General features: G+C 45.4%; 50 protein-coding genes (2 of these 50 cut by a window edge). 17 read left to right on the top strand and 33 right to left on the bottom strand.

Annotated elements, in window-relative coordinates:
* The 13 genes from IGI77_RS05835 to IGI77_RS05775 all read right to left on the bottom strand — a co-directional run.
* Positions 1-141 carry the start of an APC family permease gene (locus IGI77_RS05835; RefSeq protein WP_010747783.1) on the bottom strand. It extends 1,191 nt beyond the left edge of the window, so the window shows 141 of its 1,332 coding nt (coding positions 1-141); it begins with the start codon at positions 139-141; its stop codon lies beyond the left edge, outside the window.
* A gap of 123 nt (positions 142-264) precedes the next feature.
* Positions 265-1,485, bottom strand: coding sequence for an MFS transporter (locus tag IGI77_RS05830; RefSeq protein WP_438769674.1), 1,221 nt, complete (start codon positions 1,483-1,485; stop codon positions 265-267).
* Positions 1,486-1,673: 188 nt separating this feature from the next.
* On the bottom strand, positions 1,674-2,273 hold the full coding sequence (locus tag IGI77_RS05825) for a YczE/YyaS/YitT family protein (protein WP_005225521.1): 600 nt from the start codon (positions 2,271-2,273) through the stop codon (positions 1,674-1,676).
* Positions 2,274-2,380: 107 nt separating this feature from the next.
* Complete coding sequence (locus tag IGI77_RS05820; protein ID WP_060791825.1) at positions 2,381-3,865, bottom strand: response regulator transcription factor; 1,485 nt, start codon at positions 3,863-3,865, stop codon at positions 2,381-2,383.
* Positions 3,858-5,606, bottom strand: a complete 1,749-nt coding sequence (locus IGI77_RS05815; RefSeq protein WP_438769673.1) for a sensor histidine kinase — start codon at positions 5,604-5,606, stop codon at positions 3,858-3,860. Before IGI77_RS05815 ends, IGI77_RS05820 begins: the two co-directional genes overlap by 8 nt.
* The gene (locus tag IGI77_RS05810; protein WP_034868397.1) at positions 5,599-6,219 is read right to left on the bottom strand and encodes a DUF624 domain-containing protein; all 621 of its coding nucleotides are present in this window, start codon (positions 6,217-6,219) and stop codon (positions 5,599-5,601) included. Before IGI77_RS05810 ends, IGI77_RS05815 begins: the two co-directional genes overlap by 8 nt.
* Before the next feature lie 278 nt (positions 6,220-6,497).
* The gene (locus tag IGI77_RS05805; protein ID WP_005225517.1) at positions 6,498-7,967 is read right to left on the bottom strand and encodes an ABC transporter substrate-binding protein; all 1,470 of its coding nucleotides are present in this window, start codon (positions 7,965-7,967) and stop codon (positions 6,498-6,500) included.
* Between the two features lie 27 nt (positions 7,968-7,994).
* Positions 7,995-8,915: a carbohydrate ABC transporter permease gene (locus tag IGI77_RS05800; RefSeq protein ID WP_005225516.1), complete on the bottom strand. Its 921-nt coding sequence runs from the start codon at positions 8,913-8,915 to the stop codon at positions 7,995-7,997.
* Between the two features lie 13 nt (positions 8,916-8,928).
* Entirely contained in the window at positions 8,929-9,810 is an 882-nt protein-coding gene (locus IGI77_RS05795) for an ABC transporter permease (protein ID WP_086294872.1), read from the bottom strand.
* Between the two features lie 240 nt (positions 9,811-10,050).
* The gene (locus tag IGI77_RS05790; protein ID WP_142973779.1) at positions 10,051-11,442 is read right to left on the bottom strand and encodes a glycoside hydrolase family 1 protein; all 1,392 of its coding nucleotides are present in this window, start codon (positions 11,440-11,442) and stop codon (positions 10,051-10,053) included.
* A complete protein-coding gene (locus IGI77_RS05785) occupies positions 11,435-12,310 on the bottom strand; it encodes an ROK family protein (RefSeq protein WP_081091708.1) in 876 nt (291 codons plus the stop codon). The genes IGI77_RS05790 and IGI77_RS05785 overlap by 8 nt, the downstream gene beginning before the upstream one ends.
* A gap of 3 nt (positions 12,311-12,313) precedes the next feature.
* Entirely contained in the window at positions 12,314-14,992 is a 2,679-nt protein-coding gene (locus IGI77_RS05780; RefSeq protein WP_438769671.1) for an alpha-mannosidase, read from the bottom strand.
* A gap of 73 nt (positions 14,993-15,065) precedes the next feature.
* A complete protein-coding gene (locus tag IGI77_RS05775) occupies positions 15,066-16,355 on the bottom strand; it encodes a glycoside hydrolase family 125 protein (RefSeq protein ID WP_015509307.1) in 1,290 nt (429 codons plus the stop codon).
* 155 nt (positions 16,356-16,510) lie between these two features.
* On the opposite strand from IGI77_RS05775, the gene IGI77_RS05770 reads away from it, so the two are divergent.
* The gene (locus IGI77_RS05770) at positions 16,511-17,563 is read left to right on the top strand and encodes a GntR family transcriptional regulator (protein WP_010747776.1); all 1,053 of its coding nucleotides are present in this window, start codon (positions 16,511-16,513) and stop codon (positions 17,561-17,563) included.
* A gap of 5 nt (positions 17,564-17,568) precedes the next feature.
* Positions 17,569-19,719 carry a GH92 family glycosyl hydrolase gene (locus tag IGI77_RS05765; protein ID WP_438769670.1) on the top strand — a complete coding sequence of 717 codons (2,151 nt, stop codon included), beginning with the start codon at positions 17,569-17,571 and terminating at the stop codon, positions 19,717-19,719.
* A gap of 85 nt (positions 19,720-19,804) precedes the next feature.
* On the opposite strand, the gene IGI77_RS05760 is transcribed toward IGI77_RS05765, so the two are convergent.
* Positions 19,805-20,611: a Cof-type HAD-IIB family hydrolase gene (locus IGI77_RS05760; protein ID WP_159160308.1), complete on the bottom strand. Its 807-nt coding sequence runs from the start codon at positions 20,609-20,611 to the stop codon at positions 19,805-19,807.
* Positions 20,612-20,783: 172 nt separating this feature from the next.
* Between IGI77_RS05760 and IGI77_RS05755 the strand changes: the two genes are divergently transcribed.
* The 5 genes from IGI77_RS05755 (at position 20,784) to IGI77_RS05735 (ending at position 27,969) form a co-directional block, all read left to right on the top strand.
* Positions 20,784-21,779, top strand: a complete 996-nt coding sequence (locus tag IGI77_RS05755) for an ROK family protein (protein ID WP_005225505.1) — start codon at positions 20,784-20,786, stop codon at positions 21,777-21,779.
* A gap of 37 nt (positions 21,780-21,816) precedes the next feature.
* Positions 21,817-23,658: an FAD/NAD(P)-binding protein gene (locus tag IGI77_RS05750; RefSeq protein WP_438769669.1), complete on the top strand. Its 1,842-nt coding sequence runs from the start codon at positions 21,817-21,819 to the stop codon at positions 23,656-23,658.
* 191 nt (positions 23,659-23,849) lie between these two features.
* Entirely contained in the window at positions 23,850-24,788 is a 939-nt protein-coding gene (locus IGI77_RS05745) for an AAA family ATPase (protein ID WP_005225502.1), read from the top strand.
* 2 nt (positions 24,789-24,790) lie between these two features.
* On the top strand, positions 24,791-25,834 hold the full coding sequence (locus IGI77_RS05740) for a DUF58 domain-containing protein (protein WP_167822982.1): 1,044 nt from the start codon (positions 24,791-24,793) through the stop codon (positions 25,832-25,834).
* On the top strand, positions 25,831-27,969 hold the full coding sequence (locus tag IGI77_RS05735; RefSeq protein ID WP_438769668.1) for a transglutaminase-like domain-containing protein: 2,139 nt from the start codon (positions 25,831-25,833) through the stop codon (positions 27,967-27,969). Before IGI77_RS05740 ends, IGI77_RS05735 begins: the two co-directional genes overlap by 4 nt.
* A 58-nt stretch (positions 27,970-28,027) precedes the next feature.
* Here IGI77_RS05735 and IGI77_RS05730 read toward each other — a convergent pair whose 3' ends face one another.
* Positions 28,028-30,691: a cation-translocating P-type ATPase gene (locus IGI77_RS05730; protein WP_438769667.1), complete on the bottom strand. Its 2,664-nt coding sequence runs from the start codon at positions 30,689-30,691 to the stop codon at positions 28,028-28,030.
* A gap of 337 nt (positions 30,692-31,028) precedes the next feature.
* Between IGI77_RS05730 and IGI77_RS05725 the strand changes: the two genes are divergently transcribed.
* Entirely contained in the window at positions 31,029-31,772 is a 744-nt protein-coding gene (locus tag IGI77_RS05725; RefSeq protein WP_005225498.1) for an NADPH-dependent oxidoreductase, read from the top strand.
* 119 nt (positions 31,773-31,891) lie between these two features.
* On the opposite strand, the gene IGI77_RS05720 is transcribed toward IGI77_RS05725, so the two are convergent.
* Complete coding sequence (locus IGI77_RS05720) at positions 31,892-32,242, bottom strand: hypothetical protein (protein ID WP_438769666.1); 351 nt, start codon at positions 32,240-32,242, stop codon at positions 31,892-31,894.
* A 159-nt stretch (positions 32,243-32,401) separates the two neighbouring features.
* Here IGI77_RS05720 and IGI77_RS05715 point away from each other — a divergent pair, with 159 nt between their 5' ends.
* Positions 32,402-32,710 carry a DUF5960 family protein gene (locus tag IGI77_RS05715; protein ID WP_008378984.1) on the top strand — a complete coding sequence of 103 codons (309 nt, stop codon included), beginning with the start codon at positions 32,402-32,404 and terminating at the stop codon, positions 32,708-32,710.
* Positions 32,711-32,838: 128 nt separating this feature from the next.
* The gene (locus IGI77_RS05710) at positions 32,839-33,045 is read left to right on the top strand and encodes a hypothetical protein (protein ID WP_015509297.1); all 207 of its coding nucleotides are present in this window, start codon (positions 32,839-32,841) and stop codon (positions 33,043-33,045) included.
* 143 nt (positions 33,046-33,188) lie between these two features.
* Here IGI77_RS05710 and IGI77_RS05705 read toward each other — a convergent pair whose 3' ends face one another.
* The gene (locus tag IGI77_RS05705) at positions 33,189-33,482 is read right to left on the bottom strand and encodes a hypothetical protein (protein ID WP_438769665.1); all 294 of its coding nucleotides are present in this window, start codon (positions 33,480-33,482) and stop codon (positions 33,189-33,191) included.
* Positions 33,483-33,793: 311 nt separating this feature from the next.
* On the opposite strand from IGI77_RS05705, the gene IGI77_RS05700 reads away from it, so the two are divergent.
* Positions 33,794-34,249 (top strand): type II toxin-antitoxin system HicB family antitoxin, encoded by a 456-nt coding sequence (locus IGI77_RS05700; RefSeq protein ID WP_081116579.1) that lies wholly within the window; start codon positions 33,794-33,796, stop codon positions 34,247-34,249.
* Between the two features lie 162 nt (positions 34,250-34,411).
* Here IGI77_RS05700 and pepV read toward each other — a convergent pair whose 3' ends face one another.
* The gene (gene pepV, locus IGI77_RS05695) at positions 34,412-35,836 is read right to left on the bottom strand and encodes a dipeptidase PepV (RefSeq protein ID WP_142967109.1); all 1,425 of its coding nucleotides are present in this window, start codon (positions 35,834-35,836) and stop codon (positions 34,412-34,414) included.
* Positions 35,837-35,995: 159 nt separating this feature from the next.
* On the opposite strand from pepV, the gene IGI77_RS05690 reads away from it, so the two are divergent.
* Positions 35,996-36,832: an NAD(P)H-hydrate dehydratase gene (locus IGI77_RS05690; RefSeq protein ID WP_438769663.1), complete on the top strand. Its 837-nt coding sequence runs from the start codon at positions 35,996-35,998 to the stop codon at positions 36,830-36,832.
* Between the two features lie 74 nt (positions 36,833-36,906).
* On the opposite strand, the gene IGI77_RS05685 is transcribed toward IGI77_RS05690, so the two are convergent.
* The 9 genes from IGI77_RS05685 to IGI77_RS05645 form a co-directional block, all read right to left on the bottom strand.
* A complete protein-coding gene (locus IGI77_RS05685) occupies positions 36,907-38,961 on the bottom strand; it encodes a beta-galactosidase (RefSeq protein WP_438769662.1) in 2,055 nt (684 codons plus the stop codon).
* Positions 38,958-41,195, bottom strand: a complete 2,238-nt coding sequence (locus tag IGI77_RS05680) for an alpha-galactosidase (protein ID WP_142967107.1) — start codon at positions 41,193-41,195, stop codon at positions 38,958-38,960. Before IGI77_RS05680 ends, IGI77_RS05685 begins: the two co-directional genes overlap by 4 nt.
* A gap of 8 nt (positions 41,196-41,203) precedes the next feature.
* The gene (locus tag IGI77_RS05675; protein ID WP_015509293.1) at positions 41,204-41,671 is read right to left on the bottom strand and encodes a hypothetical protein; all 468 of its coding nucleotides are present in this window, start codon (positions 41,669-41,671) and stop codon (positions 41,204-41,206) included.
* 53 nt (positions 41,672-41,724) lie between these two features.
* Positions 41,725-43,059, bottom strand: coding sequence for a PTS sugar transporter subunit IIC (locus IGI77_RS05670; protein ID WP_008379001.1), 1,335 nt, complete (start codon positions 43,057-43,059; stop codon positions 41,725-41,727).
* Between the two features lie 100 nt (positions 43,060-43,159).
* Positions 43,160-44,194 carry a LacI family DNA-binding transcriptional regulator gene (locus tag IGI77_RS05665; protein WP_016621049.1) on the bottom strand — a complete coding sequence of 345 codons (1,035 nt, stop codon included), beginning with the start codon at positions 44,192-44,194 and terminating at the stop codon, positions 43,160-43,162.
* 141 nt (positions 44,195-44,335) lie between these two features.
* Positions 44,336-44,938, bottom strand: a complete 603-nt coding sequence (locus tag IGI77_RS05660) for a hypothetical protein (RefSeq protein ID WP_438769661.1) — start codon at positions 44,936-44,938, stop codon at positions 44,336-44,338.
* Positions 44,935-45,795, bottom strand: coding sequence for a carbohydrate ABC transporter permease (locus IGI77_RS05655; protein ID WP_438769660.1), 861 nt, complete (start codon positions 45,793-45,795; stop codon positions 44,935-44,937). The genes IGI77_RS05660 and IGI77_RS05655 overlap by 4 nt, the downstream gene beginning before the upstream one ends.
* Positions 45,795-46,706, bottom strand: coding sequence for a carbohydrate ABC transporter permease (locus IGI77_RS05650; RefSeq protein ID WP_005234717.1), 912 nt, complete (start codon positions 46,704-46,706; stop codon positions 45,795-45,797). The genes IGI77_RS05655 and IGI77_RS05650 overlap by 1 nt, the downstream gene beginning before the upstream one ends.
* Positions 46,707-46,838: 132 nt before the next feature.
* Complete coding sequence (locus tag IGI77_RS05645; RefSeq protein ID WP_008379010.1) at positions 46,839-48,155, bottom strand: ABC transporter substrate-binding protein; 1,317 nt, start codon at positions 48,153-48,155, stop codon at positions 46,839-46,841.
* A 242-nt stretch (positions 48,156-48,397) separates the two neighbouring features.
* On the opposite strand from IGI77_RS05645, the gene IGI77_RS05640 reads away from it, so the two are divergent.
* Complete coding sequence (locus IGI77_RS05640) at positions 48,398-48,916, top strand: isochorismatase family cysteine hydrolase (RefSeq protein WP_332282818.1); 519 nt, start codon at positions 48,398-48,400, stop codon at positions 48,914-48,916.
* A 55-nt stretch (positions 48,917-48,971) separates the two neighbouring features.
* On the opposite strand, the gene IGI77_RS05635 is transcribed toward IGI77_RS05640, so the two are convergent.
* Entirely contained in the window at positions 48,972-49,256 is a 285-nt protein-coding gene (locus tag IGI77_RS05635; protein WP_026008050.1) for a hypothetical protein, read from the bottom strand.
* 288 nt (positions 49,257-49,544) lie between these two features.
* On the opposite strand from IGI77_RS05635, the gene IGI77_RS05630 reads away from it, so the two are divergent.
* The 4 genes from IGI77_RS05630 (at position 49,545) to IGI77_RS05615 (ending at position 52,309) form a co-directional block, all read left to right on the top strand.
* Positions 49,545-50,678 (top strand): alcohol dehydrogenase catalytic domain-containing protein, encoded by a 1,134-nt coding sequence (locus IGI77_RS05630; RefSeq protein WP_422700402.1) that lies wholly within the window; start codon positions 49,545-49,547, stop codon positions 50,676-50,678.
* Between the two features lie 19 nt (positions 50,679-50,697).
* Positions 50,698-51,042, top strand: a complete 345-nt coding sequence (locus IGI77_RS05625) for a YrhK family protein (protein ID WP_015509287.1) — start codon at positions 50,698-50,700, stop codon at positions 51,040-51,042.
* Between the two features lie 28 nt (positions 51,043-51,070).
* Complete coding sequence (locus IGI77_RS05620; RefSeq protein ID WP_008379021.1) at positions 51,071-51,286, top strand: DUF378 domain-containing protein; 216 nt, start codon at positions 51,071-51,073, stop codon at positions 51,284-51,286.
* 180 nt (positions 51,287-51,466) lie between these two features.
* Positions 51,467-52,309, top strand: coding sequence for a hypothetical protein (locus tag IGI77_RS05615; RefSeq protein ID WP_438769659.1), 843 nt, complete (start codon positions 51,467-51,469; stop codon positions 52,307-52,309).
* A 51-nt stretch (positions 52,310-52,360) separates the two neighbouring features.
* Here IGI77_RS05615 and IGI77_RS05610 read toward each other — a convergent pair whose 3' ends face one another.
* The 5 genes in view from IGI77_RS05610 to IGI77_RS05590 are tightly spaced (at most 47 nt apart) and all read right to left on the bottom strand, a layout consistent with a single transcriptional unit that may run on beyond the window.
* Positions 52,361-53,224, bottom strand: coding sequence for a formylglycine-generating enzyme family protein (locus tag IGI77_RS05610; RefSeq protein ID WP_115232083.1), 864 nt, complete (start codon positions 53,222-53,224; stop codon positions 52,361-52,363).
* A gap of 15 nt (positions 53,225-53,239) precedes the next feature.
* Positions 53,240-54,016 carry a sulfite exporter TauE/SafE family protein gene (locus IGI77_RS05605; protein ID WP_074534991.1) on the bottom strand — a complete coding sequence of 259 codons (777 nt, stop codon included), beginning with the start codon at positions 54,014-54,016 and terminating at the stop codon, positions 53,240-53,242.
* Entirely contained in the window at positions 54,013-55,125 is a 1,113-nt protein-coding gene (locus IGI77_RS05600) for an SPASM domain-containing protein (RefSeq protein WP_438769658.1), read from the bottom strand. The genes IGI77_RS05605 and IGI77_RS05600 overlap by 4 nt, the downstream gene beginning before the upstream one ends.
* A gap of 18 nt (positions 55,126-55,143) precedes the next feature.
* On the bottom strand, positions 55,144-56,649 hold the full coding sequence (locus IGI77_RS05595; RefSeq protein ID WP_413128601.1) for a sulfatase-like hydrolase/transferase: 1,506 nt from the start codon (positions 56,647-56,649) through the stop codon (positions 55,144-55,146).
* Between the two features lie 47 nt (positions 56,650-56,696).
* A protein-coding gene (locus tag IGI77_RS05590; protein WP_438769657.1) for a beta-glucoside-specific PTS transporter subunit IIABC crosses the window boundary here: on the bottom strand, positions 56,697-57,671 show its 3' portion. 927 nt of this gene lie beyond the right edge of the window; 975 of the gene's 1,902 nt are visible here — the last part of the coding sequence; its start codon lies beyond the right edge, outside the window — the gene reads right to left on this strand; it ends in the stop codon at positions 56,697-56,699.

The following is a 57,671-nucleotide window of genomic DNA, read 5'->3' as shown; positions in this document are numbered from 1 at the left end:
GACCAACAATGTCAAACCGGTGGATTGGGTCTGCTGGACCACAGCCGCTGCTTTGAAAAACACGCCGGCGCCGATCACCGTTCCCATTACTGTCGATAATGCCCCAAAAAAACTGATTTCTTTTTTCAATTGACTTTTCACAACATCACTTCCTTTTTAAATGAATAAGTCAAAGTATAGCGGATAGAAACTATCTTGACTAGAGGAATTTCAGAAAACAAAAAGCAAATACCATGAAAAGACGGCATTTGCTCCAAAATTTTTTTATTCTTTTGTGGATTCTTGAAAAACCAGCAACGGAAGCTGTCGTTTTTTGTGCATTTGTTGAACCAAATAAATTCCTGCCAGCAAGATGATCGGGAAAACGATCGCCCCTAAAATCCCGACCTGCAGCTGTTGTCCCGTCCATTCGACGATACTGCCGACGACAGCGGGTCCGATTGAACATCCTAGATCTCCCGCTAATGCCAAATAAGCAAATAGCGCCGTCCCGCCGTTGCGAATGTATTGCGCAGAAAGACTAAAGACCCCTGGCCACATGATCCCTACGGCAAAACCGCTTAAGCCGCAGCCAAGGAACCCGATCAATGGCAATGAAGCAAAACCGATCATCATATACGCCAGTAGGCAAAGCAAAACACTCAAAAACATAAAGCGTTTCAAATCGATGCGTTCCCCGAACTTGCCGTAAAGCAAGCGGGAGATCCCCATCATCAAGGCAAAAACCATTGGCCCTGCTAAATCGCCTAGCGTCTTACTAACGCCTAAGCCCTGTTCGGCAAAGGTCGATGCCCATTGGCTGACTGCTTGTTCGCTGGCTCCAGCACAGACCATCATCACCAGAAACAGCCAAAAGTTTTTCAAGGAAAAGAGCTGCCGAGTGGTCAACCCTCGTTCTCCTTCGGCAACGATTGGCGCCAACGGGACTTTGGTAAAGAAAAACAAATTGACCAACGGGATCAGCGCCCAGATGATCGCCAAAATCGGCCACTGTTGAATACCGAACACCATGAAGAACGCAGTTGAGAACAAAACGACCCCCACGTACCCCCAGCAATAAAACGAGTGCAGCATGCTCATCGTTTTTTCCTTATGTTCCGTTGGACAGGCTTCAACGATGGGACTGACTAAGACTTCCAGCAAGCCACCGCCAATGGCATACAACAAAACCGCTGCTAACAATCCGCTAAACGGGGTCGGAAACCATAAGGGAAAAACGGCTAGACCAATCAAGCCGATCGCTGCAAAAAAATGCGCGGCTACGATCGACACTCGATAGCCGATGCGGTCTACAAAAAAGATTGCTGCAAAATCGACGGCTAACTGGGTCAAAAAGTTAAAACTAACCAGCAAAGTAATCTGGCTGATCGGTAGCTGGTATTGGCTTTGAAAGGTCAAAAATAATAAGGGGGCAAAATTATTGATGACGGCTTGAACGATGTACCCTACAAAGCAAGCCGCAATCGTCGAACGATAACTTTTCATTTTCACTTCTCCTTTACTCGTCTTATCAGTATACCAAGTCCAATAAGACAGTAACCATGGAGAAAACACTTTTTTTACCCAGAGAATCTTAAGGAAATCAGGATTTTTCTTCCCTCAGATAATTCCCTTAAATGGAAGCAGCAAAAAAGCTGTCCTCACAGACAGCTTTTTCCGACTTATTCTCAAGGCTAGGCGTTTTTCTTCCGAGCAGCGATGGTTTTCATGGTGGCTTCAAAGATTGGGCCAATAAAGACGATACACAAGAGAGTACCTAACCCAACACTGGCGCCTAGCGCAAAACCGATCAAGACCATGGCTGCATCCAAGCCGATACGGATCGTTTTTTGCGTCAATTTGCTTCGTTTGTAGATCAAGGCAGTCAAGGCTTCTAACGCCGCTGATCCTTTGTTGGAAGAAACGTAGATACCAGCGCCGATCCCAAATAAGATCGGTGCAGCGAAAATAGCGATCCAAGGATAAAAAGGCAAATGAATCGATACTTTGTCCATCACTGGTTCAAAGATCCCAATCAACAGGCCTAAGCCAATCCCATTGATAAAACTGCCAATGCCTAATTCAGCACGATCAAAGACTGCAACGATCAACAAAACAATAATATTAAAACACAAACTGGCAATCCAAAAAGGGACATCGACGAAATTCAAAATTCCTAGTAAAAACGTACTGATCGTATCATAACCTTGATGGGCGGTGATCAATAAGGAAATGGCCAACGCAATCAGCCCGGTACCTATCAAAACTTGTGCAAATTTTTTGGTTTCTTTCACAACATCACGCTCTCTTCTTTATTTTTCCTCTCTTAGTTTACCGTGAAAGCGTCACAATTACTATCATTTAATCACAAAAACCAGATTTTTTTTGAAGAAATCTAAATTCAATCAAGGGATTCATAATGCTGTTCATAGGTATCGCGAAACTCTTTGGGGGTCAGACCATTCAATTTCTTAAACATTTTGGAAAAATAGTTGGTATTGTTGTAACCAATACGATCGCCGATCTCACTGATCGTGGCTTTCGAATGAAGCAGCAGCTGCTGGGCTTGCTTGATCCGCACCAGATTGACGTACTGATTAAAACTCATTTCCGTTTCTTTCTTAAAGAGCTGCCCCAAATAAACGACACTGACATGCAGTTCTTCCGCCGCTGATTTGACCGTCAAATCATGGGTATAGCCTTCTTCGATCAGTTGGATCGTCTTTTGAACGATCTCCGAATAGCGTTTTTGCGGTGGCTGCGATTTCGCCAGCTCCAGCACATCATCAAAGAGCTGCCGCAAATCTGCCAGTGTATTAGACTCACGAATCCGTGCCAAAATCTGTTCATGGTTTTCGTGGGAAAGTACTGGTAGCTGCCGATAAATATCATTGAACAACAAGAACGAAACATAGCGAACATGCTCAGGGTCTGCTTGGGTTTGTTCCAAAATAGCGAACATTTTATCCAGCTCATTTTGGATCGTTTTGACATCCCCAATGGTCAGTGCTTTGTTAAAAGACAGAAACGGGAGTTCTTCGTTTCGCTCTAAAATATCCACGTGGATCGTCTGTTCTTGTAAGAACAGATCTGGGTAGAAGGCTTGCAGTGACTGAACCTGCTTGATTTTTTCATAGGCTTTATACAAATTCTCCCACTCGTTGATGGTCTCGCTCATAATCAACTGCCAGTCAGTACTATTGAGCTGCTGTGCCAGTGCTTTTAGGTCAGCGTTGATTTGCTGCCTTGGTCCAGCAGCAGTAATGATCACTTGGTTTTCATCTAATCGCCCTGGTAAGATCAATGGCTGATCGTGTTGCTGAAAAAACGTCGTGATTTTTTGTAAGATCTCAGCAGTCCCATTGAACTGCAAAACGGTAAAGGGTGCTGCTAGTGGCACCCGCTGTTGCGCCAGCAAATGGAGGTACTCGCTTTCGTTCAATTCATCATTCAACCAAAGCAGCAGGCTTGACTCTTGATACAGTTCTTTTTCTGCCAACAGTTTTTGCTGCTCCTCTAACTCAGCTGCAATTGCTTGTACACTGCTGCGTAGTTCTTCTTTGTTAACAGGTTTGACGAGATAATTACGCACACCTAACGCCATGCCTTGTTTGACAAAGGCAAACTCCTGATAGCCTGATAGAATGATCGAGAAAAATCGATTCCCAAACGCTTGTGCTTGGCGGATCATATCGATGCCATTCATTTCTGGCATCCGAATATCCGTGATCAGCAAATCAACGGAGTGCTCTTGCAAGTACTCGAGAGCTTCACTAGCACTTTTCGCTGTATGCACCACCTCAAAGCCCAGTTCTTGCCAAGGCAAGATCATTTGCAGCCCCTGCAAGATCATGTATTCATCATCAACGAACATTGCTTTATACATCTGTCTCATGCCCCCTTTGCAAACGTTTCTCATCTAAGCGGATCTTGACCGTAAACCCAGCACCCGCCTGAGATACAACGTCCATTTGATAGGCGCTGTTGAACATGCCCCGCAACCGTTCGTGAACATTTTTGATCCCGATCGAGGTTTGGGCTCCGATCTCCTGATTTTGCAGTTCTTCTTGGATCATCGCCAACTGCTGTGCATCTGCGCCTTTGCCGTTGTCTTTGACCTCGATCACGATCTGATCGTCTTCTTTATAAGCCTTGATACTGATGGCATTATCATTGCGCTGATAATCGATGCCGTGAACAAAATAGTTTTCGACAAGCGGCTGCAGCGTGAACTTCGGCAATTCCAACTGTTCTAATGCCGAATCGATGGTTACATGATAGGCGATCTTATCTGGGTAGCGCATCTGAAACAAGTAGACATATTTTTCACAAAAATCGATTTCTTCTTTTAAGGTCTTCGTCTTTTCTTGCGTCGTATTGTTCCGTAGCAGTGCCGAAAAGGCATAGACGACATCCGCCAGCTCTTCTTGGTTGCGACTCAAGGCATACATTCGAATGTATTCTAACGTGTTATACAGAAAATGCGGATTGATCTGTGCTTGCAGCGCCCGCATATCGGCGTCTCGCTGCTTGATCTCTAACGTGTAGATGTCTTTGATATACTCGTTGATACTGTAAGTCATTTGATTGATGGCTTCTGCGATTTCTTTCAGCTCTTGTTGGACATTGGCGGTATCGATCCGCTTATCAAAATTCCCTTGACTGACTTCTTTCGTCGCATAGACGATCTGCTGTACTTGCGAGGTATAGCGCTTGAAGGTCCGATGGAGCACCCATAGGACTAATAAGAGAATCCCAATCCCAAAGCTAAAGATCCAAATGGCGCTAGAAAAAATATCCCGCCAGATCACACCTTTTGACAACAAGATCAGTGACAACTCTCCGCTGACGGTCGTTTGTTTTTTGATATAAAAGTCTTTCGACAGAGTGTCGTGAATAGTTCCATGAGCCACCGCCTGATCAATTTTCGCTAAGGTCTGCTTGCTAAGGTTCGCGGCATCCTTGTATAGCCGCTGACCATTGGAGGTATACAAAAAACTGTTAATACCATGCGCTTGGTTGTCTTCTTGTCGATTGGCTAAGACATCGTCTGAGTGAAAAATCACGTAGACTTGCCCTAACGGTTGCGCATAATTACTTGGTTGGGCGATCGAACGAACAAAAAACAGACGATTTTTCAAATCGATCTGCTTGCCGCTGCGTTTTTCTCCATAAGGGGTATCTGGGGTTGCCACTAGTGTCTCATTGCTTTCATCCAGTTGAATAATGATCTCTTCGATACTAGGATGATTACGGATCAAGCGATAGAGGATGTTTGGCAAATACACACTTTGTCCCGTCTGGCGAAAAATATCATTACTATAGGAAAAATAGTCTGGCAATGAAAGCTGTAAATAATTGCGCAGCGATTCAAAAGCAGTATCCGAACTGGTAAATTCGCCTAATACCGCTGAGACGACCGCGTTTTGATCCTGCACGTATGCATCCAGCTGCATACTGGTTGCTTCCACGAGGCGTTCGCTGCTATTGAAGCGGTCTGCCCCAGTATATGCCGTCAGAACCAGCATGATAATAATCGAGATGATCACCAAAAGGACGCTATACAACTGCATCAACTGATTGATCAAAAAGTCATGTTTAAACAAACGAAAGCGCTGCTTAGTCATGTGCCAAGTCCCGATCAATGACGGTTTTTTCCTGACTGATCGCCACGTGGCACCACAAAATCAATAGACTGAAGGTTCCAAAGAGCAAGAGCCCTTTCATCATCCAAGTAAAAGCGAAAATACTGGCAATCCCCACGAACAATTTTAGAAAGGTCGCCATATGAAGAAACAGACACACGAAGGACAATTTCAGGTTATTCCACAAGGAAATCTCATAGGATGTGTCAAAAACCACACTTAGTAAGTACAGTAAGATACTCAATCCGCTGACGACAACTAAAACAAAAGAGATCATCAGCCAAATCAAGCCTTGGATCTGGGTAGCTAAATACAAGTTATACACTAAGAAACCTGTCAGTAGGAAGAAAAGATAAAACTGTTTATTGGCTTTGACAAAGACGCTGCGCCAAATGCGCCATGCACTGCGAAAGCTTTGATGCTCATAATTTAAACCGTCTTCATGGATCAAGGTACTAATAGTATGAAACGCTGGACCGATCCCTAAGATTCCGCCACCTGCCAATGTCAATACGACGAAAAACAAATTCAACTTCACGATCGCCCAAATCAAGCGAAAGCCCTTGACCAACCCACTATTTGCTGTTTCTTCCATTTAAAATTCCTCCCTTATTTGTTCCCTATCGAAAATGTAGCATGATTTTAGCTTCCTACTCAAGCTACCTGAGAATCTTTTAATGCTATGTACGTTTTAGAGGCACTATGCTTGCTGCTTGAAGGTTAAAAAACAAAAGTAACGTTATTTTTTCATCAAAGATTTCGCTACTTACTTTAAAGAAAAAGCAGCCAGAAGCTAGACGTGGGAACCATTGGTCCTGATGCGTTTAGCCTCCGGCTTACTTGATCTATTGATTGGTGAGCGGCGCCTGTTGCTTATTCTTGGCTTGCACGATACTCATCAAATTGTTTTTGCATTTCATCGCGGACCTTCTCCCAGCCAGCGGTTTTTAATTCTTCGTTTAGTTTCGGAACATTTTCTTCTGGATCGATCGTTCCCGTTGCTAAACTTGCTTTGTAACGGTTCATGACATTGGCGATATTCGTGATTTCTGTTTTCACATTATCAGTCTTGAAGTTGAACCCTAAGATTGGAGATGCTTCAGCGTTAGCAATATTTTCATCACGCTCTTTGATCATATCGTCTGTGATGGATTCTTGTGTATAAAGGATCATGTTGTTCCCAGTGTTCCAAGCAGCCATCCGGGTATTTGGCAAGTAGCCATCAAGGAGACGGATTTTGTTGTCTTCGCCCTCGATTTTTTCCCATGCTTCGCCTTCGACACCCCAAACCAATCCATTCAACAATTCAGGATCGCTGTTCAACAAGCCCAACACTTCCACTGCTTTTTCTTTGTTTTTCGAAACATTCGCTACGACAAAGTTTGCCATTTGCGCTTGGCCTGTTGATTTTAATTGTTTCGTGATTGGACGTGAAACCAATTCATGACCTGCGGCATTGCTTAAGATCGTATCGCCGTAATCCATTGGTCCTTGGGTTTCTTCACGCATGAACCATGTGTTGCCTTCTAATGGGTAACCAGTCGTATTAGTGGCTGCATCAGTTGGGATCAAGCCTTCGTTGTACCATTTGTGCATCAATTTCAAGTTTTCCATTTGTTCATCATCTTCGTATTGATTGATGATCTTCGTTGTATCGCCGTCCAATTTAACAGCAAATGGGTAATCTTTCCCGATCACATAATCATAGTTTCCAGAAACATTAAAGGTTTGTCCGATCGCAAACGGTGCGATGTTTGGTTCTTCTTCTTTAAACTTCTTCAACACGTCTTCGGCATCTGCATAAGATTCGATCCCGCTAATATCCAAATCATATTTATCTAAATACTCTTTATTGAAGGTCAAGACTTGTTGGGCATAAATATTGCCGTTGACTGGAAAGGCATATAATTTTCCGTCGATCGTATTGCCTTTGATATAAGATTCGTCTAATTGATCATACGCTTCTTTGGCATATTTTGGTGCTAACTCCGTCAAATCTGCATACGCGCCTTTTTGCGCATTCGCAACATAGTTTGAGGCAAAGGAAATATCGTAGTTTTCACCCGATGAAATGATGGTACTCATTTTTTGATCCCAATCACCCCAGCCGATATACTGCAGATCGATGCGAGCGTTGGTTTTTTCTTCAATGCGTTTATTGGCGATCTCCATTAATTGATCAAAGTTTTCTGGCTTGTCCCCGACTTGATACATCAATAAAGTCGTTACGCCGTCTGCATTGTTTTCTGAATCGGATGTTGCGCCGTTCGACCCACAGGCAGCCATTCCCAAAGTTGCCGCTGCGGCCATCCCAGCAAAAGCTGTTTTTTTCCACAAATTCATTTTTGTTTCCTCCCTATACTTATTTGATTATTCTTTGACGCCACCAATTGTCAGACCACCGACAAAATACCGTTGGAAGAATGGATAGGTGATCGCAATCGGTAAGGTTGCAACAACAACGATTGCCATGCGAGCAGTTTCGCTTGGCAAAGCGGCCAAACCGCCTTGGATCTGGGCAGCCATACCAGAGCTTTTGGCTAGATAGTCCAAGTTGCTTTGAATCCGCATCAAAAGTGCTTGTAAGGGCACTAAAGAGTCTTTTTGAATATACAACAATGCATTGAACCAGTCATTCCAATAGCCAAGAGCTGCAAATAGACTGATCGTTGCGATCCCTGGAACGGCTAACGGCAACACGATGGACAGAAAAATCTTCATTTCGCTGGCACCGTCGATGCGCGCAGATTCTATAATACTATCTGGTACCGTCTTTTTAAAGAAGGTCCGCATAACAAGGATATTAAAAGGCCCTAAGGCAAGGGGTAAAATCAACGCCCAAATCGTGTCTTTCAATTGGATCAAGTTGACCATCACTAAGTAGTTGGCAACCATCCCTGGCGCAAACAACATGGTGATCAAAGCGAAGATCGTAAAGAAACGACGGAATGGAAAATTTGAGCGAGAGATGACATAGGCATATAGCGAAGTCATCGTTGCATTGACGAAGGTACCAAAAACAGTGATAAAAATAGATACGCCAAATGCTTGGAAAATTTTGCTGCTCATTTGTCCACTAAACAGGTAGGTATACGCTGCGAACGAAAATTCTTGTGGCCAAAAGCGATAGCCGTTTTCTGCCAAAGAGGTTTCACTGGTCAATGAGATCGCGATCACAAAGAGAAACGGCAAGACACAGGAAATCGCGAACAGACCGATCACGATATTAAAAATCAGGTTGACCGTTGGGTTAAAGGAGCGGATCTCGACTTTCGTTACTTTTTTCTTCATTTATCCATCCTCCTTAGAATAATGCTGAATCTGGTTCTAGTTTACGAACAACCAAATTCGCTGTTAGTAATAGTAATGCCCCAACCACTGATTGATAAAGGCCGGCAGCTGCGGTCATCCCGAAGTCGCCTGTGGCAGTCAGTCCATTATAAATGTACGTATCTAAAACGGAGGTGACTTGGTACAACGCCCCAGAGTTTCGTGGGACTTGATAGAAAAGTCCGAAGTCGGCACGGAAGATCCCACCGATGTTCAAAATCAACAAAACAGAAATCATTGGAATCAGCTGTGGCAACGTCACATTTTTGATCTGCTGCCATTTGCTGGCGCCATCGACCATCGCGGCTTCGTAATACGTCTGATCGATCCCGACCACTGACGCATAATAGATGATGCTGTTGTAGCCTAAGCTCTTCCAGACATTCATAAAGACGAAAATAAACGGCCACCATTTCGGATCAGCATACCAGTTGATTCCTTCACCGCCCATACCCGTGATCCATTGGTTGATGATCCCTTTGTCTGGACTCAAAAAGGCATAGACAAAGTACGAAATAACCACCCAAGAAAGGAAGTACGGCAACAGGGACATCGTGTGATACACTTTTACCAAGCGCTTATTGCGCAGCTCACTCATAATAATGGCAAAGGCAATCGCAAAGAATAGGTTGAATGCTAAAAATACGATATTGTAGAGTAGGGTATTTCTAGTGATCAGCCAAGCATCATTGGATGCAAATAAAAATTTAAAGTTATCAAAGCCGACCCATGGGCTTTGTTTCAAACTGGCAAAAAAGCCGTCTGGTGAAATGTGGAAATCTTTGAACGCCACCACATTTGCGAATACAGGTATATAGAAAAAAAAGATAAACCAGACAACACCTGGCAAAGCCATCAATATCAATGCTTTGTATTGCCAGACATTCCTCCAAAACCCCTTTTTCTTCACATCTCATCATCTCCTTCATGCTACTAGAATAACGCTTTCATCCCTAAAAAATAAGGAACAAACTAAAGATAAAATGAAACAAATTAAAGGTCTTTGTTTATATTTTGTTTTTATTCTCTAAAAACCTGAAAAACGTCCTACCTTTTGCAAGATAGGACGCTTCATTGATTTGTTTTTTATGAATGATCAGTCGACAAAACCGTTTTGTAGAATCACTTCGTGGAACCACTCACCAGACTTTTTGATGGTCCGTTTTTGGGTAGCCAAATCGACAGCAATAAACCCGTAACGATTTTTGAATTCATTCAGCCAAGACCAATTGTCCATGCAGGTCCACATGTGATACCCGCGGCACTGGCTGCCTTCTTGGATCGCTTGGTGAACATACCGCAAATGATCTTTGATAAAGGTGATGCGGTACTCATCTTGGATCTGACCGCTGGCATCGATAAAGCGTGTTTCATCTTCGACCCCCATGCCGTTTTCTGAAATATAACAGGGGATATTGCCGTAGTTGTCTCGTAGGTTGATCAAGGTATCATAGATGCCTCGTTCATAGATCTCCCAGCCTCGATGGGGATTGATTTTCTTTTCTGGCCAATCATACACATCGAAGTAATCTTCTGGCATTGGTGTGTCCGCTGTTTTGGCAGAACGCTTTTGCTGCACCCGCCGTGGCTGATAATAGTTGACCCCCAAGAGATCGACCGTGTTTTCTTTAATGATCTGCAAATCTTCTGCCCTGGTTTCTGGCATGATCGCCAACTCGTTTAAGACAGCGATCAATTCTACAGGAAAGGTGCCTTTGACCGCTGGATCTAAGAAGGATCGGTTAAAAAAGGCATCTGCCAGTTGCGCCGCTTGGACATCTTTTTCATCGTTCGGATCTTTCGGATAAGTCGGTGTCAAATTCAAGATGATGCCGATTTCGCCTGATTGCTGAGATTGACGGAAGCGTTGGATCGCTAAGGAGCTGGCGAGTGCTTCATGGTAGCCGACTTGCACCGCATGTGCCAAGTTGATTTCTGCTGGGTAATGCTGTTGATACAAATACCCCATCTCCACTGGCACGATCGGTTCATTTTGCGTGAACCAATGACGGACTTGATCACCGAACAACTCAAAACACAAAGCAGCATAATCTGCAAATGCTGTGACAGTCTCGCGATTGAGCCAGCCGCCTTCTTTTTGCAGTGCCATCGGCATATCAAAATGATACAAATTGATGAAGGGTTCGATACCATTTTCGATCAAAGTGGCGAAGTACTCGCGATAAAACGCCACCGCTTGTTGATTGACCGCTCCTCTTCCTTCTGGCAGCAAGCGACTCCACTGGATCGAGGTTCGAAAAGAATTAAAGCCGATCTCTTTCATCAACGCCACATCTTCTGGGTAACGCTGCAGCAGCTGGACGGTATCTTTTGGTCCCCGTTTTTGATAAAAACGTTCTGGCTCCGTTGCGTACCAATAGTCCCAAATCGAATCGCCTTTGCCATCATCGGCCGTTCGTCCTTCAGTTTGCGGACCGCTGGCAGCGGCTCCCCACCAAAAATCTTTAGGAAAATGCAGGTTAGTCATGGGCAGTCACCTGCTCTTTGCCTAACAAGAGACAGCCGATAATCCCGCTTTTGTTCGGCAAGCCCCAAGTGACGATGTAGTCTTCCACTGGTGGTGTCTCCATATAGCCTGCCATTTGTTTTTGGAAGGCTTGTTGGATTTGAGCGAGTAGATGCGGCTGATTCATGACCCCACCGCCTAAAATGATTTTCTCAGGTGCTAAGGTCAACGTGATATTGACCAGCGCTTGCCCTAGATAAAAGGCCTGCAACCCCCAAATCTCGTGCGCTTGCGGCAAGTCTTGTCCTTTGATCCCCGTACGTCCTTCTAAAGAAGGCCCTGCGGCTAATCCTTCCAGACAGTCGCCGTGATACGGGCAGGTGCCAGCATACGTATCTTCACTGTGGCGTTTGACATAGGTATGACCGATTTCTGGATGACCGATCCCCTCGAAAATCTTTCCTTCACGAACGACTCCTGCGCCAATGCCGGTTCCTACTGTCAAATAGACACAACTGTCTTTGCCTTGCGCCGCTCCTTGGCGTAATTCCCCATAAGCGGCAGCATTGACATCTGTTGTCCAAGCAAATGCTGTCTCTGGGTAGCGCTTCTTCAATGCACCGAGAAAATCGAACTGCTGCCAGCCCTGTTTCGGCGTCGCTAGTATGTGGCCATAGGTCGCTTGGGTTGGATCGATCCCGATCGGACCAAAGGAACCGACCCCTAATGACACGAGATCGTAGGGATCGAAAAAGGCAAAGATCGCCGCTAAGGTTTCCTCTGGTGTTGTCGTTGGGATCGACTCTTGGGCGATGATCGTCAGCTGGTCATCGGCAACGGCACAAATCATTTTTGTGCCGCCGGCTTCAATTCCTCCATAAACCATCATTACTCACTCCTTTACTCCAATGGTACGAATTTCATATGGGTGTAATTGCTCATTGACGGTCGATGCTTGTTCTTCCTCTAAAAGGTTCAACAGACAGAGCGTCGCCTGCTCTTTTTGCACGTGAAAGGCAGTGGCTTGATCCGCCAAATTATAGCCCCGCAAAACGATCTGCTGGTCTTGGCGATTGCGTTTTAAGGCGGTGATAGCTACCGTCGTTCCATGAGCTTCCATATATTGGTTGCTGCTGGCTAGCTTGCCTTGATGCTTGTCGGTCTGACTTGCCGTCCAAGGAACTTGGGCAGCTTGTGCTTGGCGATACGTTTCATAACGTTCTTCAGGAGCCCCATGACAGGCTACGCCGTATTCAAAGGTGTGGCTGCCTAAGCATTGCGCTTCTGGTGTTGGGAAGTAGCCCCAATCGCCTAGCTCTCCCGTACAGCGCAACAAGGTCAAGCAGATCTGATCCTTCACGATTTCATATTCGTTCAAACCAAAATTAGAAACCGTCATGCCGCTAGTTTCATCATGCAAGTTGACAAAGGCGTGCTGATGCTGCGGATTTGTTGGGTTTTCCCAATGACTGGAAACCTGATTCGGCCGTTTTACGACTTCATAAATGCTGTCAGCTTCATGGAAATCCGTGATGATCCCTGTTGGGAATAACACTCGCAGTCGGTGATCTTTGCTTTGGTTGTTGACGGTGGTTTTAAATGCCAGGCGGTTGCTGGTTCGTTCTAAACGGATCTCCGTCTCGATCTTGAAAGCAACCAATTCTTGACTCCGCTGTGCCTTACGGAAACGGAAATCGACGACAGCTTTTTGTTCTTCTAACAAACGGTCATCTGCTGAAACGGGAATCTGCAATTCTTGCGTCAGTCGCACGATCCCCACCAGTGGATCGTTTTGTTCGATCGTCACGTGATGCGGAAATTGTGTCGATAAGATTGCTTGATCCCCTTCTGGTTGTTTGAAGATGTACTCATTGGCGATATCCCCCACATCCTCGAAAACCAGTAAATTGCGATACGTTTTTTGGGTTGCTTTGTCTGTAATCGTCAAGCTGCCGTTTTCAGTAATGACGGCTTCCAAATGTGCGTTGGCAAGTTTGCGCCCTCCTTCTGAAACGATCGGGGCGCTCTCTAATGGCGTAGCGGCTTTTTCTACTAGGGCAAAGGTCTGCCATGAAAATTCTGGCAACTGGTTTGCTTCAACTTGGACCTTGACAAAGCGTTTCATGAAAGGAATCCGAAAAGCATCTTTAGGCAATTCATAGTCAAAAAGGACCTCTTCTTCACTGATGATCGCAGCAACAGGGTTCCCCTGTTCATCGATCACCGAATAAGAACCTTTTGGCTTCGCCAACAATTCGTGGTAAAGCTTGCTTGGCAATCCTTCACGGAATGTTTTACGCTCAAGTTCGATCACGACTTCCACTAAACCAGAACGGGTGCTGCCAGTGGTGTTGAAGACCACGAAGGGGCGACTCTCCTCAGGAAACTGGCTCGTGTCGATGGCGGCTACTAAATTGCGTAACGCTTCATCTGCCACGAACTTGCCGATTTCATTGGCTTTTTCAAAGCGCGGCATCATTTCTCGGTGTACTTCGTCCACTGAACAGCCGCAGATACTGTCGTGAGGATGATTTTGCATCAGGGTTTTCCACGCATGATCCAACATATCGTGAGGATAGCTGCCGCTTGCTTCATAAGCCATAGTTGCTAATGGCTCCGCAACATTTTCTAATTGGCGGGAAACCTTTGTATTCCATTGTTTTAGATAAACTCGGGAAGAGGCGGTATTGGCTAGAGTATACCAACCATCGGTTTCTTGACTGGTCAATTCACCTGTGACAGTTCCTAGGTCATCTGGCAGATCTGCTTGCACCGCTTCAAGGTATTCGGTAAAGCTGGCGTGTTTGAATTCATACTCTGGGAAAAGCTCGTTGGCTGTACGAATCGCTGCCGAAATATCTTTTTGGACGGGTTGATGATCGACCCCATTCATCATTAAGTAATGATTGGTGGCTCCAAATTTTTCTACATCTTGCAGTTTTTGTGTCCAAAAAGCTTTGGCTTCTGCTTTATCCACTGGAATCTCATTGCCATTGGAGTACCAGTTGGCAAAAAGTAGACCAAAGATTTGACTGCCATCTGGACCTTCCCAATGCATTTCAGAATATTGGGAAGTAAATTGATCATCAGGTAAAACTTCGTTGTCAAAGCCGATCGGTTTGACGCCACGCCCAAATGCAGCACTTTCAAGATTGGCTTGTAGCATCATTTGCGGAGTTTGTCCCATATTGCCGAAGGTATCTGGGAAATACCCCAACATAACGGGGGTGCCCCACTTTTTGCTTTCTGCCATTCCAATCAGCATATTACGGGTGTTTGATTCGGCACTGATCAAAAAGTCATCTTGCAAAATATAAAACGGACCGATCTGTAATTTCCCTTGTTTGATGGCCGCTTTGACCGCCTCGCGTTTTTCAGGCCGCACTTCTAAATAGTCATCCAAGATGATCGTCTGTCCATCTAGATGGAAGCTGTGGAACTCAGGGTCATTTTCAATTAATTCTAAAAGATCATCCATCAATTCCACTAGCCGCATGTGATGCTGTTCGTAAGGCATGTACCATTCCCGATCCCAGTGGCTGTGTGAGATGATATAAACTTGTTTCTTCATTGATTTTTACTCCTCGCTGTTTGCGTCGTTGGACTGCTTTTTGTGTCACTCGAATGGTGGTGGGTCGTGCTGCTTATTTTTCCACTCGGATATCGAAATAATCCATGACCAATTCACAAAACATCATGTTCGCCCACGAGAACCATTCTCTCGTGTATTGCGAAGGATCATCGACATCGAACCCTTCATGCATCAAATTTGTACCCGCATCTGTCGCCACTAACTGATCCAAAATTCGTTTCTTTTCTTCTTTGTCAGTGGTGGTCATCCCTTCCATTGCCATGGCGATCGGCCACACATAATTTTCTGGTGTATGAGAGCTACCAATGCCTTTGGCGTATTTCCCTTCATAGAAATACGGATTTTCACTGCTCAACAACGTTTTACGGGTTTGAAGATAAAGGGGATCTTCCATGCTGCCATACCCCAAGTAAGGGGCGGCGATCAAATTCGGCACATTGCTGTCATCCATTAGGGTGCCATTGCCGAATCCATCCACTTCATAGGCGTAGACTTCTTCGCCAGCTTGGTTCGTGGTCAACCCATATGCTTTAATCCCTGCTTCGATGTCTGCTTGTAATTTTTTCGCTTGTGCCACGATCGCTGCGTCTTCTAAAACCGTCGTAAAGATTTCTTGGATATAGCCTAAGACCACCACCGCAAACATATTGGAGGGAATCAAATAGCCGTATTTGCAGGCATCATCACTTGGTCGAAAGCCTGACCAAGTCAAGCCGACGGGTTTCACTGGTGCGCCTTTGCCGTCATGAGTCAAGGTATCTTCTTTTCGCCAGGTATCCCGTTCAAAGCGATATGGAGACTCCTCATGGTTTTGTTCTGTCACAAACACCTCCAAGGCCTTTTTGATGCCTGTTACAAAATCATCATTGAACTGATCGGTTCTGCCTGTGTTTTTATATAGCAGATAGGCCAGTTGGATCGGATAGCATAGAGAGTCGATCTCATATTTGCGTTCCCAGATCCAATCGTTCATTTCAGTATCGTCTGTTTGGTGGCCAGCGCCATTGGCTGATTCGTTAAAGGCATTTGCGTAAGGATCGATCGTAATATAGTAGAATTGCTTTTTAACTAACCCGCTGATCATGCTTGCTAAGTCTTCATCTTCTTTGGCGATCACCAAATATGGGCGAACTTGTGCAGTGGAATCTCGCAGCCACATGGCTGGAATATCCCCCGTCAGTAAAAAGGTCGTGCCATCCTCATGACGCTTGACCGTCGTTAATAGTGTATTGGCAAAGGCTGCGTTAAAATTTTTCGCCCAATCGGCATGCGTTTCTCCGCATAGATCCGTAATCGTTTCCATAAATGTTGCTACTGAAGTTGGTATTTCTTTATAAACCATTCCATCACCTTCCCTGATTTGATATATCAATTTACGAACCTAGTATATCATGAATTATCTGAATGTCTAGCGCTTTTCCAAAATAATTAAAGGGTTTTCATTTTTATTAGTTTATGGTATGCTAACAAATATGATATATCAAAAGGGGTTTTCTTATGAAACAACCATTATATAAAAAAATTTACGCGGAGCTTCACGAAGCCATCGTTGAAGGGCGATTAGCGCCTGGCAGTCGTGTCCCTACTGAAAAAGAACTATCTGAACAATACCAAGTCAGTCGGATCACCTCTAAAAGAGCCTTGACGGAACTGGAACAAAATCAGCTGATCTATCGCGTGCAAGGCAGCGGCAGCTTTGTCCGAGAATTGAAGGAAAAAAAAGCGACTGGACGAATTTTGTTTGTCTTGCCCTTTGCCAATGATCTCTCTTTAGGAAACTTTACCGAAGGCATTTACCCCGTGATGCAAGAACACGGCTTTGAACTTTTGATGACACCAGTGGATTATTTGGAAAAAACGACGGCAGCTGAGCTGATGCAAGAATTCGACGGCCTGATCTATTACGCCAGCAATACGTTTTCTTACTATGACTTGCTGTTCGAATGTGCTGAAAAGCACTTTCCTATCGTGACCTTAGATAAAAAGTTGCATGAGTTTAATTTTCCAGCGGTGATGCCAGATAACTTTCAAGGTGGACAGCTAGCCACAGAGCATTTACTTGCGTTGGGGCATCACCGGATCGCTTATATTTTTGGTGATACCCATCATCCGCAATCCGTCCGTCAGCGTTATCTAGGTTACATCGATGCGCTGAAAAAAGCCCAAAGAACCTTTCGCACCAAGCTCGACGACACGGCTGCCAGCATCGCAAATGCGCTTGCCTACTTGGAAGAACATCAGGTCACGGCAGCCGTCTGTGAAAATGACTTGATCGCCATTGAATTGATGCGTGCTTTGCGCCAAGCAGATTTGCACGTCCCTGCCAACATTTCCCTAGTTGGTTTCGATAATATCCAAGCCGCAGCCCTCGTTGATCCAGCACTAACGACTATCGGGCAGAATTTTGCCGAGATGGGGCGCTTGGCAGGAAACCAAGTGATTGAGAAAATCAACGCTGCGAAGGCAGCAACACCAGTACCAACGGAGACGACCACCCATCTAGTGGCGGTTTCTTTGATCAAAAGAGAATCAACCCAATTAAAGGAGTGAACCAAGTGAACGTATCAATGATCGACACACGACACGGAACAGACAACCAATATAGTTTTTCCCACGGCAACTGCCTGCCTTATACAGGGGTTCCTTTTGGCATGAACTACTTTGCCCCGCAAACCAGCGATCAACGCGGCAGTTGGTGGTTTCATCCAGAAGATCGAACCTTTCAGGGCTTTCGCATCACCCATCAGCCTAGCCCATGGATGGGAGATTTCAGCCATCTGACGATGCTGCCGATAAACGGCACGCTTTCTGAAAATACCCTTTTCCATGCGCAAAGCTCGTATCGTCCCGAAGAAAGCACCTTTAATCCAGCCTTTCTTAAAATCAAGACGCAGCGGTATTTAACAACAACGACTTTGATCCCCAGTATGTATGGCGGTGTGCTGACTATTGAAAACTGCGGGGATCAGCCAGGTCTTGGCTTGTCACTGCCGGGTGACTACGTCTTAGAACAGGTGGATGAACAAACAGTGGCTGGTCAACTGATCGTATTTTCAGGGTGCGAAGATGAACGCTTCACCTTCCATTTCGTCTATCGTTTTGAAACACCCATCACGGCGATCGAAGGTGCCTTGACAGGCAAAGAAGCCTTCGTCGTTCTCCGCTTTGGGGCTTGCCAAACACAAACAATCCGTTTTGCGACCTCGTTTCTCAGTCGCGAACAAGCTTGTTTGAACTTGCAACGGGAACAGCAATGGGCTCCTGCCGATTATCTGGCTTCTGTCCAACAGCAATGGAATCATTTTTTGCAAAAAATCGAGATCGAGCATCACGATCAAACACAAGTTTCTACTTTTTATCATAATTTTTATCGCTTATTCTTGTTTCCTCAAACCTTCTTCGAAATCGACCAAGAGGGCCGCAAAATGCATTGGGATACCTTGGCAAAAGCAATCAAACCAGGACCACTGTATACAAACAACGGCTTTTGGGATACGTATAAAACTGTCTACCCGCTCTTTTCACTCTTGGCTGTCGAACAATTGGAAGACATGCTGGAAGGCTTTTTGAACAGTTATCGCGAAAGCGGCTTTTTACCAAAATGGCTATCGCCAGATGAGCGTGGATTGATGCCAGGGACGCTGATCGATGCCGTGATCGCTGATACCGCAGTAAAAGGCATTCGTCCTGATTTGATGCCCGAATTTTTAGCAGCGATGAAAAAAGGCGCCACCGTCCAAAGTGAAAATCCCAATTATGGTCGGCGCGGCACGACGGACTATTTGACTTATGGGTATGTGCCATTGACGCATCATGAATCGGTCAATCACACCCTTGATTATTGTTACAGTGATTTTTGTATCTCACAAGTCGCGCAACAGCTGGGTGACGAGCAAGCAGACTATTATCAGCAGCAATCGCAAAACTACCGCAACATTTTCGATCAGGAAACTGGCTTTATGCGGGCAAAAGATCCCGATGGTGCCTTTCGTCCAGAATTCAGTGACATACGCTGGGGCTTAGATTATGCAGAAGGCAGTGCGTGGCAAAGCAGTTTTGCTGTTTACCATGATTTCGCTGGCTTGATCGCCGAACACGGCGGCAAAGCGGCCTTTGAAGCAAAACTGATCGACTTGTGCAATCAAGAACCTCGCTATACGACAGAAGGCTACGGCTTTGAGATCCATGAAATGAGCGAGATGGCCGCACTCGATTTTGGTCAGCTGGCGATCTCCAATCAGCCAAGCTTCCACTATCCGTATCTATTCAGCTATTTGGGCAAACCAGAAATGGCACAGCCCTTGATCAAGCAGCTATTGACACAATGCTTCAATGACTCGCCCAAAGGCTTTCCTGGCGATGAAGACAACGGTAGCATGGCTGGTTGGTACATTTTCAACTCCTTGGGCTTTTATCCAGTCACACCAGGGACGGGGGAATATGTCATCGGCATGCCATTATTTGATCAAGCAACACTACATCTTGCTTCAGGCAAAGACTTAGTGATCAAGAGCACGCCCAATGCGCCGCAACAGCTCTTCGTGGATAAAATCACATTGAACGAAGAACCCTTCGAGCGATTGTTTTTCACCCACCAAGAATTGACTGCCGGTGGTACATTGAACTTCCAGCTAGGAATCGTCCCTCGCAGCAAAGAGTGGTCAGCCGATGCCTATCCTTATAGCGTCAGTCAACCACATGCATAACGAAAAAACCGCTCCTTAGCAACAGGCAGCACTCTACTTTCAGTCAAATGAAAGTACGTGCTATCCCTGCTAGGGAGCGGTTTTTTTATTGGTTCATTTGTAGCGGTAACAGACGTTCGATGGTTTTCAGCACGCCATTTTCATCGTTTGACTTGGTCACAAACGCTGCCGCTGCCTTGACTTCCTCAAAGGCATTGCTCATGGCGAAACTAAACGTGCCAGCTGCCATCAACTCCAAATCGTTCAAGCCATCGCCGAAAACCATTGTCTCTTCTGGTGTGACGTGCAGCAATTCTTGCAAGTGTGCCACAGTCGTTCCTTTGTGGACGCCTTGATTGGTGATATCGATCCAAGCGGCTTCCGAAGCCACGATGTAGGCGTCGTTTGTAAACTCACCTAACTGTTGGACATGCTCAAAGCAACGTAGTTTGGGATCAAAAATAGTGAGCTTCACAAAATCTTCGGTGATGGTTTGATAGTCCGCCACCGTTTTGACCACCCGATAAGAGCCGCGAACTTTCTGGGCATCTGCTTCATTGGTCGTTTCGGCAATGTACGCCGCAGTCGGTGTACAGGCGATGATCACATGATCTTGCGCAATCGCAGCGAGCTTCGCAATGATCCGTCGCCCTAATTCGTTTGGCAGCAGTGATTCAAAGATGTATTCGCCTTGATGTTTGATGCGGGTCGCGCTATCCCCAAGAATCCAAACATCCGCTGCTGCTTCACCAAACAGTTCTTCCACTCGTTCACACTGTTTGCCGGTACACGCAGCAAAAGCAACACCCGCTTCTTTCATTTGTTGGCTGACTTGTTCATAATAAGGCCGATCAAAACTGCCTTGGCTGTTCAAAAATGTGCCGTCTAAATCTGTGATGACTAATTTGATCATACGTTTCTCTTCCCCTCTACCTCGTGTCCTCTTTATGGCGAATCACTTAATTAACATTGTTAATTAAGTATACTTATTTTCAAGTTTTCCGTCAAGTCAGTCTTTTAAAAACTTTACATCGTTTCATCCCATCGGTATACTTAATTAAATCACTTCATTAAGGAGAACACCTATGGCTTCTACCACCCATTCCATTCGCCAGCAAAACAAACAGCTGGTTTTAAAAACCTTATTTCAAAACGGGGCATTATTCGCCTCCGATTTAGTAAAGAAAACCGGCATCAGCATGGTCACCACTAACTCATTATTAAAAGAATTGTTGGCAGAGGAAGAAATCACTAAAGGTCCGCTGGAGCAAAAAGAGCTAGGGCGGCCTGCTGTGACCTATCAGCTCAACCAAGACCGAGGCCATTCTCTTTTGCTTAGCTTTATTGATCACGATGGTTCCTTGGCTCTTTGGTCCATGCTGATCGACCGCAAGGGGAAGGTTTTGGCAAAACACGACCAGCCGTTTCCTGATGTTGCCCCTCATCGCTTTCAAGAATGTGTAACGAACGAGCTAGCATTATTTCCCTCTGTGGAACAGATCGCCCTCTTTTTACCAGGAAAAATCAGTGGAGGAACCGTGACTTCCAGCTGGTATGAAAAATTCAATGGCTGGCAGCTGGCAGCTCTCGTGGCAGAGGTCACTGCACTGCCCTTCTACTGTCAAAACGATGCCCATATTTTAACGATCGGCTATTGCATCGCCCAACAGATCTCTTTGCAGCAAACCATCGTCGGCATGTACAATCCCGAAAAAAGCATGCCTGGTATCACGCTCCTGGTCAATGGTGCGCTTTTAGAAGGAAAAGATGCCCTAGCGGGAGAGGCAAAATTTTTGCCCGGCTACTTGGACCAAGGGGCACCGCAAGACCGCACGGCTTTGGTTCAGCGCCTGACAAGCTTACTGCCATTTTACAATGCAGCTTTTGCCCCCCACTGTATTATTTTAGCCAGCAGTGATGCAGTAAAAACCGATCTCTTAGACGCGATCCAAAAAAATCCATTGCTGCAGCAACAACCCAATCAGCCTGCTTTCCATTATATCGATGCTATCGAGGAAGCCATGGTGCTAGGCATGCACTGGCTTATTTTCCGCAAGACACCTTTTGACTTAGCCCGTTGATGACACAAAGACCATAGAATAATTGAGGCGGTGTGATATGAAAATAGCTATCATTGGTGCTGGTCCTCGTGGACTTTCACTTTCAGAACGACTGATCGCTCATAGCAAACAAAACAAACAAGCCATCGACTTGCTGCTGTTTGATCCCTTTCTTCCTGGGGCAGTTTGGCGCACGGACCAATCGGCGGATCTGCTATTGAATTCTGTAACCAGTCAAGTCACCCTTTTCACGGATGACACATTAAGCACCGGCGGTCCCGTGGTCAAAGGACCTACCTTATACGAATGGGCAGTGACAGAAGGGAAACATTTCGCAGCCACGCATGCTCCTGAGCTCGTTGCGGAATGCACAGCACTTGATTCACTTGATCCTAACGGGCATTGCTCGCGGGCGTTATATGGCCTCTATCAGCAGTGGTTTTATCAGCAGCTATTAAAAGAGCTGCCTGAATCCATTACCGTCAACCATCTGTCAGACAGTGTCAGCTCCTTGACCCATCTTTCCAAAAATCGCTACCAGTTGACGACGGCTCACCACACATTTCTTGTTGATGCCGTCGTCTTAGCTACAGGCCATTCACAAGCCCAACTGTCAGCAGCAGAACAACGATTGGCGGCGGCCGCAGAAAATAATGGCTGGTTTTATGCACCGCCAGCCAATGCGGCAGATACGGATCTAACGGCGGTGAAAGCTGGCGAACCTGTGATTTTACGGGGACTAGGACTTGCCTTTTACGATTACGTCACCCGCTTGACCAGCGGTCGGGGCGGCACCTTCGTCAAAGTCAATGGATCCCTCGTCTATCAACCTTCTGGTGAAGAACCACAAATCATCGCAGGTTCTCGTCGGGGTGTCCCGTATCATCCTCGTGGCCGCAATCAAAAAACACCGACGCAGCAGCGAAAGCCCGTTTTTTTGACCCCTGAACGCCTCGCTGCTTGGCAAGCAGCCAAAACGGTTGCTGGCAAGACCCTGCTCTTCTATTTAAAAAAAGAGGCAGAACTCGTCTATTATCAGACGCTGCTTTTAGAAAAACAGCTGCTGGACAAAGATCAGCTTGCCGCTTTTACCGCCGCCTTTGTTGCCTCTGAAGGATCTGAAGACTTGCTGAAAAAATGGCAGCTTCCTACGACGGAGTGGTGGTCATGGCAACAACTAGCCGACCCCTTTGCTCAGAAAAAGCAACAGTCGTTGCAAGACTTTTTCATTGCACTATTACGTACCCAAATCCAAGATGCCGAAAAAGGCAATCTAACAGGACCTATCAGCAGTGCCTTGGAAGTCTTCAAAGACCTGCGGGACCCGATTCGGTTTGTTCTCGATCATCAGCTAATGCCAGTACAAGACTTGAAAACACTCTTTTGGCAGTCTTTCGTTCCCTTGAACAGCTTTTTATCGATCGGTCCGCCAGTTAGGCGCCTTCAGGAACTGGTGGCATTGATGGAAGCGGGAGTGGTGACCTTACTAGGTCCTGACATGACCGTTGAGATCGAGGAGGCTTACTGTACGTATTCAAAGCGATTTGACGACACACGCTATCACGCGACGCAACTAATTGAGGCTCGCATTCCATCGACAGCGATTCGTCGAACCAACAATTCCTTGTTGCGGCAACTGCTAAACGATCGGATTATTCACCCGCACCAGTTGGCGATCCCCAATGAGGTGCCTTTTGAGACGGGTGCGATCGCCATCGATCCTGAGACCAATCAGATCCTTGGACCAGATGACCGCCCTTACCCTACCCTCTATTGTTTTGGGATTCCCACAGAAGGCATCCACTGGCTGACGGCTGCCACTGCTCAGCCAGGAACCGATGCTTGGAATTTACGGCAGGCGGACCAGATCGCCGCTGACCTCTTGCACCACACCTTCTAGTCGCTTCTGTTCTATCAAACGCAAACTTCCGAGGAAACGCTTCGGAAGTTTTTTGTTTTTCTTTCGCAAATCCGCAGAAAGGATTTCTCTTTTTTGAATATTCTTGAAATTTTCTTTAATTGTTACACGAAAATTGCGACAGTCCTAGAAAACCGTTACAATGGAAGAAACGAACGTAGGGAGGTTATCAGATGACCGCTGAATTACAAAAAATAGATGCCTTGATCGCAGAAGTGGAAAAAGTGATTTTAGGCAAACGAGATGTGATCCAATTTACCGTGGCTGCGCTGCTTGCTGGCGGACACGTTTTATTCGAAGATATCCCTGGTGTTGGGAAAACGATGTTGGTCAAATCGTTAGCCAAAGCCATTCAAAGTGACTACAAACGGGTACAGTTTACCCCAGACCTTTTACCTAACGATGTGTTAGGTGTGTCGATTTTTAATTCCCAAAGCCACCAGTTCGAGTTTCGTCCTGGCCCGATCTTCACCTCCGTCCTCTTGGCAGATGAGATCAACCGAACCACACCAAGGACGCAAGCCTCACTCTTAGAAGCCATGTCAGAAAATCATGTCACCATCGACAATCAAACGTACCCATTGAGTCCCCACTTTTTTGTTTTAGCCACGCAAAATCCAATCGAGTATGAAGGAACGTATCCTTTGCCTGAAGCCCAATTGGATCGTTTTTTGTTCCGCCTGCATATCGGTTACCCAGATTTTCAAGATGAGCTCGCCCTCTTGACTGGAAAACGACAGCAAAGCTTGGATCAGATCCAAACCATTTTACATGCTGATGAAGTGACCGCTTTAAAAGCGATGGTCGATGACGTGTATGTCGATGAGCGGGTCGCCCGTTACGCATTGCAGCTGGTTCAAGCGAGCCGTCAGCATAATGCCATTGACCTTGGTATCAGCCCTCGTGGTGGGATCGCCTTCTTAAAAGGGGCCAAAGCGTTAGCATTGACGGAAGGTCGGACCTTTGTCACGCCGCAAGACTTGCAGCGAATTTTACCAGCAGTCTTCGGTCATCGTTTATTACTGAAAGGTGGCGTTCATGCCAGCACGGAGACCCTTTCAGACTTGATGAAACAGATGATCCAACGAGTGCCTGTCCCAACGAGGAGATAGCGATGAAGAAAAAGAAGCTTGAACGCCTGCTGCGCCTCCTGTTGTTTAGCGCTGCCTATTTTCTGCTGCTGGCTTACTGTGTGATCTTCAATAATAATGCTGGCTGGAGCCTTTGGTTTTTACTGACTTTGTTATTGTTGCTTGATGCAGTATTCTTGCTCCCCTCCCTCAAGAAGGTTCAAATCATTTTAGAAGAATCGATCCAAGCTGAAACACACACAGCGATCACCTTACCGCTGCAAGTCTTCAAGTATCGCCCGACGCTGCTGCCGCTGGTCGATTTCACCTTACAGTTTGACGATCGTTTCAAGGAAAGTCATCACAGCGCCTTTTATCGAGGCAATCTGATTCGGCTGCAGCTGCCTTGGACCCCAAAGGAGCGAGGCATCTATGAAGAATTGCCCGTTCAATTGTACAGCCATGATCTCTTTGGCTTTTTTGAAAAAAGCTACGCTGCAGTTGCGAAACAATCGATTTTGATCCTGCCTAAATTGGCGCCAGAAGCCGTTACCCTGCTGCCATTTTTTAAACAGCAAGTCCGCAGCCAAACCCACGGAGAACCCAATTTTTCTATTCGACAGTTCCGTCAATACCAGTTAGGGGATTCCTTAAAAAATATCGATTGGAAATTATCCAGCAAACAACAGGAATTGATCTATCGCGAACGAGAACATGAAGAAGAACAAGACATCGTTCTGCTCTTTTGGGGAGAAGATCATCCTGCTTTTGAAGAGACTTTGACACTGTTTTATTCGATCCACCATTTCTCGCAAAATCAACGACTTTTTCAGCCGCTCTTGATTGGTGACGGATTGACTTCTCCTTACCAAACGGATGCCGCTGCCTATGCCCAGATCCTTCCCTTCGAGAAAGTTCCTGAAGGGGTACCGCTTTTGACTGGCAGCCATCTTGTCTTCATTACCCCGGTTTTTACCCCACAACTGGAAGACTACCTCAGTCAGTTGGAAGCAAAAAACAGCTGCCAAGTGTTTACCTACGCTGATTTAATGAGGCAGTTGAATAAACTTGAGGAGGCGGTAGGATGAGATTTATTAAGAAAGCGCTGATTGGTCTTCTGACCTTTCTCAGTCTATCACTGGTGATCTTGCCGTTTATCGCAGTTTATGACCTTGGCAATCAGTTCACCCTTTTAACTTATGCCTTTAGTGTCTGTTTGATTTTGACCGTGGTGCCGAAAGTCCGTTACAGTTTGCCTTTGCTGGCAGCCGCTTGGCTGATCGTCTTGTATCGGATCTTTCCTTATGGGACTGCCTTTTCTTTTGATTGGCTGCTGCGTTTTTGGCTAGACCTGCACCGTGCCTTTCAAGAGATCCTCAGCGGTGAAGTCGGCTATATCACCGAACTGGCGGCGGTGACATTGATCGTTAGTTGGGTTTTGTTTTTAGCGATCTTACCGATCGCATATCAACGCTTTTTCTTGATTTACGCTACCATGATCGGCTACTTGCTAACAGTCGTGATTTTTAATCAATTTGATCTGACGTGGCATTTGATGGGTATTTTTCTTTGTGCCTTGGCTTCTTCACTGATCCAGCGCAGCGTCTTTCAATCCAGTCAAACGATCGCTCCCTGGTTCGCTGTGATGCTATTGATTGGTGGATTAGCCGTCACTGCTGTCTACTTGCCGCAAACGAGCCTGCGGGAACAGTTGGCAGCCCGTTCCACGCCTGTACGGACAAATCTGAATCAGCTGGGTTTTTATCAATTTATTGAAGAACATGGCACGCCCAGCGGCTCTCGCACTGGATTCAGTGAAAACGACCGTCAATTAGGCGGACCACTACTGGATGATGCGACGATTTTATTTGAAGCGCAACAAGAAACCCCGCATTACTGGCGGGTGGAAAGCAAAGATTTTTATTCTGGTAAGGGCTGGATCAGTACGAGCCGCGAAGAGGCTCGCTTAGAAGCAGAGGCTGTCACGATCGCGGATCAAAGCTATCAGCAAGCCTATCTTGAGAACGAGTCTGTTCGGGTCCAATTTCAAAACCATGGAGACTATGTCCCATTGCCCTATGGACGCAGCACGTTGTCCCTTGAAAACGGTGCTCGCGGTTTTCAGATCAGCGACGCCATCCAGCGGGTCGATCTCATTGATCCACTCCCAGACACCACCTTGACCCTCGATTGGGACCATCCAGATTTTGCCGCAGAAAATCTCCAAAATCTGCCTTTGATCTATCCGGATTCTCCGATCGATTATATCCAGTTACCCGATTCTTTGCCGCAGCGGGTACGAGATCTCGCAGCTGAGATCACCGCTGACAGCAACAGTCTGTTTGATCAAGTCACGGCGGTTGAAAGCTATTTGAAAGATCCGCTCGTATTCCGCTATTCCAAAACCGATGCCGTCGTGCCTGCAGAAGAGCAAGATTATGTTGATCAATTTTTATTTGAATCACAAGTCGGCTACTGCGACAATTTTTCCACGGCAATGGTCGTGCTACTACGGAGTTTAGAGATCCCTGCTCGCTGGGCAAAAGGCTTTTCTCCTGGATCTCCTGCAACAGAAAACGGCATTACTACCTATACCGTTCGCAACTTGAATGCCCACTCATGGGTGGAAGTCTACTTTGACGGCTACGGTTGGGTACCTTTTGAACCGACCCCTAGTTTCCAAAATCCAGATCGTCCCGTGTTGACTCAAGAATCTACTAGCTCCGAAGAAACACCGACCGCTAGCAGCGAAACAACACCATCGAGCAGCAGGGAAACAGAAAGCAGCGAAACCACGACCAGCAGTTCTGCAACAGCCGCGGTTACCGATGACGTTTGGTTGACTGAGGAGTTGAAACAAACGCTGCGCAATGGCTTCTTTGGAGGCTTAGCTATCCTAGGACTTGGCCTACTTTTCTATTTCCGCCATTCGTTTTTCCGTATTCATTTATGGTTGATCTGCCGCTTTACCAAACAGCCGCTAGTTGCTGCCTATCCTTTGTTTTTACGGCAAACGACGAAAGTTCTGTACCGTAACGAGGCGGAGCCGTTGATCGATTATGCCCAACGACTCGAAGCATTCTATCCACTGTTCCATGGTGATTTTATCCGCTTGACGCAGCAATACGAAGCCTACCTTTACAGCCAAGAACAGCCGGCTGGTCAAGAAGCCTTCTTGAAGCAAGTCGCTGCCCAAATCAGTCAGCTGAAAAAAATCAACTAAGCAGTGAGGATAAACGACAAAAAAACGTATCGATCAATCGATCGATACGTTTTTTGCTTTAGGCGTTTCCTTGACGTTTTTGAACGGCAATAATAATCAGTTTCGTGATTTCCATCAAAACAACTGCCACAGCAGCCATTGCGATACATAGACCGACATGTCCTAAAGTGAAGGTTGCTGGAATCGCAAAGACTTCACGGATGCCAGGAATCAAGGTAATGCTGTATAGTCCACCACAAACGACGATCGCCAACCATACCATTTTATTGGCAAAAAGGCCAGCTTGCCAAGCAGTCTCAGTGTTTGAGCGTGCTGGTAATGTTTGCAATGTTCGGCTCCAGATAAGTGTTGAGAAGGCCATCGCAACACCTAATTCAGGTGATTGGTTCATTCCTAACCATTGTGCCAAAATCACGACAGCGGCAATCAAAATACCACGATACGTTACTGAGATCAATGTTTTTCCAGTGAAGATACCAGCATTTGGATCTCTTGGCTGGCGCTGCATGATCGTTGGTTCGGCTTTTTCCATTCCTAGAGCAATCGCTGGTAATGAGTCGTTGACTAGGTTGATAAAGAGCAGCTGCAAGGCAGTAAATGGATTGTCCCAACCCATCACTAAGGCAAAGACGATCGCAATGATCGCACCTAAGTTTCCAGCAAACAAATACGAAATAGCTTTTTTGATGTTGTCAAAGACGTTTCGGCCAACTTCTACGGCACGAATGATCGAGGCAAAGTTGTCATCCGTCAAGACCATCGCCGCTGCGTCTTTGGCAACGTCCGTTCCGGTTCCCATTGCGATCCCGATATCCGCTTGTTTCAAGGCGGGTGCATCATTGACCCCATCCCCGGTCATGGCAGAGATCTTGCCTTTGTCTTGCCAAGCCCGCACGATACGGATTTTGTTTTCTGGCGAAACACGAGCATAGACTGTGATTTTGTCTAATTGATCCGCTAGTTCGGTTTCAGAAAGAGCATCCAATTCCGTACCGGTCAAGGCTAAGTCGCCCTCGGCTGAAATACCGATCTCTTGTGCGATCGCCACGGCTGTCGTTTTGTGGTCCCCTGTGATCATTACTGTTTTGATACCAGCAGATTTAGCATCCGCTACGGCTTGTTTGACTTCTTTACGAGGAGGATCGATCATCGCCATCAAACCAACCAAAATCAGCTCGTTTTCATCTTCAAGTGTCAATTCTCGTGATTGGGCATCGGTCAATGGACGGTAAGCAAACGCCAAGACCCGTAATGCCCGTTTTGAGAATTCTTCGTTTTGATGTTGTAATTTCTGCTTGATTTCATCTGTTAAAGGCACGACTTGATCATCGATCAAGACTTTGGTACTGCGCCCAAAGACGATGTCTGGCCCACCTTTGGTCAACAATAAATGTTCGCCATCGATCTCATGTAAGGTAGACATCAATTTACGATCAGAATCGAAAGGCAATTCTTGCAAACGAGGAAACTGTTGACGAATCGCCCGATAAGGCTGATTTAGTTTCTCACTGTAATCCAGAAAAGCAATTTCAGTAGGGTCTCCTAGCTTCGCCCCATCTTCACTGATGGCAGCATCATTGGCCAAGACACTGATCTCTACTAAGCGTTTTTCAGGCAATGTCCAGGTAGTTGGCTCATCGGAGAACGTGCCCGTTTGCCCATTTGGTAAATAGTAGTCAACAACGGTCATTTTGTTTTGGGTCAAAGTCCCGGTCTTATCGGTACAAACGATACTCGTTGAACCCAATGTCTCAACCGCTGGTAGTTTTCGAATGATGGCATGACGCTTCGCCATTTGTTTTGTTCCGATCGAAAGAACGATCGTCACGATCGATTGCAAGGCTTCTGGAATCGCTGCAACGGCTACGGCTACCGCAAACATAAAGGCGTTGACTAAGTCTTGTGTCATATCACCTGTTCCGTCACCTAAGAACAACCGTGCGACTTGAACCCCTAAAATAATCAATGAAAGGACTAAGATCGCCAAGCTCAGTTTTTTACTGAAGCTGTCTAATCCTCTTTGCAATGGTGTTTTGTGTTCAACTGTACTTTCCAATAAGCCAGCCACTTGACCGATTTCCGTCACATTACCAGTCGCAGTTACGATAAACCGACCACGTCCATAAGTGACGATCGTTCCACTGAAGACCATGTTGTCACGGTCGCCGATCGGTGCGGTACGATCGATCTCACCTAATTCTTTTTCCGCTGGCGTTGATTCCCCAGTCAGCATTCCTTCATCGACCTTCAAAGAACCCTCTTCGATCAATCGACCATCTGCTGGTACATAGTCCCCAGCTTCTAAAATAACGATATCGCCGACAACCAATTCTTTCGCCAGCACACTTTGTTCTTTGCCATCCCGAATGACGTTTGCATCTGGTGCCGACAAGCTTTTCAAAGCGTCTAACGACCCTTCGGCTTTTTTCGTTTGAATCACACTGACGACGGAATTCAACAAGAGTACTGCGAAGATAACGATCGACTCAACGTGGGCACCCATAACCATTTGGATGATTGCCACGATCAGCAAGACGATCACCATCGCATCTTTGAAGGTATCTAAGAATAAGGCAAAGCTAGATTTCTTAGGTGCTTCCTTCAGCTGGTTCAAGCCATTTTCTAACCGCTTGGCTGCCTCTTGCTGCGTCAACCCCTCTGGACTACTCTGGACCTCTGCCATAATTTCCGAGATTTCTTTTTGATACATTTCTTTCGCCAATTTTTTTGCCCCTTTTAATTTTATTTTCCTTAGGCACTCTGCTAGAAAAAAAGAGACCTAAGACAAGTATACGCTTGTCTTAGGTCTCACCATTTCAAATAATACCAGAAAGCTGTCGCCAGCTTACTTACTGTTGATATTATCGCAGCTTGCGCCACCGGTTACTCCCCTAAGGAATAATAATAAGAATGTATCATTATCATAACGGAAACTTTTGTGCTTGGCAACTATAAAACATCAATTTGAAAATTTTTTGAAAACATTCTTTTTGTTCCCATTCCTTTTTTTCTGTTACACTAAGGAAGAAAGAAATTTGTACGTTACAGGAGGAAAAACGATGGATCTTTTTGATACTTTTACCCGCCATAGCTCTGTCCGAGATTTTCAACCCCGGCCACTATCAAAGGAACTCAAGCAAAAATTAGTAACGGTTGCCCAGAGCGGTTCCAGTTCGAACTTTGTTCAAGCCTATTCGATCATTGAGGTCAGTGATCCTGAAAAACTGGCTGCCATCGAAGAAATTGCCGGTGCCCCAAATTACATCACTCGAACGGGCGTCTTCTATCTTTTTGTCGCCGACTTACATAAACACCAGCAGCTGCTGACCCAAGCAGGGGTGCCTGATACCCACTTAACCACGATGGAACCATTTATAGTGTCTGTCGTTGATACGACCATCGCTGCCCAAAATATGGTAGCTTACGCTGAAGCACAAGACTTAGGAATTTGTTACATCGGCGGCATCCGCAATGATTTGCCTCGTATCGCAGAACTTGTCGGCTTACCAAAATTGACGTTTCCGTTATTCGGTTTAACGATCGGCTATCCGCAACACAGAAATGAGCCGAAAGTCCGCTTGCCCCAAGAAGCGATCGTAAGTGTCGATCAGTATCAACCGCTGACGCAGGAGCAAACAGCTCAGTACAACCAAACGACAGAAGCCTATTATGCACAGCGCAGCAGCAATCAACAGCAAACCAATTGGCAAACGAAAATGACGGAATTTTTCCGTGAACCGCGACGTCCAGATGTCGCTGCCTTTATGAAGCAACAAGGCTTCTCAGACCACTTCGGTGAATGAGGACACTAATTTCCACGGGAAAATAAAAAACGATCTTTGGCAAGGAATCTTGTCAGGATCGTTTTTTGCTTAGTGTAAAAAATCAGGTTCAGGCGGCTCTTGTATCTTTGTCATGCTAATTAACGTGCGGCTTCTTGTGCGGCTTCGTTGACGGCAACTGCCTGCTCACATTTTTCCATTAATGCTACTAACGCTTTATCTAACACTGCTTCATTTTCGGAGGTTCGCTGACTGATTTGCGACATAGGCTGCGCCGCAAGATCCAGCAAATAGGTAGGGATTGCTTCTTTTTCAGCAAAAGTGCCCTTGATCAGCGGCTGGTAGACAGACTCGCCACAGGGTCCGATTTTGATAAAGGCTAGTTCGAACTGCGCCTTCCCTGACAAACGCAACCGATAGACCCCTTCTTTGGTCAGCAGTTTTTCATCGGCAAAGCGTGCCTGTAATCGTGTGAAACGTTCGTAATCCATGGTATCTGCTCCTTTTGATTCCTTCTTTTCTCTAGTGTAGCAAATTTCTTGTTAGCAAAACATCTTTTTCATAGAGAACGCCTCCTTTTTCCTCGCTCGGTGATTTTTCACTTTACAAGCAGAACAAATGTTCGTATAATTCAAGTGAGGTGAATGTGTATGCCAGCTGCAAAAATCGCTTATGCAAAACAAGAAACCTATGCATTTGAAAAACACTATTATGAATTGGTAAACTTTCCCACACCAGTGGCGCTTTTGTTTGATGAATTCGCACTGACGATGGAGCGCAATCAAAAATCGTATATTGCGATCCCCGCGCGCTATTCCGTCTTAAAGGTTCCGCTCGTCTTTGTTTTTCGACTAGAGACTAAGGATGCGCCTGTTTATTATTATGAGCACGTACTCGCTGAAAATAAGATCATTCGCCGCTACAACCCCGAGCGTAACTATTTGCCCGGCGGAAGATAGACCAATGGTTCAACCCGTTTGCTATACTTAGCGGTTGCACTCTCCTGATGCATATCACTGAGCAGCAGTTCGAATATTTGTCATCCAAACGAAACCCCTCTACACTAAAAAGAAAGGGGTTTTTCACAATGACGAAAAAACCGCCGCAAACGTCTGAAGAAAAGGAAGCCGCTTCTAACAATATGGGACTGGGGATCGGTGTCGGAATGGCATTAGGTGCTGCGTTTGGGATGCTGTTTTTTGACAATCTAGCATTAGGCATGGGTTTAGGCATCGCACTAGGGGTAGCGATCGGTGCAGGCATGGATCAAAAAAGCAGCAAAGACAAGAAATAGCTGTAGCAAGGAGCTGTGTTTATCTGTTACAGCTTGCTGCCCAGTAAATACCAAAAAAGCCTAGGTTCTGCACTTGTTGTGCAGGACCTAGGCTTTTTTGCTACTTCGAGCAATATTCTCGAAAGCAGCTGCTTCACAGTTGGTTACAGCAGATTTCTTTTCGCCATTTCTGCGCGATACAGTTCATAGACCGCATCACTTTGCTTTGCATGGCTGCGGTAAAAGAGCCCATAAGAGAAAATCGCTTGGAAATTGCTTCCTTGATTTGCTCGTGCTACAGCGTGGTACAAATTCGCCAACTGCTGATCAGACAGCTTCCCGCTTTTGATTCGTTTGGCAACTGCTTTTTGGGAAAGGGTAAATAAAATCGTCGTAAATACTTGATAAACCACCCAAATCGCCAGAATAACCAAAATGAATTTCACTAAATCAGGCATCACTTTTCAACTCCTTACAAAAAGTAAATCATTCGGATGATTTGATGTCAATAACAAAATATAACATTTTCATTAATAATAGACACAAAGATTTTTAAATTACCACAAAAGATGATGTTCTTTCAATCATCAGAATTTCTGAATTGATACTCTCCTCTTAAAAAAATATTGCCTATTGTTCAGTATTTATGACACTGGTACAATAAAAAAAGCAACAACTCTTGCTTAAGACTACTAGGTACTAGTGAAAAATAAGAGCGCTACCATTGCAATCAGATCTGTAGAGAATCGCGAAAAAGGAGTTGTACACTATGTTAGCAAGTTACCCTGCATTGTTTTATTACACCGATACAGACGAAAGCGAAGTGAAGTATTTTATTTCTTTTCCTGATTTTCCTGAGCAAGTCGGCACTCAAGGCTTAGACATCGCCGATGCTTTATTCATGGCATCCGATTGGCTCGGAATCGTTTTGGCAGATTGTATTGAAAATAATCGGGAGATTCCGCTCTCTACCCCCATTAATTGTTTATCACTGGAAGCGAATAATCCGTTTATAGACGATTTAGATTTTGAATTCGATTACGACAAAGAAAAATCATTTCTATCGATGGTCCTTGTTGATGTTTCAGAATATTTAGAGAATCAAACCTTCGTCGAGAAAAAACTGGCGATTCCTCAATGGGCGGATAAACTAGGACGAACTATGCATTTAGATTTTTCAGAAATCCTCACTGACGCAATCCTAAAGAAAAAATGTAAAGACTGATTGCTTCTACACCTCATCACTATGAGGTGTTTTTTACTACTCATCCCCCTGTTCCATACTAAAAAAGTGCGGCATTCTCTCACATGAAAAAGATACGAGAATGCCGCACGAAACGTTCAATTGTATTTATTTAGCGAGTGAACAGACCCAATCAATCTCTCTTTATTTCGCCAAACGGTAGATAGCATCTGCATAGATCACCGCTGCGTTGAATAGGTCATCCAAGCTCATGAATTCATTGGCTTGGTGCATGGTGTCGACATAGCCAGGGAACATTGCGCCATAAGCAACGCCGCGTTTCAATAGACGACCGTATGTGCCGCCGCCGATGATTTGTTCGAAGCCTTTTTCGCCGGTATGTTCTTCATAAACCGCCAATAAAGTTTCTACCAATGGATCATCTGCTGGCACGTAGTGAGGTTCCATGTTGCGGTCATTGCGGGTAACGGTTGCCCCTTCCATACCGACGGTGCGTTCCACACCGATTTCAAGTCCTTCCGCAGTTACGCCTTTAGGATAACGGAAGTTCAATGCGATAAAGTTGTCTGCTTGCGTTCCTGCTTGGTTCGCTTTGAAAGCAAACAAGCCAGCATTCATTGTCAATTTACCCATTTTTTCGTCTTCGTACGCCACACCTAATTTTTCACCGTAGAAATCTTCATGGACATAGGCTGCTGCTGCATGGATGAATTGTTTTGCGCCGCCGCCAAAGGCATAGTTATCTAAGAAGACTGCTAAGAAAGTCCCCGCATTGATTCCTGATTGTGGGCTGGCACCATGAGCACCTTTACCGACTAATTCGATCGTCACTTGTTCATTTTCTGTTTCAATCGTCCCCGTCACTGGATTGGCTTCAACGTAATCGAAGAAGGCTTTTTCGATCGCTAATGCTTCTTCTGTTGATGGAGCAATGAAGCTTGCTGTTGCCGTTCCTGGTACCATATTTTCTCGCAAGCCAGCAGCAAAGCTTTGCAGCGTGAAGTCTCCTTCATTGTTGCCTTGGAAATGGATCCCTAAGGTCACATTTCCTTTTTCTCCATTGATGATTGGGAAATTGGCATCTGGTGAGAAGCCAAAATCAGGCTTTTCTTCATGCTCAAAGTAGTAATCCATATCTGCCCAGCCGCTTTCTTCATCAGAACCAACGACAAAACGGATTTTTTTCGATAATGGCAAGCCCAATTCTTTGATGATCTTCATCCCATAATAGGCAGCCATTGAAGGACCTTTATCATCAGAAGAACCACGAGCATAGATTTTGTTGTCATTGATGACTGGGTCATAAGGATCGGTTGACCAGCCGTCACCGGCAGGGACAACATCCATGTGGCCGAAGATCCCTAATGTTTCGTCTCCTTCACCAAATTCGATGTGACCAGCGTAGTTATCGACGTTTTTGACTGTGAAGCCATCACGTTCGCCATAAGCTAACATGTGTAGCAACGCATCACGAGGTCCAGGACCAAATGGCGCATCCGCAGTCGCTTTATCATCTTCTCTTTCACTTTTCACTTTCAATAGATCAATCAAGTCGTTCAGCAAATCGTCTTTGCGGGCTTCGACCTCTTTTTTCCAATCGATTGTCATAGTGTTCCCTCCATTTCTGTTCTCGCTATTTATGATAACACTCTTAAACCAAAAAAGGAAAAAAAATTGCGCCTTTTTCCATGGGTCTTTTCTATGAAATTTCTAGGAAACAGGTATAATAAATATAACTCGATTTTGATTAACGAAAGGAGTCATTGCATGGAGCAACTTGATTCTGCAATTTTATCCAAAGTGATCCAACAGCGCCCGACAAAAAGCCACAAAGGCACTTTTGGCCGAGCCGTTTTAGTAGGGGGCAACCGCCAATTCGGTGGGGCGATCTTAATGGCTGCGCAAGCCTGTGTGTATGGGGGAACTGGTTTGACCACCGTGATCTCCGATGGCGTCAACCGAACCGCCCTGCACGCCCGCTTGCCTGAAGCGATGTTTGTCGATTGGCAGCAAACAGAACTGATCGATACGGTCACCGAATCGGCAGACGTCCTACTGATTGGTCCTGGATTAGGCGAAGGAAAAAGCAATTTTGATCTGCTGCAGCGGATCGTTTCTGCCCAAAAAGAACACCAATGGTTGGTGATCGATGGTTCGGCGATCAATTTGGCTGCCAAATATCCGCTGATCATCCCCTTTCCTGAACAAGTCGTCTTCACGCCGCATCAGATGGAATGGCAACGGCTCAGCGGACTGGCAATTGCCGACCAGACCGAAGAAAACAACCAGCAAGCCCAACAAAAACTCGGAAGTCTGGTAGTCTTAAAAAGCCATCGCACACAAATTTACGGCAGCAGCATCGCCCAAAATCCCCTCGGAACACCCGCAATGGCGACCGGCGGCATGGGGGATACACTGGCAGGCATGATCACCAGCTTTTTGGCACAGTTTGAAAAAGCAGAGGAAACGATCCAAGCGGCTGTCTATCTCCATAGCCTGATTGGCGAAGCATTGGCAAAAGAGCACTATGTCGTTTTGCCGACACAAATCAGTGCCGCATTGCCTCAATGGATGAAAAAGCACCAAGCATCCGATCCAGAATGATTTCTGATAAACCATTCATCAAAAAAACGTCCCTTTCTGCATTTATCGAAAGGGACGTTTTTTCCAATGGTCAGCTAATTGTTAAAATAAACCACTCGCACTTCATACGGCGCCAAGGTTGCTGTTTGAGGGACTGCTTGATTGGTCTCTAAATCAACGACTTCTTTGATCAAGTATAGTGTCTGCTCTTTCTCAGAAAAATTCATGATGAAAAAGTACGTTCGTTCTGGACTGATCCTGCCTTGGATCGAAACTGCAGGATTGGCATGCGCGATCCTTTCCTCTGCCAAGGACAGCTCACGGACCAAAGAGGCATAAAACTGTTCGAAAAAGTCATAGTTGGTGCGAGCCGCCAGATAGTAGGCGGTGCCTGCACCAAAGGCATTTTTGGTGATCGCAGGTGTTCCTTGGTAAAAATCCGCTTGATACTCCCCTAGTACCTCCGCTGATTCGGCTTCGATGATTGCAGAATAGTCCCGTGTTTCAAAGGGCTGTCCTTGAAAAACCACTTGATTGTTTTCAGTGTCAAAAAGAGTTTCTAGCTCCAGCACGTTGATGCCTAATAATGCTCGCAACGGCTGTGGCAAGCCCCCCAGATACAACAAGTCGGTTTCATTGACCATGCCGCTAAAGTAACTGGAAATCAAGGTACCACCAGCTTCCGTGTAGTGGCAAAGTTTTGCCATCGTCTCTGATGTCATCAAGTAAAGCATTGGAGCGATCACCAACTGATAGTCAGAAAAATCTTGCTCTGGCGTCAAAATATCGACAGCGATGTCTTGTTCCCAGAAATAACGATAATGCTCCTGCAACGTTTGCGGATACCGTCTGGTTGGTCGACCAAACCCGCCGCCTCGCTTCAATGCCCAGTTGCTTTCCCAATCAAAAAGGATCGCCACTGCTTTTTTTCTTGTGGTTCCTTGAATCTCTTTGATTTTTTCCAAGCGCTTGCCGTAAGCCGCAACTTCTTTGAAGACCCGATTCTCCGTGGAATCATCATGTCCCACGACTGCTCCATGGAATTTTTCTGAATTGCCGCGGGATTGGCGCCATTGAAAATACAAGGTACTATCTGAGCCGTGAGCGATCTGCTGCATGGCACTCAACTGATGGACACCAGGCTTTTTCGCTTTATTAAAGGAATGCCAGTTAACAAAACTCGGCGTGCATTCCATCACTAAAAAGGGCTGTTTCTTCAATGACCAGTATTGATCATGTACATAGGCGGATTTCATCGCTGTCGCTGCCAAGGATTCAAAGTTGTTGTTCCAATCAGGGTAACTATCCCAGCTAACGATGTCCACATGACGAGCGAACTTGCTGTAGTCAATGCCTTCTAAAGGAATAAAATCTTGGGTAGCATGTCCTTCCGCCATAAAATTCGTCGTCACAGGAATGTCCGGTGTCAGCTGACGGATCGGCGCACATTCATGCAAATAAAAATCGATCGTCCTATCTGTGACAAATCGTTTCCAATCAAGATCCATGCCATGCACTTTGTGTTCCCCTAAAGGTGAAGGCGGTAAAACCTGCGACCAATCGGAGTAAGTACCGCCCCAAAAAGAAGTCCACCAGGCATGATTCAACGTGGCTAAATCACCATATTTTTTTTGCAGCCAGCTGCGCCAGTTTTCCTGACAATAGGAGCAAAAGCATTCCCCAGAGTACTCATTGGAGATATGCCACATGGCTAATGCCGGATGCTTGCCGTAACGTTTTGCCAACTGCTGATTGATTTGCGTCACCTTTTCCCGATAGATCGGTGAAGAGTAACAGTGATTGTGGCGAAACCCATGGGTATGTTTTTGTCCTTGGGCGTTGGTCCGATTGACTTCAGGATACTTTTGGCTTAGCCATTGAGGCCGCCCACCGCTAGGAGTGGCCAAAATGACTTTGCCGCCGATGCCATGGATCTGATCAAACACTCGATCCAACCAGTCAAACTGATAAACGCCTTCTTGCGGCTCTAAGGCACTCCAAGCAAACACCCCTAATGTGACGGTGTTGACATGGGCTTGCTGCATGTAGGCAAGATCCTTTTGCAAGATTTCTGGATAAGCCAGCCATTGATCGGGGTTGTAATCCCCGCCATGCATAAACTGCTGATCAAACAATTGATTGCTCATCATTCTACTCCTTTTTTGGCTTGTAACTGGTAGACAAATGATTGAAAATCGCCAGTGACTTGCGCTGTTCCATGGTTGACGGCATTAAACTGATAGGGTTTACGCAACCCTAATTGCCTTAACAGCTGACCAGAGACAGTTTCGCCATTGACCTGATACACCTGTTGGGCATTAAGAAAGGCTGCGGGCAAAAAGTCTTCCGCCGTCGGATTGGCTTGTGCCAGCACGCGAAAGAAAGCAATCAATGCTTCTTCGTTTTGTGGGTCATACACTGCCCAAGTCGTTTCATTGGCATGGTCCAACTGCTGCAGCTGGTAAAAAGTGCCAAAGGTCAGCAATTGCCGCTGTTTTTTATAAAAGACGATTTGGGATTTGATCGCCTGCTTTTCGGTTTCAGACAAGTGAAAGAGATCGAGTTCATACCCCAAAGGCCCAAACATTGCGACGGTTTGCCGAAAGGCTAAAGACGTTGCCCGGCCGACTTGGTGGTTTGGTGCCGCCGACACGTGATTGCTGAAGGAGGACAAAGGATACCCTAACAACGTTCCGCTTTGGATGGCTAAACGTTCCACTGCATCACTATCATCACTAGGCCAAATCTGCGGACTGTAAAATAAGATCCCTAAATCGTATCTGCCCCCGCCGCCAGCACAGCCTTCGATCAAAAGGGTCGGAAACGCAGCTAAGATTTTTTCATATAAGCGATAAAGACCTAAAATGTAGCGATGATAAAACTCCGTCTGAGAAATTCCCTGTTCCGCTAAATAGGGAGAGTAAGCTTCAGTGATATTGCGGTTCATATCCCATTTGATGTAATCTAGCTTGGTTTCAAGGATCACTTTTTGCATCGCTTCGAAAATCGCCTCGACCACTGCTGGATTGGCAAAATCCAACACGTATTGTCCGCGCCCCACAGAGATCCGCTCATAAGGATGCTTGACTACCCACTCAGGATGCTCTTGGTACAACTGACTATCTGGCGAAACCATTTCTGGTTCAAACCAAATCCCCAGTTGCAGCTGCATGGCATGAATTTTCTCAGCAAAAGACCCGATTCCTTTTGGAAATTTGGCAGGGTCCGCCACCCAATCGCCTAATGAACTGCGGTCGTCGTTGCGTTTTCCAAACCAACCATCGTCAAGCACAAAGCACTCCATCCCTAACGCCTTGCTTTCTTGGGCTAAGGTCAACAGCTTTTCTTCATTAAAATCAAAATAAGTCGCTTCCCAATTATTAAAGACGATCGGTCGCTGCCGCTTTTGCCAATAAGGGGCAATCACATGCTTTTCGATAAATTGGGCGGATTCTTGACTCAAGCCATTCAGACCAGCAGCGGTGAAGGTGAAGAGACATTCTGGGGCTTCAAAAGTTTCTCCTTGTGAAAGCTGCCAGCTGAAATGCTCAGGATGTATCCCCAACATCAATCGAACGTTGTCCCACTCATCCATTTCCGCTTGCGCTAAAAAGTTGCCCGAATAAATCAGGTTGGCACCATAGACGTGACCAGTGTCATTGGTGGCTTGCTGTTCTTTTAAGGCGACAAAAGGATTGTGCTGATGACCAGACGCTCCTTTTAACGAGCCGACACTGATCGTCCCTTGGGTCAAAGGGACCGTTTTGATATGCCGTTCTTTCAGCCATGCGCCTGAAAGATGCAGCAGTTCAAAATCGCGATTTTTCAGTTCCAAGACACCACTCAAAAAGCGCTGGATGGTTCTCGGCTTGCTCCCCGTATTGGTCAGTGTTTGCTGCCGCGTGATGGTTCCTGATCCTTTGAAGATCGTATAGGTGATCGCCATTTCCAGCTGCCGCTCTTGATCTACTAATTCAAAGACGATGCTTTGGCTTTCATCAGCAGAAGCAAAGCTGGCTGGTTGCGCCAGCTTTCGTTCTTTGCCCTCAAAACAGTGAAAAGCCACAAGTTTAAAATCCACATAAAGAGGGGTTTCTTCCTCAAAAACCGACACTGCCCCTTCTCGAAAATCAGAAGTCCCATACGTTGGCAATTCTTGAAAACGGTCCGCCAAGGTAAAAAGATTGTCTGCTTCAAAAAATTTGACGGTTCCTGCCGATTTATTCTCTTTTTTCTCAAGGTACGCTTGATCAAACGGCGCCAGTGTGCCTAGAGATGGCCCAAAATAGACATGACCCAGTTGCTGATTTGGTAACACATTTATGATATAACTGATTTTTTCATTGTATAAGTGAAAGAGTTGTTCATTCCTAATTTCTATCATTGCTATCCTCAATTTTCCCCATTTTTTTCATTTGTCCCTGCTCGTTGACAAGCTGCTTCAAGATAACGCAAGCGTTTTTTGACGCCGCGATTGAAAAAGAATTTGTAAAACAGCGCCGCCAGCATAAAACTGTAGGTTGTTTTCTGCTGCGCAAAACGGCTTTGTTCCGAATACGTGACTTGCAGCTTCCCTTTTCGTCCTGGAGCAAAACTGTACCGTTGATCGATCACTCCTTCTTCATGGGTCGTACGAAGCCACAGCTCATCCGCGGCAATTTTTTTGACCGTCATGACGGCAGGTACCAACCGCGGGGCGGTTTTGGTTTGGATCATCGTTTCAATACGGCAGCCTTCCCCGAACGGTTCTTGGGCTTGTTTGGCTAGAAAGAATTTCTCTTGTTCCGCCAATAACACACGGGAAAAGTCCGTAGGTGTCGTATTCATTTGATAACTGCAAGACAATGTATCGGTTCTCATCACAAATTCCTTTCTAAAGGGTGCGCGTATTGCATTCCTTTCCGTTTCTGGGCTTATCTTTCTTCTACCCTTTGATTGATCGTTTCAGATGCCGCTTGTTCATTTAATGCCGCTTCTGCTTTTTCTTCTTTTAAGTACCCGCGATCCATTACGATCAAGAATGGCACCCAGATCAAGGTCATTACGGCAACCGTCACTAACTGTAAGATTGCGCCGGCAACAGAACCCGTGCCTAACCAACCAGATAAGAAAACAGGGGTCGTCCAAACCACCGTTGCTCCAATTGGTCGTGGCACCAAGCCTGCGGCGATCGCAAAGTAAGAAATCGTCGTACTGGCTAATGGCGCTAAGATCCATGGGACAAAAGCGATCGGGTTCAAGACGATCGGCAAACCAAAGGTCATCGGTTCAGATACGTTGAAAACAGATGGAGCGATCACCGTCTTCATTAATTTTTTCATCCGAATCGAACGAGCGATAAAGAAGGCCATCGTAATCGAGATCCCCAGCTGCATTCCTTGATTGACGAACACGCCCATAAACGTAGTGTTAATGATATGGGGCAGTTGTTCCGCCCCTGCTTTGTAAGCTTCATAGTTTTCGATCGCTAACGCATTCATGATTGGATCGATCACCGCATTGACCACTAGTGTTCCGTGAATCCCAAACCACCAGAAGAATTGGGTGAACAAGACGGCGATCAGTACTGCTGGCAACGTACCGCCTAAGCCCATCAATGGTTTTTGCAAAATCTCATAAACGAAGTCAACGGCATTGCCCCATGAAGTAAAGGTGAACAAGTAGCGGATCAAATTGAAAAGGAACAACGGTGCCGCCCCAGGAATGATGGCGACAAAGGATTCTGCGATCATTGGCGGAACCGAATCTGGCATTTTGATCGTCAGCCCAGCCGCACTGATTTTGCAATAGATCTGCGTAGCGATAATGGCCGTGATGATTCCGACAAACATTCCCTCAGCCCCTAATTTCGACAAGGGGATCACTGTACCTAACTCTTCGGATGAGCCAAAAGGCAGCAGCATCAAAAACGAAGACAGTGAGATGGCACCCGCAAATAATTTGGCTTGTCCATACTTGCCAGCCAACTGATAGCCGATCCCAAAAACAACGAAAATAGCGGTGATACTCATGGTCGCATTTCCGATAGGACCAAAAAAGTCGTTTAGAAACGTGATGAATCCCTCTGGAAGTTTTTCCGAGAGTCCGAAAGTAGCAGGCAGATTTTGAATAATAATCATAATTGACGCAAACATTGTTGCAGGAAAAGCGACCATAAACCCATCACGAAGACTTAACAAGTATTTGTTGTTGGCAATGATCTGAGCAAAAGGCACCATCTTTTCGGCTAATTTATCAATAAACTTCATTTCGTTTTCTCCTTTATTTTTGACTGTAAACGTTTACTATAATCAGTATAGTTGTTTAGTTAATGTTTACACAACCCCTAAAATAAAAAAAGATCAGACGTCACTGATCTTTTTCGGCAATCGATTCTCTAATGATCAATTCACTGCCACAAACGACGCGAACAGGCATCGTCCGCACCCCAAGGATTTTATTTTTCGCTAATTCGACACTCATCTGCCCCATCTCTTCAGCTTTCATCTTAACGGAGGACAGTGCGGGCGTCATAAATTGCGCCATTTCGATATCATCAAAACTAACGACTGACACATCTTTAGGAATCGATAGCCCCGCTTCAGCGAGTGCCTTGTAAACCCCGACAGCCATAGGATCGCTGGCAACGACGATCGCTGTGGGGCGAGGATTCATTTGCGCGATCTGCTGACCAAAATGCAAACCAGTCTCTGGTGACCATTTCCCCTGCAGCACGGTTGTGAACTTTTCCAATTTATTGAGCAGCATCCATTGGCGATAATTTTCTGCTCGAATCTCTTGTTCATCGTAAACGACTTCGCCAGAAATCGTCACTCGGCTGGCAACACCGCCCACAAAGGCAATATTCTCATGGCCCTTCTCTTTTAACAACGTGAGGATCTGGTGAGTCTTTTGGGCAAAATCGGTTTGGATGCAATCGTAGCTGGGTGCTTCACTATAATTATCCACCAGGATAATATTGGCATTTTGCTGACTGATCTCTGCCAAAGCATCGCTGGTCATCTCCCCAATAATAATGACTGCGCCATACTTCGCCAATTGTGCCAAATCTTTTTGAGGCTCCCGCATGGAAAAGGCCCGAATCGTTTTTAAGCGCCACTTCGCCGCTTCCTTTTCGATCCCATTGCGGATCATCATAAAATACGGATCGTTTCTTTCCGACTCTCGATCGTGGCGGGTAATGATGGCAATCGTGTTTTGGTCACCGACTTCACGGGAATGGGGTTGATTTTTTTCTTTTGAATAATTCATTTGGTTGGCGATCTCAATGACTCGCTGACGCGTGTGTTCATTGATACTGAAGGTTTCATCATTGTTAAGGATTCTAGAAACACTTGCTACCGACACCCCGGCTAATTTCGCGATATCTCTCATACTTGCCATAGCTGCACCTCATCTGTTTACTGTTTACTAAATTTACATTCAGCATAGGCATAATTTTTGACCCTGTCAACCTTCTTTTCACAAAAAAACCGAAACTCCTTAGCTTTTCACTAAGGAAGTTTCGGGATACCCGTTTGTTTTCTATTTGAGCGCTTGGTCACAGAGCAAGACATTGACTAAATACAAGGTGCTGATTCCTAAGACCAATAAGTAGACTGGGCCAAACAGCAAAAAGGTCAAGACAAGCGTCACTGTTGCTAAAAGATGCGCCAGTACTCGTTTGGGTGAACGAGCAAACTGATAAAAACTATAAAACAATGAGCTGGGCTGCTGCGGATAGGTGTGAAGCAGCCTCGTTTGATAAAGTAAGACCAAGCAAAACAAGCCAAAGGTGAACGCTAACGCGTAACTAGCGATCTGAAACAGCGGGTGCTGCAAACGGCTAAAGATAAAGCTGTCCGCTAAAAGCAGCAGGAAGAATAGACTGAGCAAACGGTCTTGCCCTTTTCTTGTTGCCCACTGTTGATGAAATACCTGCTGAAAACGAGCTTTGCTGCTTGCCTCCAAGCCATCGTTCCGCAGTTCCGTCAACGTCTCGATCAATGCTCGACTAGCGGTGGTACTCGTGATCAAAGGCAAGGAATACAACAGCCACATGCCTTGTAAAACCAGTAAATGCGGAAGCCAGTTGATGCCAGTCAACAGCGCTTGGTTTAAGCGTTGCGGGGTAACTTTTGTTCTCATCCTTTGGAACCTCCCGTCAGATCCATTCCCTCAATAAAGTAGCGTTGAGCGAAGAAGAACAGCAAGATCGTCGGCAATAGCACAAGCGTTGCTCCTGCCATCAAGTAGTTCCACTGGGTCGTTGATTGGTTTTGGAAGACTTGCAGGCCAATCTGCAGCGTGTACTTTTCTTGGTTTTGAATATACAGTAATGGTCCTAAGAAATCATTCCACGCCCCATTGAAGGAGTTGATGGCAATCGTGATCAGCGCGGGTTTCGTCAATGGGATCATTAGATGGCTCCAAATATAAAGATGATTGGCGCCATCGATCTTAGCGGCTTCGATCAATTCATTGTTGACGGACAAGTAAAACTGCCGCATCAAGAAAATGTTAAAGGCGTTGCCGAAAAACGCTGGAACGATCAGCGGCAGATAGGTGCCGACCCAGCCGATTTTGGAAAACAAAACATATTGCGGGATCATCGTCACAAAGCCAGGAATCATCATCGTAGACAAGACGAGGGCAAAGATCAGATTTTTTCCTGGAAAGGCCAATTTTGCAAACCCATAAGCAATGAAGGAATTTGATAAGACATTCCCGAAGACCACTAAGACGGTAATGAATAACGTATTTTTTGCATACTGCCAAAATGGAAAGGCGTTGATAGTCTCCAAATAATTGCCAAGATTGATTTCTTCTGGGAAAAAGGTCGGCGGGTAGCGCACGATCTCCTCCATCGGTTTCAATGACGTAAAGACCATCCACAGCAACGGAATCAGCAGCACGATCCCGATGATCGACATCACCACATAGCTGATGATTTTTTTGACTCGCTGTTGGCTTGATTTGCTTCGTGTTTTTGTCGTCATTTCCATTAGCTGCCACCTCCGGTATAGTGAACCCAGCGTGGTGCCAGCTTGAGATTGATAAAGGTCAAGACTAAGACGATCAAGAACAAGATCATCGACATGGCCATCGCATAGCCCATATCAAAGGCGACGAAGGCTTTGTTCCACATATGCAAATTATAGAAGAGCAGCGAATTTGCCGGACCGCCGGTACCATTTTTGGTCATCACGTATGCTTCTTGGAAAATTTGAAAAGAACCGATCGTTGAAGTAATCACATCATAGAAGATGATTGGCGTGATCAAAGGGATCGTAATATTTTTGAATTTCGCCCAAACTCCCGCCCCATCGATCTCAGCCGATTCATACAGCGTCGGTGAAATATTTTGCAAGGTAGCTAGATACAAGAGCATCGCGCCCCCCGAACTCCAAATCTTCATCAAAATCAACGCTGGTTTCGTCCATTCGGGATCAAACAGCCATGCTGGACCTTTGATATTGAACCAGCTCAAGAAGGTATTGATCAATCCTGCGGAAGGAGATAATAATTGCATCCATAAGACGTAGACGGCAACCCCTGAAAGGATCGCTGGCAAGTAAAAGGTGGTTCGGAAAAAACTGATTCCGCGGATTTTTTGATTCAATAAAGTGGCTAGAAAGACACTGAACAACGTGGTTAAGGGAACATTGAAGAGTACAAAATACGCCGTGTTATAGAGAGATTTCCAAAACAGGGTATCTTGCGTAAACATGCGGGTAAAGTTCTTAAAGCCGATAAAATTCATTTTCGAAGTCAGATTGTAATCGGTAAAGCTTCCTACGAAGGAAAACAGCATGGGCCCTAACATAAACACCACGAACCCAAGCAAAAATGGTGCTACGAAGAAGTAGCCCCAAAGAGCTTCTTGCCGTTTACTTTTTGAACGCTTCTTTGGCATTCCTTCCACTCCATTCTATTTTTACTCATTGTTTGTTCAAGAAAACATGTCCGCTTCGCAAAGCAGAAAGCAAAGCCCAGTCCGCTAACCGACTGGACTTTCCTTCTTTTTTAAAAACGCTCGTTTTGAAGTTTATTTGTTTTGCTCAACAAGATCTTCCACCGCTTTTTGCGCATCTGCCAACCCTTCAGCCGGTGTTTTGCTGCCGAGCATGATTTGGTCGATCTGTTCATTGACAAGACTGCTGAAGTCAGGCGCTGTCAATGGCACAGGCGTGATCACCGTATTGGCAAAGTTTTCATCCGCCATTTGGTAGATCATTTGGCCATTTTCATCTAGATTGTCGTTGTTGACCAAGTTTTCGTTGGCTGTCCGATTCGCCATGATATCAAAGCTCTTCTCACCAAATTTCTCTTGAACTTCTGGTGTCGACAAGTATTTGATAAACTCATAGGACGCTTCAGGATCTTTGGCACCGTATGGCACTTCTAGGACGAACCCGCCGCCCCATGACCAGTGACCAGAGCCACTTTCTTTTTCAGGAATTTGAATGACCCCAAATTCAAAGTCATCTGGTGCATTTTCCGCTAAACTTGAGTAGTAGTTGATGTTTTGCGCACGCATCGCCACTAATCCAGAAATGAATGGATCGGCAACCCCTGAACCAAATTCAGCTTCTAAGCGATTGATGGTATCTTGACCATAATACTCTTGCCAGTCTAAGATCCATTCCAACGCTTCCACTTTGTTGTCTGTATCGATTTTGACGTTCTCATCCTTGTCAAACCAGCTGACGCCATCGTCGGCATTCAACGCCCACACGTCAGCGCCTAAATTCCACAATGGGTAAAAGCCGATTCGCTCAAAATCATCACCGTTTTTGACATCTAATTTACGAGCAACTGTTTCTAACTCCTCCCACGTTTGTGGCAGTTGCTCTTCACTGATACCAGCCTCTTTAAAGAGTGTCTTATTGTAGAAAATCACTTGCGTATCTGTATTGAATGGAACGGCATAGGCATCCCCTTCGTACTCCACCGTATCCCATAATTGCGGATAAAATTCATCAGAAAAGCCCTCTTCGATATACTCGCTTAAATTCGTTGCTTGCTGCGCTTCTGCCCGCTGAGCAACAGAATTGATATCTTGTACAATAACATCAGGCGGATTGCCAGCAGTGATCGACGATAGTGATTTTGTCCAAATATCGCCCCAAGGCTGGTAGCTGTATTTGACCTCGATTTTATCTTGTGACGCATTAAAATCATCAATAATTTCTTCAATTACTTCTTGTCTTGCACCAGACCCCCAGAAGGACCAAAAGTCCAACGTCGTTTTGCCATCTGCTGACTCATTCCCCGAGGAATCAGCGGTTTCACTGTTGCCGCATCCTGCCGCCAGTACACCAACTGAAAAAAGCAAAGTCCCCATATAAAATAACTTTCTCATTTAACCTAACCTACTTTCATTTATTTTTAATGTACTATTTAAAAGCTATCACTACTTCTTCTTTTCAGCAAATAAAAAGCATCGTGATTCGAACAAAAAAATAACGTTTTTACCGTTTCTCGACAAGAAGAGCGTTTTCTTTGAAAATATAAAAAAAGTGGGGCATCATAGAAATAGCACCTATTTTTCAACCTCACGTCAGACCATTTGAAAAACGATGTTTATAGAAAGGGAGTAACCACATGCTAGTCATTGTCGATATGCAAAACCAAATTCTCGATGAAGAGAACGAAGCGTATGTGCCAGATGGCGCCGCTCTCGTCAAACGAATCGCCAAGCGCCTAGAACAAGCGCGGGCGAATGGGGAGTACATTTTACACACCCGCGACATTCCAATCGAAGTCAAAGGAACGCCTGATGAAGAAGCCGATGCCCTGCAGCTGATCCCAGAACTTAAGCCTCTCGAAAATGAAAAAGTCGTCAAGAAATACTATTACAGTATTCCACCTGAGGTCTTGATCGACATTAAGAAAAATCTATTTGAACCTGAAGAAGAAAAGCAAATCGAAATCACCGGTGTTGAAACCAACATCTGTGTCCTTTCCAATACCATCGAGATCCAAAGCGCCTTTCCTGACGCTGATTTTACTATCAATAAAACATTAGTCGCTGGTAAAAACCACGAGTCACAAGGACTCGACATCTTACGAGACTTCAATGTCCAAATCATTGATGGCACAAAACAAACCAATGACCAATAGGTAACGAAAGCTCCCTGTTCAAGGAACAGAGAGCTTTTTCAATTTGATTATTCATTTAATTCATTGAGCCATCTAATAGCTCGGTCGGAATTTCAATCCGAACCTCATTTTCAGTCTGACAGTTTGGACATACGAAGGTTCCTTCGATGGCTTCCTTCACTTCCCCGTAAGCATAATGAATAGCGATTTCATCTTCTGCCAATTCATTCGTTTCCAACGGTGGTACCATGGTTAATTGCCCCTCGCTGTCTTCTTGTAAATGAACGACCAGCTTCCCATCAAAGTTTTCATTGCAATTGGTGCAGGAAGCCTTTCCTCGAATCGTTAGATCCATGATCATCCCTCCTCATTTCTTGTCACTGGTTGATGCAGGTTCCGTTAGATACTCGTAACGCATGCATGCTTCACTTTAATAGTGTCACGCTTTCACTTTTTTAGCAAATCATCTGTTTTTCTTTTTTTAAACCATTGATCAAGAAAAAACAAATCAACCGTTTTGAGCGTTTTCGTTGTCAAATCCTTAAAATCCTTGCAGAATTAAATTATCTGTTACTAAAAAAGTAAAAACGTGTTGTTGAAAAAATTAGTGATTGTCCGAACTTATCTGAACAAACAAGGAGGAAAAATGATGCAAGCAGTAACCTGGCAAGGAAATCAAAAAATGGACGTTCGCCGTGTAGAAGATCCAACGATTTTAGAACCGACGGATGCGATCATCCGAATCACCGCAACCGCAATCTGCGGCTCTGATCTCCACCTTTACCACCATGGCGGCTCGGTTTTGGAAGAAGGCTATGTCGTTGGTCACGAACCAATGGGTATTGTTGAAGAAGTTGGCAGTCAAGTACAGAAACTAAAAAAAGGCGACCGTGTCGTCATCCCTTTCAATATCGGGTGCGGCCATTGCCACTTTTGTCAAAATGAAATGGAAAGTCAATGCGACAATTCTTCAGAAGATACATTGTATGGCGGCTTATTCGGTTTCGGAAAAATGAACGGTAACCACTGGGGCGGTCAAGCCGAATTCTTGCGCGTACCTTTCGCAGATTTCACCTCGTTTATCGTACCTGAATCAACGATCCCTGATGAAAAAGTATTGTTTTTATCTGACATCTTACCTACAGCGTATTGGAGCGTCCAAAACGCTGGCGTCAAAAAGGATGATACCGTGATCGTCTTAGGCTCAGGCCCAGTTGGGTTGTTTGCCCAAAAATTTGCCGTGATGGCAGGCGCTAAGCGGGTGATTGCCGTGGATCCTGTTGCTCATCGCTTAGAAAAAGCCAGCAGCTACAATCAAGTCGAAACATTCCAATTGGATGATTTGGCTACTAGTGCTGATGAACTGTATGAGCTGACCAAAGGTGGCGCTGATGTGATCATCGACTGTGTTGGGATGGATGGTTTAGAACCCGTCAAAGAAAAAGCCAAAAACCTAGTCAGCTTGCAAAGTGGAACGATCTCACCGATCCAGATGGCCGCCAAAGCAGTCAAAAAATTTGGTACCGTCCAAATCACTGGCGTTTACATGACACCAGCTTCTTCTTATCCATTGCAAGAATTCTTTATGCGTAACATCAATGTTAAACACGGGCAAGCACCTGTGATCCATTTGATGCCAAAAATTTATGATATGATTGCGGACGGCTTGTTTGACCCGTCACAGATCATCACCCACACGATGCCTTTAGCAGATGCTGCCAAAGCGTATGAGATTTTTGACAAAAAAGAAGACAAGAACATCAAAGTTGTCTTGAAACCTTAGCACAAATAAAGGAGCAGTGATGGCACCTATGCCAAAAATCAAACGGAGTGAACATCAATTCGATCCGGGAAAAGAAGAAGATGTGATCATCAAGGCAAGTCGCTTTCGCATCTATTTTCAAAATCGCTACATGTTGATCTCACTTACGAATGATATTTTGACGGGCTTGTTTTATATTTTCGGAAGTATCGTTTCATTAACTAGCTTGCCTGCGATTTACGGAACGATCGCCTATTTGATCGGCGGTGTCTTTTTGACCATTCGCCCGCTGATTAAAATCGTTCGCCATGTCTATATCTATAATGAGCGCAATCAAGAAGGCGAGAAAGAAAAAGATGTCACCATCACCGACGATGAACGTTGATGGGGCGACAACTAGAGAGGAGTTTCCTATGTTAAAAACATTTGATGGGATCGCACTGACCTTATTGATCATCGGCGGTATCAATTGGCTGCTGGTCGGCGCCTTCGAGTTTGACCTTGTCGCAGCGATCACCGGCGGCAGCACGTCGATCATTGCCCGCGTCATTTATATTCTAGTTGGGATCAGTGCATTGTATAGCCTGAAATTCTTTCCAGCTATCGCCCGCCAACAAACCCTCGACTAATTGAAAATAAAACCTGCATCTGCGGTGTCCTGACCCAAAAAAGTTAGATTTTTGGTCTAACGTTTTGAGGTCGCATCTGTGGATGCAGTTTTTTTGTCTACAATCATTGAAAAAAAACACCAGTTGTACTACTCTTGTATTTAACCTACTATTTTCGAAAAAACAAAAAGGACGTGACTCATGACCCCACCTACTAGACCCTCACTGATACGTCGGATACTCGGTCGGATGCTTTTGCTGTTGATTTTCTTATTTATTCTAAGTATTATTGGCGGAATCATTGTTTTAAATAACCTCACCATCGCGGAAAATTGGTTTGGTCTGAATGAATACCAAGTCGTTGAAATCAGGCATCAGATCATTCGTTTGTTCCCCTACTTTTGGGTAGCAGGGATCCTGTTGGTCTTTTTGATCGGTCTGATCATCGGCATCAAGAAACGCAAAAAATCGCCATTCTATTGGTTATTCTCATTGCTCTTGCTGCCAGTGATTCTCTTTTGTATTGGCGTAGTTTCCACCTTTTTACCTGTAGACCGCCAACTCTTTCGAGAAGAAGCCAGTGCCAAAGAAATTATGGCTGCGCTGCCGAATCAATCCTCATTCAAAGACAAAGAGCTGCAACTGGTCAGCTATAGTTTTCACATCCGCAATGTCCCGCTAAAAAGCGGCATTTATGCAGTTACGCGAGTGATCAATCCAAACACAGGCCTGCAAGACGAGTATTGGTATTACCCAGAAAATCTGTTGACCAAATGGAAAAAAGACGACGATACGATCGAGCTTTCGATGGAAGATACCATTGCCTTTGATGCCATCGATTGGGGCGTCATTCCCAAGATCATCAAGGATTCTGAGGCACGAGCAGCTCAGCTGGATCACTATGCTCCTGGCGTCAGCATCGTCATTTTAAACGGCTTCCAAGGTGAATGGACTTGGACCGTTGGTTTAAATGGGATTCGTAATCGCACCGAGATCAATTATGTTTATGATCTCAAAGGAAATTATCAATCCGAATGGCAATAAAACAAGCGGCACCTATCCACGTGAATAGGTGCCGCTTTTGCTTTTATCGGTTTACTGATCCAAGTCTTTGACACACCGAAACCCTAAATTATTGGCTGCCGACATCCCAGAATTACCATTTCTAGCGGCAATTCGGTATCGTTTGCAATAGGATTCGTGGCACAAAAACGAACCGCCGCGAGTCGCATACAGTTGATCATCTTGTGTTTGATTCCTTGCCCAAAAGGTTTGTCCCGTCTGTTGTTGAAACTGTGTCAGCGGGATGCGGGCAGGATTGACGCACCATTCCCAGACGTTGCCGATCATTTGATACAGACCAAAGCCGTTGGGCTCATACCATTTCGCTGGCGCTGTATTGGCAAAGCCGTCTGCTCGCGTGTTGCTTTTTGGAAACTCTCCTTGCCAAATATTGCAATGATAGGTATTTTCTGCCAAAAATTCCCTTCCCCAAGGATATTTTTCAAAACTTGTCCCGCCTTTTGCAGCGATCTCCCACTCTGCTTCTGTCGGGAGGCGTTTTTTTGCCCATTGGCAATAGGCGATCGCATCGTTGCGAGACACCTGAACCACTGGGTGATCCATCCGCTGGGCAATCGTTGAATCAGGTCCTTCAGGATGACGCCAATCTGCGCCACTAACTGCGTACCACCAAGCCATATTCGGTATCTTTTGACTGCGGTGTTTCGTTTGCTCACTTAAAAAATAGTGAAAAACGAACGACCAGCCAAAGCGCTCGGCTTCTGTGACATATCCTGTTGCTTCCACAAAAACTTGGAAAGCTTGGTTCGTCACCGTCGTGGCATCAATGGCAAATGCTGGGCTGTCGAGGCTGATTTGCGGTCCCTCAAGATCCTCGGCAAAGCCGTCCATCGTATTCGTGCCGATTCGATAAGTTCCTGCTGGAATCGTGGGCATCTGCTTGCCTCCTTTTTACAATAATTGATAGCCATTGTACAGATTGATCAGTAACACCAGCACGATCACAGTTTGAAATACCAGTGTCACTCGCTGCGGTGACAGGACGTTGCTGGCCTTGGCGCCTAACAGTCCTCCCACGATCGCGGCTGGAATAACAAACCACAAAATTTGCAGATCATACGCACCAAAACCTGTCGTAAAAGCGATCGTCAAAATTTTTGCCAGCTGTGAGAAAAAAATCGTACAAATTGAATAAATCGTCGCCTCTTTGATCGGCATGGCAAACAGCAGCATCAATAAAGAAACATTGATGGGTCCGCCGCCGATCCCCAGCAAACTGGCTAGAAAGCCGAGAATCAAGCCACAAGCTGCATACCAGCCGACTTTTTCCAACGCAAACCCACGCCAGTTATATTTTGTATACAAAAAAGCAAACAATAGTGTCAGCACGGTCACAAGGATTTGGATCAGCTGAACCATCTTGTCGTCTCGAAAGACAAGCAATAGCTGTTCAAAGGCAACATTGCCTAAAACACCGCCTAACACAGCGCCGCCAGAAACCCACAAGGCAATCGACCAATTGATTTTCCGTCCACTGGCTAATTGTCTAGCTGTCGAAACGATGGACATCGTGAAGACCGCTGTCGCCGAGTAAAAAGAGATCGCAGCAACAGAATGGGCGCCGATAAAATCGAAAATCGGTTTGATCAGCACGCCGCCCCCCATGCCCGAAACTGCCCCTACGGCATTTGCTAAGACGATCACGAGAAAATAAATCAGTCCGATCATTGTCTCACCCCTTGCAAAAGCCCCAGTATCTCATTGATTCTAGGTGTGAAGTCTTTTAACAGCTCCTGATAGCCGCAAAAACCCTCACTATCCACGTACATTTCATCTTTCATTCGCTTACAGCCTCCTCGGCACATTTTTTGGAAAGGACATTGCGTACACTTCGAAGGCATGTCTTTTTTCTGGCACAAAAACTGCTGCGAACAGTCTTGAGAAAACAATTCCCGCAACGTTTGCTCTTGGATATAGCCCATGCGAAACTCATCTAATACATAGAAGTCACAAGGATAGACACTGCCGTCGGCTTCGATCACATACTGCACTTGGCAATTGCCTAGAATCCCGCAGGCAGTTACTTGCTGCCGCACCAATAGATTCAATAAGTCATCGAACAGCTTGATACTTAGGTAGTGCCCTTGCGTCAATTCCTGCAGCCAAAACGCCAACAGCTGCTGATAAAAGCCAGCAAAGCTTTTTGGTGTCAAGGCATAGTCGTTGGTTGATGTGGCATCCAAATCAGCCAAGCAAGGAATGAATTGCACAAATGCAATCTGCTCTTCCTTGAGAAAGTCAAACACACGCTGGGCTTCCTTTGCTAACGGATTTGTCAACACGCACAAGACATTGTACTCGATCTGATAGGCATCCAATAACCGCTTGGTCTGTAAAACCCGCGCAAAGGTTCCCCGCCCTTTGGCGTCTAATCGATGACGATCGTGCGCAAGCGGATGCCCATCGATCGACAGCCCGACTAAAAAGCGATGCTCTTTCAAAAAACGACACCACTTGTCATTGATCACCATGCCGTTGGTCTGGATCGCATAGTGTACTGTCACTTGCTTTTTTTGCGCCGCAACATAAGCCGTTAGTTTTCTAAAATAACTCAGCCCCGCCATCGTCGGCTCTCCGCCTTGAAATGCCAACGTCAAATGATCGCCAGCTTCTAAGTCTGTATAAATGTTTGCAATCATCTTTTCCATTACATCCTCTTTCATTTTGCCAAAGGAACGCACTTCACGCAAGGAACTGACGTTGGCATAAAAGCAATAGGTGCAGCGCAGATTGCAAAGAGAGGATGCTGGCTTGATCAATACGGAGATGTGTTTCATGTATTGTTCCTCGCTTTTTTATTTCTTTTGTGCAATTGTCTGCCTCTGACTATTGCTTAAACCTAAGCGCTGATACTCGCTTTCAGGGGCTTCAATCTGATCCATTACTTTAATCAATTTCTGAATCATTTCTTGTTCAATCAGTGGGTCATGAAGCGGTGTTAACTGCTTTGGATCATTCTTTAGATCAAACAGCAAGTGGCCTACCGAATAAGAATCGATATAGGTGGAAACTTCGACTTCTGTGTAAGGAAAATGATTTGTAAATCGATTGCCCTCTTTCAAGACCATGCTGTCTAAGACCTCTTTATTCAAAAAACCACGCAATGAAGCATAACTAAGCGTCTGCATGGTGATTGGTCCATTCGAAGGGTGAACCGATGCACGCATATACACATAACGACCATCGTAGATATTGACATGACCGCCGTTTGTACCAAAAATAATTTCTTGATGAAGCGGTTGTGAATGCTGTTTTTTCAACACAGGCAACAAAGATTTGCCATCCATATCTAAGGTGTTCTCAATTTCAAAATAATCCAATAAAGTTGCTGGAATGTCGATGGTTTGACTCAATACTTGAGTATGGGTTCCCGATTCAGCCTGTGGGTAACTGATGAAAAAGGGCAGATGAATGATTTCTTCATACATCGGTGCGACGTTTTTTCCTAACCAGTCATGTTCCCCTAACAAAAAGCCATGGTCGGTATTCACAATGATCAAGGTATCCTCCCACATATTATTTTTTTCTATAAAGTCCAGCACTCGTCCTAAGTGATGGTCACACATACTGATCAACGCTGCGTATTCTTTTTGCAGCTCAATCAAATCCTGCTCACCAACGTCTTCTGTTACACGACCATATTTTGGCCAAAAGTAAGGTGATTCATTTGGTGTCTCCTGGTACAATTTGCGATAGGTTTCTGGCACATAAAATGGTTCATGGGGGTCAAAACATTCGACTTGCAAAAACCATTGATCTTCATTTTTGTACTGTTCCAAAAAATCCAAGCCGGCTTGGATCGTTTGAACCGTGGACAGGTCTTCTTCTACTGCTTGCCGTGTTCGATTCGCAAAATGCTGTTCCACAGAAATACCACTTTTATTTAACGGATTCAGCGGTGGATGATTCTCTGCCTGTTTTCTTGGAACCCATCGGTCACCTTCTTGTCCTCTAAATCCTTCCCATGTGGAATAACGGTTATGATAAGTGGCACCGCCATCTTCAAAGTAATGGGAGTGGTCGGTTACCAAATGACAATAAACACCATTTTGCTGCAGCGTATCAAAAATTGACGAATCAAACGGTTCTAATTGTCCCCACGAACGATGCATAAAATTGTAACGACCTGTATGAAGTTCTCTTCTCGCTGGCATACAAGGCATGCTGCCACCATAAAAGTTGTCAAACGTAACCGTTTTTTCTCTTAGCCGTTCAAAGTTTGGCGTGTTGATCCAATCGTTTCCGTAGTTTGATAAAAAATCTCTAGCCAGAGTATCAAACATCAGCATAATTGCTCGCATAGCATTCTTTCCTTCTTTCTTTTCTTTCCTTTTCTTGGTCATTGCGACTACTTGACGATCGTTATCGCCCCTCGATTATCATCAGCGATCACATCTAAGTATGCGGAAGTATTGGTAACGACGATCGGCGTCACTAACGAGTATCCTGCCTCTTCAATTTCTTCTTTATCAAATGTAAGCAATACCTCTCCTTGCTTGACCTGATCCCCTTGCTTGACTTTTGTTTCGAAAAAACGACCATCCAAGTTCACTGTATCCATGCCGATGTGAATCAACACTTCCACGCCATCGTCCGACTTCAAGCCAATCGCATGCTTCGTTGGAAACAGTGTTTCAACTACTCCGTCAAAAGGTGCTCGAACCAGTCCTTCATCTGGTGAAACTGCTAAGCCTTTTCCTAATAGTCCATTTGCAAATGCTTGATCTTCTACTGCCGATAAAGGCAAAACGATGCCTGTTAATGGTAGCGAAAAAGTGATTTCTTTCGCTTCTCTTTCTGATGGGATCAAAGGTGAGGCTTCATTATCACTAGCTGTTGCTTCTTGCCGATCCTCTTGCGGATCATACAAGAAGGTAATCGTTAAAATAAATGATAAGACGAATGCTACAGTGATCGCTAATACATATCCGTAAAAGCCGCTTCCGATGCCTTCTGTCGGATCAATGTAGTTGGGTAAACTAAAGATACCCATCCCACCTATAATAAAGGATTTTGTTCCCATGGCACCCATGATCAATCCGCCGATCGAGGCTGAAATCAAGGTCGCAATAAATGGTTTTTTTCTAGGCAACGTGATACCGTACAAGGATGGCTCCGATACCCCAAACAGACTGGAAATAAATGCGGGAATCCCGATTGCCCGAATAGAATTATTTCTAGACTTAATAATAACTGCCAGCACAGCTCCTGCGGTCGCAAATGGAGTCGCTTGTCCTAAGACCATCACTGGGTCGTAACCAAGTACACCAATATTGTTGATTGCGATCGGAATGATTCCCCAGTGAAGACCAAACATGACCAA

It is taken from the genome of Enterococcus sp. DIV0213h, assembly GCF_051711285.1.
Lineage (GTDB): Bacteria > Bacillota > Bacilli > Lactobacillales > Enterococcaceae > Enterococcus_D > Enterococcus_D casseliflavus.
This window is presented reverse-complemented; position numbering and strand designations above follow the sequence as displayed.

Bases quoted from the DNA above. Each gene is read 5' to 3' on its own strand.
- IGI77_RS05830 (WP_438769674.1), bottom strand. From the start codon at position 1,485: ATGAAAAGTTATCGTTCGACGATTGCGGCTTGCTTTGTAGGGTACATC.
- IGI77_RS05820 (WP_060791825.1), bottom strand. From the start codon at position 3,865: ATGTATAAAGCAATGTTCGTTGATGATGAATACATGATCTTGCAGGGG.
- IGI77_RS05815 (WP_438769673.1), bottom strand. From the start codon at position 5,606: ATGACTAAGCAGCGCTTTCGTTTGTTTAAACATGACTTTTTGATCAAT.
- IGI77_RS05810 (WP_034868397.1), bottom strand. From the start codon at position 6,219: ATGGAAGAAACAGCAAATAGTGGGTTGGTCAAGGGCTTTCGCTTGATT.
- IGI77_RS05805 (WP_005225517.1), bottom strand. From the start codon at position 7,967: ATGAATTTGTGGAAAAAAACAGCTTTTGCTGGGATGGCCGCAGCGGCA.
- IGI77_RS05800 (WP_005225516.1), bottom strand. From the start codon at position 8,915: ATGAAGAAAAAAGTAACGAAAGTCGAGATCCGCTCCTTTAACCCAACG.
- IGI77_RS05795 (WP_086294872.1), bottom strand. From the start codon at position 9,810: ATGGCTTTGCCAGGTGTTGTCTGGTTTATCTTTTTTTTCTATATACCT.
- IGI77_RS05790 (WP_142973779.1), bottom strand. From the start codon at position 11,442: ATGACTAACCTGCATTTTCCTAAAGATTTTTGGTGGGGAGCCGCTGCC.
- IGI77_RS05785 (WP_081091708.1), bottom strand. From the start codon at position 12,310: ATGATGGTTTATGGAGGAATTGAAGCCGGCGGCACAAAAATGATTTGT.
- IGI77_RS05780 (WP_438769671.1), bottom strand. From the start codon at position 14,992: ATGAAGAAACAAGTTTATATCATCTCACACAGCCACTGGGATCGGGAA.
- IGI77_RS05775 (WP_015509307.1), bottom strand. From the start codon at position 16,355: ATGGTTTATAAAGAAATACCAACTTCAGTAGCAACATTTATGGAAACG.
- IGI77_RS05770 (WP_010747776.1), top strand. From the start codon at position 16,511: ATGAAACAACCATTATATAAAAAAATTTACGCGGAGCTTCACGAAGCC.
- IGI77_RS05760 (WP_159160308.1), bottom strand. From the start codon at position 20,611: ATGATCAAATTAGTCATCACAGATTTAGACGGCACATTTTTGAACAGC.
- IGI77_RS05755 (WP_005225505.1), top strand. From the start codon at position 20,784: ATGGCTTCTACCACCCATTCCATTCGCCAGCAAAACAAACAGCTGGTT.
- IGI77_RS05750 (WP_438769669.1), top strand. From the start codon at position 21,817: ATGAAAATAGCTATCATTGGTGCTGGTCCTCGTGGACTTTCACTTTCA.
- IGI77_RS05745 (WP_005225502.1), top strand. From the start codon at position 23,850: ATGACCGCTGAATTACAAAAAATAGATGCCTTGATCGCAGAAGTGGAA.
- IGI77_RS05740 (WP_167822982.1), top strand. From the start codon at position 24,791: ATGAAGAAAAAGAAGCTTGAACGCCTGCTGCGCCTCCTGTTGTTTAGC.
- IGI77_RS05735 (WP_438769668.1), top strand. From the start codon at position 25,831: ATGAGATTTATTAAGAAAGCGCTGATTGGTCTTCTGACCTTTCTCAGT.
- IGI77_RS05725 (WP_005225498.1), top strand. From the start codon at position 31,029: ATGGATCTTTTTGATACTTTTACCCGCCATAGCTCTGTCCGAGATTTT.
- IGI77_RS05720 (WP_438769666.1), bottom strand. From the start codon at position 32,242: ATGGATTACGAACGTTTCACACGATTACAGGCACGCTTTGCCGATGAA.
- IGI77_RS05715 (WP_008378984.1), top strand. From the start codon at position 32,402: ATGCCAGCTGCAAAAATCGCTTATGCAAAACAAGAAACCTATGCATTT.
- IGI77_RS05710 (WP_015509297.1), top strand. From the start codon at position 32,839: ATGACGAAAAAACCGCCGCAAACGTCTGAAGAAAAGGAAGCCGCTTCT.
- IGI77_RS05705 (WP_438769665.1), bottom strand. From the start codon at position 33,482: ATGCCTGATTTAGTGAAATTCATTTTGGTTATTCTGGCGATTTGGGTG.
- IGI77_RS05700 (WP_081116579.1), top strand. From the start codon at position 33,794: ATGTTAGCAAGTTACCCTGCATTGTTTTATTACACCGATACAGACGAA.
- pepV (WP_142967109.1), bottom strand. From the start codon at position 35,836: ATGACAATCGATTGGAAAAAAGAGGTCGAAGCCCGCAAAGACGATTTG.
- IGI77_RS05690 (WP_438769663.1), top strand. From the start codon at position 35,996: ATGGAGCAACTTGATTCTGCAATTTTATCCAAAGTGATCCAACAGCGC.
- IGI77_RS05685 (WP_438769662.1), bottom strand. From the start codon at position 38,961: ATGATGAGCAATCAATTGTTTGATCAGCAGTTTATGCATGGCGGGGAT.
- IGI77_RS05680 (WP_142967107.1), bottom strand. From the start codon at position 41,195: ATGATAGAAATTAGGAATGAACAACTCTTTCACTTATACAATGAAAAA.
- IGI77_RS05675 (WP_015509293.1), bottom strand. From the start codon at position 41,671: ATGAGAACCGATACATTGTCTTGCAGTTATCAAATGAATACGACACCT.
- IGI77_RS05670 (WP_008379001.1), bottom strand. From the start codon at position 43,059: ATGAAGTTTATTGATAAATTAGCCGAAAAGATGGTGCCTTTTGCTCAG.
- IGI77_RS05665 (WP_016621049.1), bottom strand. From the start codon at position 44,194: ATGGCAAGTATGAGAGATATCGCGAAATTAGCCGGGGTGTCGGTAGCA.
- IGI77_RS05660 (WP_438769661.1), bottom strand. From the start codon at position 44,938: ATGAGAACAAAAGTTACCCCGCAACGCTTAAACCAAGCGCTGTTGACT.
- IGI77_RS05655 (WP_438769660.1), bottom strand. From the start codon at position 45,795: ATGGAAATGACGACAAAAACACGAAGCAAATCAAGCCAACAGCGAGTC.
- IGI77_RS05650 (WP_005234717.1), bottom strand. From the start codon at position 46,706: ATGCCAAAGAAGCGTTCAAAAAGTAAACGGCAAGAAGCTCTTTGGGGC.
- IGI77_RS05645 (WP_008379010.1), bottom strand. From the start codon at position 48,155: ATGAGAAAGTTATTTTATATGGGGACTTTGCTTTTTTCAGTTGGTGTA.
- IGI77_RS05640 (WP_332282818.1), top strand. From the start codon at position 48,398: ATGCTAGTCATTGTCGATATGCAAAACCAAATTCTCGATGAAGAGAAC.
- IGI77_RS05635 (WP_026008050.1), bottom strand. From the start codon at position 49,256: ATGATCATGGATCTAACGATTCGAGGAAAGGCTTCCTGCACCAATTGC.
- IGI77_RS05630 (WP_422700402.1), top strand. From the start codon at position 49,545: ATGCAAGCAGTAACCTGGCAAGGAAATCAAAAAATGGACGTTCGCCGT.
- IGI77_RS05625 (WP_015509287.1), top strand. From the start codon at position 50,698: ATGGCACCTATGCCAAAAATCAAACGGAGTGAACATCAATTCGATCCG.
- IGI77_RS05620 (WP_008379021.1), top strand. From the start codon at position 51,071: ATGTTAAAAACATTTGATGGGATCGCACTGACCTTATTGATCATCGGC.
- IGI77_RS05615 (WP_438769659.1), top strand. From the start codon at position 51,467: ATGACCCCACCTACTAGACCCTCACTGATACGTCGGATACTCGGTCGG.
- IGI77_RS05610 (WP_115232083.1), bottom strand. From the start codon at position 53,224: ATGCCCACGATTCCAGCAGGAACTTATCGAATCGGCACGAATACGATG.
- IGI77_RS05605 (WP_074534991.1), bottom strand. From the start codon at position 54,016: ATGATCGGACTGATTTATTTTCTCGTGATCGTCTTAGCAAATGCCGTA.
- IGI77_RS05600 (WP_438769658.1), bottom strand. From the start codon at position 55,125: ATGAAACACATCTCCGTATTGATCAAGCCAGCATCCTCTCTTTGCAAT.
- IGI77_RS05595 (WP_413128601.1), bottom strand. From the start codon at position 56,649: ATGCGAGCAATTATGCTGATGTTTGATACTCTGGCTAGAGATTTTTTA.